Raw genomic sequence first — 57671 nt, 5'->3', positions numbered from 1 at the left:
CAGTAGCAGATGATGGTGGTGGATCTGGAGATTTAAGAGAAGATCTTGGAATATTGCCACCTGGTGACATAAGAAACTGTATTTTAGCACTTGCAGATACAGAACCATTAATGGATGAGTTACTACAATATAGATTTACTGACGGGAAACTGAAGAATCAAAGTTTTGGAAACTTATTCTTAGCGGCTATGGATGGAATATCAGACAGTTTTGAAAGTGCAGTGCAAAAGATGGGATCTGTTTTAGCCGTTACGGGTAAAGTATTACCAGTAACGTTGGAAAATATGAAATTAAAAGCTGAATTAGAGAATGGAAATATTGTAGAAGGGGAATCATATATACCTGAAGAGGCTCTAAAGCAGAAAAGCAAGATAAAAAAGTTAATGGTATTGCCAGAAGATGCAAAACCAGTACTTGAAGCAATTCAAGCTATCAAGGAAGCAGATGCCATTGTTATGGGACCGGGAAGTTTGTATACTAGTGTACTCCCTAATATATTGGTGAAAGATATAGCTGCTAGTGTTAGAAAAAGTGATGCATTAAAGATATATATATCTAATATAATGACTCAGCCTGGAGAAACAGATGGATTCAAAGTATCAGATCATATTAAGATTTTGAAGAAATATGGTGGCAAAGATATAGTTGATTTTGTTATAGCTAATGCAGATAAACAATCGTTGGAAAACAATAATAAATATGCAGATGATGGTTCAACTCCAGTAGACTTAGATGTTGAAGCTGTAGAGAAACTAGGGGTTCAAGTTGTAAAAGCTAATTTAGTTAAGTTTAAAAATGGACTAGTTAGACATAATTCAGAACACCTGGCAGAGGTGTTGATACAAACAATTATGGAAAAGAAATTGCTTTATGATAGAAAGAAAATACTAGAATATATGTATTTGTCACAAAGAATAAAACAGAAAGAAAAATAGAATTGCGAGGAATTACCATGTCTTTTTCATCAAAAGTAAAAGGAGAAATATGTAGATATGTAGATATGCCAAAGGAAGAAGCTCTAGCTGAGTTATCAGCAATAATGAAGGTGAGTGGTACTTTGGCATTTAGCGGAAGACAATTAAGTTTTAGAGTAACAACTGAAAATCCTGCTTTGGCCAGATTAGTATTTACATTACTAAAAGATCATTTTGGCATACATTCAAAGCTTATGGTAAAGAGAAGTAACTCTTTAAAAAAGAATAATATATATATGGTTCTTATAACAGAAGAGATGGGAGTTAAGGAGTTATTAAATGAAACAGGCATACTTAAGGAAGTCAATGGATTAATGTCTTTAGATTATGCAATTGATGATAGTATGGTTAGTACAGATGAAGCAGCAAGGGCATATATTAGAGGTTCTTTTTTAGGTGGTGCCAGCATAAGTAATCCAGAAAAAACTTACCATCTAGAATTTGTAACACATAGTGTAGAATATGCCGAGGATTTATGTAAACTTATTAATAAATTTGGATTGAATTCTAAAGTCATACAAAGAAAAAGTTCTTATATTGTCTATATAAAGGAAGGTGAGCAAATAGTAGATTTGCTTAATATAATTGGAGCGCATTCTTCTTTATTAGAGTTGGAGAATATAAGAATAATGAAAGAAATGAGGAATAATGTAAATAGATTGGTAAACTGTGAAACTGCTAATTTAAGTAAAACTGTAAATGCAGCTGTAAGGCAAGTGGAGAGCATAAAACTTATTCAAAGAGAAATTGGTCTTTCGAGGCTTCCGCAGAATCTTAGAGAAGTTGCTGAATTAAGATTAGAATATCCAGATGAATCCTTGAAAGAACTAGGAGAGATGTTAAATCCGCCAGTAGGTAAATCAGGAATAAATCATAGGTTGAGAAAGATAGAAAAGATAGCAAATGAATTAAAACATGAAGAGAATATATAAGCAGTTAAAGAATGTAAGAAAGGAAGGTGAGATAGGATGTTTACGCACATAGTGTTTTTTAAATTAAAAGAAGCAACAGAAGATAATTTAAAAAAAGCAAGTGGTATTTTAAATAGCATGGAAGGAAAAATTCCACAACTTAAGCAGCTAGAAGTTGGAGTTGATGTCGTAAAAAATGATAGGAGTTTTGATATAGCATTAATTACACGATTTGATTCTAAAGAAGATTATGAGATATATGCAGTATCTGATTATCATGTTAATGAAGTGTTAAAAAATCTAAAACCATTATTAGAGGTATCTAAAACTGTGGATTTTGTTTAAAATTTAGTTATTGCAGAGAAAAAGTTATTAAAAGGAAGAAGATTTGATGAGTTTTCTTCCTTTTAATACGTCTTAATACATTTCTTATAGTATATATTAAATAAATATACAATTTATGCATTTTCGTGCTAAAATATAGTTAATTATAAAAAAATATGTTGGGATGGGGGAAGAAAATGAAGGAGAAAAAGAAATCAAAGTTAATTATTCAAATGCTACTTCTAATTATAGGGTCAATCACAATAGCTGTTGGAATTGCAAGCTTTGTTACATATACTGTAGCTGTAAGCACAGTAAAAGAAGCTACTGGATTAAAAGGTCTATTTATAACAGAAACAATTGTTATAATAATATTATTAAGTTTGGTGACTGTATCAATTAATTTATTTTTAACTAGGAATGTAAAGCATATTGCGCAGCTAGCTAAACGTATGGCAGAAGGTGACTTAAGTTCTAACAATGATGTTACAGCAACATTGGAAAAGGTTGCACAAAAGGATAATGATTTTGCAAGACTAATTAAAGATATAAACCACACTAGAGACAATATGATTAATACAATTAAGGGCATTAATCAAAGTAGTGAAGATGTTTACAAATCATCAAGTGATTTAAACTCAGTAACTCAACAATTCTCAATATCAGCAGAGAATATTTCTAATTCAATGACTGAAATTAGTAATGGATCAGTGAAACAAGCGGAAGAACTAACTGTTATAGTAACAGCGTTAGAGAACTTTGGAAAGCATCTTGATGATATAACTAAAGATTTTAAGAATATATCTGAACTATCTAGTGGAGTAGAAGATGAAAGTAATAAGAGTAAGGTATCTATAAAACAGGTAGTGGATGTATTTAATAATTTAATAGATAACTTTAAAGAGTTTGAACATAAAGTACAAGCCACAATGGAAAATGTTAAACAAGTTAATGATATAATTAATTTAATAAATGATATTTCTGAACAAACAAATCTTTTAGCACTTAATGCAGCTATAGAAGCTGCTAGTGCTGGAGAAGCAGGTAGAGGATTTGCAGTAGTGGCAGAAGAAGTAAGAAGACTTGCAGAACAGAGTAAGGAAGCAAGTTCTAACATAAAGAACATAGGGAATGGTATTTTAGAAAATGCTACTCAAATGAAGAATCAATCAGAAACTATGCATACAGAAATTAAAGACCAAAGTGCTATTTTGAGAGAATCTTTAGGTATATTTGATAATATAAACAACAGTATAAAAGATGTAACTCCTAAAATTGAATCAATTAGTAAATCTGTAGTAGGAATTGATAAAGAAAAGAATTTAATTTTAGAAAAGGTAGAAACAGTTTCAGGGATTTCAGAAGAAATAGCTGCTTCAACTGAGGAAATTACAGCCTCAACACAAGAACTTAATGCATCAGCACAAGAAATGGCTGCATCTGCAGAAACATTAGATAGTATGGCTGATGAACTTAAAAAGCAGGTTAATGTGTTTAAATTCTAAAATAATTTAACAAAAAATAAATTTTATAATATAAAGTCCTAGAGAGTAACAGCTTCTCTAGGACTTTTTACAATGTTCATTGTTCATACCTTATTTTAAGGGTATAATAGGGATAGAACTTTTTCTAGAGAGGAAGTGATTTTTTTGGAGAATAGAGATTTTGTACATTTACACTTACATACAGGGTATAGCTTGCTTGATGGATCTGCAAAGATTAAAAATATAATACAAAAAGCAAAAGAATTAAATATGCATAGTATAGGAATTTCAGATCATGGAGTTATGTATGGATGTGTGGAGCTTTATAAAGCTGCAAAGGATGCTGGCATAAAACCTATTTTAGGTTGCGAGGTGTACGTTGCGCCTAAGTCTATGAAGCTTAAGAATAATGAGGATGGCAACGGTACATATCATTTAGTTTTATTGGTGAAAAATGAGACTGGATATAAAAATTTAATGAATATAGTGTCTTCAGCATCTATTGATGGATTCTATTATAAGCCAAGAGTTGATCATGAGTTTTTAAAGAATAATTGTGAAGGATTAGTAGCATTAAGTGCTTGCCTTGGAGGGGAAGTGCAATCATTAACACTTAATGGTCAAATTGATAAGGCAAAAGAAACAGCATTATTTTATAAAAAGATATTTAAAGAAGATTTTTACTTAGAGTTGCAATATCATGGTATGGATGAAGAAAGAAAAGTAAATGGAATTCTAATTGAAATGGCAAAGGAATTAGATATACCTTTAGTTGCTACTAATGATGTGCATTATATAGAGCAGAAAGATGCTAAAGCGCATGACATTCTTTTATGCATTCAAACAGGAAAAACAGTAGATGAAGAGAAGAGAATGAGATATCCTTCAGATCAATTTTATTTAAAGTCAAAAGAGGAGATGTGGGAACTGTTCTCTTATGTGCCTGAGGCTTTAGAGAATACAGTTAAGATTGCAGAAAAATGTAACTTTGATTATGAATTTCATGTTTCAAAGTTACCTAGATTCCCTTTGCCAGAAGGGGTTACTCCTTTTGGATATTTGGCAGAATTGTGCTTTAAAGGGATGATCGAAAGATATGATGTCTTTGAAGAAGTTAGAAATATTGAGTTTAATATAGATAATATTTTAAAAGTATCAGAAACAAGTGAAGAAGCAAAACTTTATACTGACAGACTAAACTATGAGTTGGGAGTCATTAACCAAATGGGATATGTAGACTATTTCTTAATAGTTTGGGACTTTATTAAATTTGCTAATGATAACGGAATACCTACAGGTCCAGGAAGAGGTTCTGGTGCAGGGTCAATAGTGGCATATACCTTAGGCATAACAAAAATAGATCCAATAAAGTATGGCCTTATTTTTGAGAGGTTTTTGAATCCAGAGAGAGTAAGTATGCCAGATATAGATTCTGATTTCTGCTATGAGAGAAGGCAAGAAGTAATAGATTATGTTGTTAGAAGATATGGAAGTAGCAATGTATCTCAAATTATTACTTTTGGAACTATGGCTGCTAGGATGTGTATAAGGGATGTAGGAAGAGCTATGAACTATTCTTATGCAGAAGTAGATAAAGTAGCTAAAATGATCCCTTCTGTACTTGGGGTGACCATAGAAAAGGCATTAGATCTTAACCCAGAACTTAAGGCATTCTATGATTCCGATGAAAGAGTCAAAGAACTAATAGATATAAGTAAGAGTCTTGAAGGGCTCCCAAGGCATTCTTCTACACATGCAGCAGGGGTTGTTATAGCATCAAGGCCTTTAGTAGAATATGTACCTTTACAAAGGAATGAGGATAATATAGTAACCCAATTTGATATGACAACTTTAGAAGAGCTAGGCTTATTAAAGATGGACTTTCTTGGGTTACGTACTTTAACAGTATTAAAAGATGCTGTTGATATGATAAAAGTTAATAAAGGTATAGATATAGATTTAGATAAAATAGATTTTAACGATAGCACTGTTTACAAAATGATTGGAGATGGGGAAACTGTAGGTGTATTCCAACTTGAATCTGCAGGGATTACTTCGTTCATGAAAGAATTGAAACCAGACTCTATTGAGGATATTATAGCAGGTATATCTCTTTATCGACCAGGTCCAATGGCAGAGATACCTAGATATATACAAAACAAAAATAATCCAGATAAGATTGAATATATAACTCCAGAGCTTGAACCAATTTTAAATGTTACCTATGGAGTAATGGTATATCAGGAGCAAGTAATGCAGATTGTTAGAGATCTTGCAGGTTATTCCTTGGGACGTTCAGACTTAGTAAGAAGAGCTATGTCAAAGAAAAAACATTCTGTTATGGAGCAGGAAAGAAAGAACTTTGTATTTGGTATAGAAGATGAAAATGGAGTTGTGACAGTTCCAGGGTGTATAAGAAATGGAATATCAGAAGAGGCTGGAAATAAAATATTTGATCAAATGATGGATTTTGCTTCTTATGCTTTTAATAAGTCACATGCAGCAGCTTATGCAGTAGTAGGGTTTCAAACAGCTTACTTAATGAGATATTATCCTGTAGAATATATTGCAGCTATGCTGAATTCTGTGATGGGAAGTAGTGACAAGGTTGCATTTTACATCAGATTTGCAGAAAAATCAGGTATAAAGGTATTGCCTCCAGATATAAATGAGAGTTATTCAAGATTTACAGTTGATGGAGATACAATAAGGTTTGGTTTGGCAGCAGTTAAAAATGTAGGGGGAAATGTAGTTGAAAGTATAGTAAAAAGTAGGAATGAAAAAGGGAAGTTTAATGACTTGCAAGACTTTTGCTACAAAGTAGATACAGCAGTAATAAATAAAAGAGCTCTTGAAAGTTTAATAAAAGTAGGTGCTTTTGATCAATTTGGAATTTTTAGATCAAAGCTTTTAGCAGTACATGAAAAATTACTAGATGGTGTTAACAATCAAAGGAAAAAGAATATTGAAGGTCAAATCAGTTTGTTTGGAGAGGAAATGGGGAATGTTTTAGAACAGCCTAAATTAGATTATCCAAATATAAAAGAGTTCAATAAGAAAAATTTGTTAGCTATTGAAAAAGAGATGACTGGATTATATTTGAGTGGGCATCCTTTAGATGAATATGAGCAGAGTCTAAAAGAACAAACAAGTATAGAGATTGAGAAAATACTAGCTGTAGAGTCTTCATTGAATGAAGTAGAGGAAAATGAATTTCAACAACTACAAGAAATGGACTTAGATACTGTAAGAGATGGGGAAAGAGTATTGATTGGCGGAATAATATCTTCAGTTAGTAGGAAGGTAACTAGAAATAATGACATCATGGCCTTTGTATCTTTAGAGGATTTAACTGGGATTATAGAAGTTATTGTGTTCCCAAAGACTATGCATAAAGTAAGTTCTCTTATAAATGAGGATGAGTTAGTTGTAATAAGAGGTAGGGTGAGCATAAGAGAAGATGAAGAACCTAAGATTTTATGTGAGGATATTATGCCTCTAGAAAAAGTAGATAATTCTAAACTGTACCTAAGAGTAGAAAATACAGAAATAGCCCAGAAGAGTATCCCGTTATTGAAAGTTTTACTTACTTTGTATAAAGGAGAGACTCCTATATACATTTATGCAGAGAAAGAAAAAAAGACTTTTAGAATGAATCATGATATGTGGGTGCGTTTAGATGAAGAAGTAATGGAAATGTTAAGAGGTAAATTTGGAGAAAATAACGTGAAAATTGTTGAAAAATAATAGCAATTTAATGTAAATTAATCCAGATAAAAATAGTGAAATAATTATTATAGTAATTTTGCTGTCGAAATGGTAAAATAGGAAAGTAAGTGTTACAAAATGTTTGTGTATATTTTGAATAAAGTAATATTAAAATCTAAAATAGGCCATAATATTTAGTAGCAAATGATAAAAAAATTATTTATTTTATATTTCAAGGCGAAATAGGTTGAAAAAGTTCAATTCTTTTTGTAAAATTTATATGTTAGTACAAAGTGGGTAGAAATCACTATACATGGGACGACAATAGACCCTGTAGCGTGGAGGAGGATATATATATGAAAAAGATCGCCGTTTTAACAAGTGGTGGAGATGCACCAGGAATGAATGCTGCAATTAGAGCAGTTGTAAGAATGGCTCTTCATAATGGTCTAGAGGTTATGGGTGTACAAAGAGGATATGCTGGACTAGTTAATGGAGAATTGTTCAAAATGGACAGAAGTAGTGTTTCAGATATCATCCAAAGAGGTGGTACTATTTTAAGAACTGCCAGATGTCTTGAGTTTAAACAAGAAGAGACAAGAATAAAAGCTGCTAATATACTTAAAGCTTATGGAGTAGATGCTCTAGTAGTAATTGGTGGAGATGGATCATTTATGGGTGCTAAGCTTTTGTCAAAGCTTGGTGTAAAAACAATAGGTTTACCAGGAACAATCGATAATGATTTAGCTTACACAGATTATACTATTGGATTTGATACTGCATTAAATACAGCTTTAGATGCAATAAATAAATTAAGAGATACTTCAACATCACATGAAAGAGTGTCTGTAGTTGAAATTATGGGAAGAGATTGTGGAGATCTTGCTCTATACGCAGGTATAGCAGGAGGAGCTGAATCAATAATTGTTCCTGAAAAAGGTTATGATAAGGATGATCTTTGTAGAGTGATTCTAGAAGGAAAAGCTAATGGCAAAATGCACAATTTAGTTTTAGTTGCAGAAGGTATTGGTGGTTCAAATGAACTAGCTAAATATATCGAAAGTGTAACAGGCATAGAAACAAGAGCAACAATTCTTGGTCATATTCAAAGAGGTGGAAGTCCTACAGCAAGTGATAGAGTTTTAGCATCAAGATTAGGTGCAAGAGCTGTTGAACTTTTAATGGAAGAAAAAACTTGCAGAGTAGTAGGTATCAGAAATAACGAAGTTGTTGATGATGATATAGATGAAGCTTTAGCAATGGAAAGAAAATTTGATGACAAATTATATGAAATAGCAAAAGCACTTTCATATTAATTATAAATTAGCTTAATTTTATTTTAATTTTAATATAGTTATACTTTTAAATTATTTATATAATTTGGGGTTACAAAAAAGAAGAATAAGGAGTGTAAGTCAAATGAGAAAGACAAAAATGGTTTGTACAATTGGACCAGCTAGTGAAAATCCAGAAATATTATCAAAAATAATCGAAGCAGGTATGAACGCTTCAAGACACAACTTCTCTCATGGAGATCATGAAGAACATAGAGGAAGAATTGAATTAGTAAAGAAATTAGCTAAAGAATACAATAAAGAAATAGCTGTAGTTTTAGATACTAAGGGACCAGAAATAAGAACAGGTAAATTCGAGCCAAACAAAGTTGAATTAACTTTAGGTTCAAAGTTTACAATTTATGCAGGAGCAGAAGATGTTATTGGAGATACAACTAAATGTTCAGTAACTTATGCTAACTTAGCTAAAGACGTTAAACCAGGAGACACTATATTAATAGATGATGGTTTAGTAGGATTAAAGGTTGAATCAGTAGAAGGAAATGCTATTCAATGTTTAGTTATGAATACAGGTTTAGTAGGAACTCATAAGGGAGTTAACGTACCAGGAGTTTCAATTAAATTACCAGCAATGACTGAAAAAGATAAGTCAGATTTAATATTCGGATGCGAAATGGGTGTTAATGTAGTTGCAGCATCTTTCATAAGAAAAGCAGAAGATGTTTTAGCAATAAGAAAAGTATTAGCTGAAAATGGTGGAGAAGATATACAAATATTCTCTAAGATAGAAAACCAAGAAGGCGTAGATAACATAGATTCAATCATTGAAGTTTCAGATGGTATCATGGTAGCTAGAGGAGATCTAGGTGTTGAAATTCCAATAGAACAAGTACCAGCAGCTCAAAAGATGATGATCCAAAAATGTAATGCAGTAGGAAAGCCAGTTATAACTGCAACACAAATGTTAGATTCAATGATCAGAAACCCAAGACCAACAAGAGCAGAAGTTTCAGACGTAGCTAACGCTATATTAGATGGAACAGATGCAATCATGCTTTCTGGAGAAAGTGCTAACGGAACTTACCCAGTAGAAGCTGTTCAAACAATGGCTAAAATAGCTGAAGAAACTGAAAAACAATTAAGCTACAAAGTTTCAGTATCAAAGGCTACTAAACATATACCAGCTATAGAAGGAGTTATTTCAAGAGCTGCATGCAATGCTGCTGATGAATTAAAAGCTTCAGCTATAGTAGCTTCAACTCAAAGTGGAGCAACAGCTAAGAGATTATCTCAATGCAGACCAGCTTGTCCAGTAGTTGCAGTAACTTCATGTGAAAGAGTTGCTAAGAAGTTAGCAATATCTTGGGGTGTATTACCAATAGTTGCTGACAAGTTTACTTCAACAGATGAAATGATGGAAAAATCAGTTGTAATAGCTAAAGAAGCAGGACTTGTTAATGCTGGAGATACAGTAGTAGTTGCAGCAGGAGTTCCAGTTGATAAGGTTGGAGCAACTAACTTAATGAAGGTTACTGTAGTAGAATAATTTTATATTATAGTACAGATGTACGATAAATAATTTATAATAAACTTTCATTTAAGAAAGAGAGGAATGAATAATTCCTCTCTTTTTTTCATATAATAAGATTTATGTAATCGATATAAATATCAAGAGAATAAAAATTAACAAAAAGTTAACAATTGTACAACTAAATCTTGATATATAATGTATAGTATCATTGTTGGTAAGACAATAATGTAAATATAGAATTAATGGCAACTGATTCTATAAAATTAATCTATTACTTGCACCTCAATATAGAGGTGCCTTTTTTTGTATAGAATAAAAAAACCACCTTAACGCAAACTATAATTGACGTTAGGAGGGAGTTTTTATGACAGAATTAATGTGCAATGCAGAAAATTGTGTAAATAATATTAATGGTTTATGTAGTGCTAATATTATAGATATAAGTGGTGAAAGAGCAGATACTAGTTTTGAAACAAAATGTAATACTTACGCATATAAAAATTTCCATAATGCCATGATGAATTTAGTAAATACTAATTATGCAGGAGAAGTGGCACAATCATTTACTAATTCCAAAATTGTTCTATCTCCAAAGATACAGTGTGGTGCTATACATTGTAAATATAATTCAGAGAATAGATGTGTTGCTGAAAATGTATTTATTCGTGGAAACAGTACAAAATCTTCTGAGGGGACACAATGTGAAACTTTTATTGATTAATATATATTCAAAGGTACAGTATGACATTGCTTACTGTACCTTTTTACTCTATAATTAAATAGTTGAACGTATCTAAGTTCATTAGCAATCTTTGCTACTTAAAGAAGTGAAGTATTATGGATGCTAGCTACAGGATATTATTATATAAGATAAATTACTTTCAGTTTTTGAAATAAATTGAATTTAATTTAAGTAACAAAAAAATAATAAGGGTGAGATAAATTTGTTAGAAAAGAATAAAGAATATATTTTAGATATAATTTCCCAAGGATATGAAGGAGAAGGGATTGCCAAAGTAGATGGTACATATCCAGTTTTTATTGAGGGAGCGTTAATTGGAGAAAAAGTAAAAGCTAAAATAATAAAGGTAAAAAAGAGTTTTGCTTATGGAAAATTAATAGATATTGTTCAGGAATCAGAGCATAGATGTAATCCTATTTGTAAAATTTATAAAAGATGCGGAGGTTGTAAGCTTCAGCATTTTAGTTATAAAAATCAATTGAATTTCAAGAAAAATAGAGTAATTGATTGCATTGAACGAATAGGAAAATTAGATGGAAGTATAGTTAATGATACAATTGGAATGGAAAATCCATATAGATATAGAAACAAAGTTCAACTTCCGATTGGAATCTTTAATGGAGAATTAAAGATTGGCTTTTTTGCAGCTAGATCTCATAATATAATTGATGTAGAAGAATGCCACATTCAAGACGAAGTGGGAGATAAGGTATTACAGATAACAAGAAAGTGGATAGAGAAATATCATATTAAACCATATATTGAAGATGGGGAATATAATCCTTTGGGCATCCTAAGACACATAATGATTAGGAAGGGATTTACCACAAATGAAGTTATGGTTGTCATTATAACCAACGGAGAAAAGCTTCCATATAAAGAAGAATGGATAGAAGAACTTAAAGCTAATGTAGAAGGATTAGCTAGCATAATTCAAAATGTAAATAATAAGGTAACCAATGTAATAATGGGACAGCAATGTATAACCTTATGGGGTAAGGATACTATAAGTGACTATATTGGTGAATTTAAATTTGATATATCTCCATTATCATTTTTTCAAGTGAATCCAGTACAGACAGAAGTACTTTATTCAAAAGCATTAGAATATACAGATTTGACTGGTAATGAAATTGTATTTGATGCATACTGTGGTGCAGGAACGATAAGTCTATTCTTGTCTAAAAAAGCCAAAAAAGTGTATGGAGTTGAGATCGTACCTGAAGCCATAGAAAATGCAAAAGAAAATGCTGCAAATAATAATGTAAGTAATGCTGAGTTTTTTGTTGGTGAATCAGAAACAGTGATACCTCAACTTATAAATAAAGGCATAAAGCCGGATGTGGTAGTAGTAGATCCGCCTAGAAAAGGTTGCGAAGAAAGCCTACTTCATGCTATAGCAGAAGCAGCACCTAAGAGAATTGTTTATGTATCTTGTGACCCAAGTACTTTGGCAAGAGATTTAAATATATTAGATGGACTTGGATATAAGGCTGAGAAAGTACAACCAGTTGACATGTTCCCAATGACAGGGCATGTTGAGAACGTAACTTTACTTGTCAAGAAGCAAAGCGACGCAGGGAAGTAATTAGTACGTTCCATGCAAGGGCTGCCTAAGAAGACGAGTAAAGTGAGGTCTGATTAGAAACAGCCTACTGCTGAGGCAGTTGTTCAACTTAAAAGGACCAAAGGTTTCGAAGGTCTTAAGTAAATATAGAAGTGTGTTTTATGTTCCCTCAAACTGATTAGTTTGAGGGGATTTTCATTATTCATAATTTTATGCTGAAAAAGTCAAGAAGATGGAATTGGAGGATGATATACTTAAATTACAAAATGAATGGCCGGTTTACTAATTTTGATAAGAGATCTATTGGTGGTGATGAGGTGAGGAATTTTTATATATTAACCGATGCAATTAATTATATTGAAGATAATATTTGTGAGGAAATAAGTTGTCAGATGATAGCCGATTATTGTGGGGTGTCACTTTCAAGTTTACAAAAGTTATTTCGTCTTGCTGCAGAAGATATTTTAAAATCTGACATGACATTTATTGAAATTGCATATAAGTACCAGTTTAACTCACCGGAAGTATTTTGTAGAGCATTTCGCAAAGTATGGAATGATTCACCTTCATCATACAAAGAACATTGGAGATTTTTAGGGATTTTTCCCAAAATAGATTATCATTATGAAGAAGGAGCTGATCAAGAAATGGCAAGAAAAAAAGTAGATATAACTGATGCGTATGAAATTTTTAAGAGTATGAAAGGCACTTATGTGATTTGTTTTGATATTGTCAATCTTATGCCTATTAATAATATATCTACCGAGGCAGGAGATTTAGCAATTATTGAAGCTGCAAAAAGAATTGATGAGGCAATAGAAGATAATATGCTGATGTTTAGAATTGGCGGAGACGAATTCGCTTTGGTTTCTGGTTTAGCAGATTTGCAGGAAGCTAGAAAGCTTACAGAAAAAGTATTATGTAGAAATCGCGAGAAAATTATGTATAAAGATCAAAGTATTGCACTTACACTCAGAGCAGGGTTTACAAAAATTCTTGAGGCATCTCTTAGATATAGTGAATTCTTTACAAACATGCACCAATCCATTGAAGAACACAGAAGCAAAATGACACAATAAGTAGTACTACTAATTCAAGGATTCTCCCAGAAAGCAAAAGCAACGTGCTTAGATTGATTGGATGGAGATACTGTGGAGATAGCAAGTAGATCTAGTGGTTGAAATGAAGAATGAATATTGAGGGTATAAAGTAGGATTAAGGGAGAAATCTCTTAGTCCTTTTTTTTTTAGGGTTAAAATTTTGTGCAAGAGTATAGAGGAATAAGGGTTGATGGGAAGTCTTTGGAAAGTTTTTGCGAAAAATGTATTTAGCAATGTTGAATTGTGATATAATTACAGTTATTACAAATTAAAATATAGATGATATTTTTTTACCTAATATAAAGTACATACAATTAGAAACTCATTAATTAAAGAAAATATAAAAAGGTATAAGAAAAGAAGGGTTAGTATGAAAATAATAAAACATGATTTTTCATGGGAAGATAATGAGTCACATAAGATATTTTGGGAGCACGCTACAGAACGTAAAGAACAAGCTAACAATGAGGTTAATGAAATTGTAAAATTATTCAATTTTAACCCAAGAAAAACTAGTATTTTGGATGTTGGTTGTGGACTTGGCTACCATATGCAAGCGTTAGGAAAGTTAGGATATAATGTGGTAGGAACAGAAGTTTCCGATTTCAGTTATGAGAGAGCAAAACAAAATGTACAGGCTGTAAATGGACAGGTGTATAAGGTTTTAGCTAAAGATATGACTTGGAATAACCAATTTGATTTGGCAATTGCAATTTATCACACTTTAGGTTATATGAGTATCGAAGAGTTATATATTCATTTAGAAAAAATTAAAAATGCAATAAAGGAAGGATGTTCCTTCATTCTTAATGTGCCTTATACATTGGAAAGTAGTTCTAAGTCATTACCAATCAATAAATGGACTATGCAGGGAGATAAGTATATTCTTGTTGATAAGTATGTAACTGAAGATAATTACAAGATAGAAAAATGTGTAATTGTAGATGTTAATGCTGAAACAGTTGAAGAATTTTATGAGAAGCAAAGATACTATTATTCTTATGAGATAAAGCAAATATTAGAACAGGTAGGCTTTAGAGATATACAAATACTTAAAAATTTCAGCGGTGATAGGGCTACTAATGCTGAAGAAGCCAACATATATTTGTGTAAAAAATAATGTAATTATAGTCTTGCAGCAGATGATTTTTTCTGCAAGGTATTGTTGTGAAGGCTGTGATATATTATTGATGGAGGGGAAATAAGTGATGGAATGGCTAAGTAAGATGAATGATGCTTTGAATTATATAGAGTCTAATCTAGAGGGGAAAATCAACTATCATGAAGTAGCACGTATTGCTTGTTGTTCTTTGACTCGTTTTCAAAGGATGTTTATCTTTATGACGGATATGACAATCAGTGATTATGTGAGGTTCAGAAAAATGTCCCTAGCAGCGGAGGAACTGAAAAGCACAGGTATTAAGGTAGTAGATTTGGCTGCGAAATACGGATATGAATCTCCAGAGGCATTCACCAGGGCATTTTTAGGATTTCATGGCATGCCTCCCACTGTAGTTCGAAAGTTGGGAATATCAAAGAACTATCAACCGATTTCCTTCCAAATAAGTATAAATGGAGGCGATATTATGACAGGTTCAAAACCGTTAGTCCGCATGGAGGAAATGAACAACTTAAAAGTGGTATCATTTCAGGTAAATTGTAAAAATCCTGAAACTTTGGCGTGGAATCAGATGCGTCAATGGGCCACTGAAAATCTGAAGGATTATGAAGCTAGAAAGTATATTGGTTATGCGCCATTCGGGCATCATCCACAAAGTAGTGAAGAAGATGTCCATGAGTATGTGGCAATGATGCTTTTGCACGGTGATGAAGGGAGAGAGGGTACCATGTTTGGAGCAAAGGTAGCAGATGCACCTAAGGGACTGTTCCTTGTGGGAGACGTGGCTCTTAATGAATTCAACAATGATGGAACCATAGATATAGGTGCATCTATGAAAAAATCATCTCAGACAATATATGAATGCATGTTGAATATGGGTAACTATGACGTAGATTTTGAGGGACGCACATATCTGGAAGAGCATATTTTGGGAAAAGATTGGTTTTTAGCTGATCATCCGGAAGAAATACAGGTAGAATATAGATTTTGGCTACCAATAAGGCAAAAATAATCATAATTAGTGAATCTATAAGGAGTGGGGATATGGCGTATGAAAGAATGTTGGATAAGCAGGTAGTGCCATCATTTGATGAAATGATTTCTTATTGTGGTGAAAATGGAGAGTTGTGGGTAGAGTTAGATGAATATCTAAGAAATAAACTTGGCATGAAAGGTTGTATCCGCTTTCCATATGGAAATAAATATGGATGGAGTGTCAAGTACAGCTTAAAAAGCAAGCATATCTGTGATGTCTTTGCTGAAAATGGTGCTTTTATGGCGCTGATCCGCATTAGCAATGGTGCAATGGAGCCAATTTACAATGACATGAGTGATTATGCCAAAGCCATATGGGATGATAAATATCCATGTGGAAGTGGAGGTTGGATGAATTACCGTGTTATAAGCAATGACCAATTACAAGATTTAATGAAGATAATGGAAGCGAAGGTAAGCAAGTAGTATCACTTATGCAAGGAATGCACAAGAAGGTAAGCATAGTGTGCAGATACTGATTTATTCAATTCATTGGGAGATCATAGTAAAACTAAATAAAAATTTATAACAGATAATAGGGAGAGGCAACACTACGAACAGTGGCCTCCCCCTATTTTAAAATTCAATTTAATTGTTGAATACGTAGTTATCTCCTAGGTTATTATCACAGTATTGTACTCCATTCAATACATAGTAAGCTGAAAATTTAATTTGCTTTCCTGATGAAACTGGCACTTTTATATACCAGCAGTTTGTATCATCACTGTAGTAGATATCGGTTGCTTTAACTGAATCTACATCCTTATAAGTAGCCCAATTGTCTTCACTGTAACGAATTCTGACAGCTTCAGGATTTACTGATTTTTTTGTTCCGACGTAGAAATACATATAATCTTTGTTATTTTCTGAGGTTTGTCCATAATTGATCATATGTGGTCTACTTGATGCAAAATCATTTCCTACATAATTTTTGCTATTATTGTTATCCCAGTAAGTTTGTCCATTTACATCGTATCTAATGCAGTATTGAATTTGTCCAAAACCATAGTGAGTGAATACTACAGGTGTTTCAAACTTCCATATTTCATATCCATCCAAAGGGTTAGTTTTTACATAAGTTGCAGTTACATCATTCCATACGTTGCTTGCTTGAGGGCCAGTATAATTATAGTGAACAGTAACCTTCTTATCATATGCAAGATTTTTTATAGCAATATATCCAGTGTAATGACCTGTCTCTCCGGAGTCTGCAACTCCATAGCTATAATATAATTGAACAGGTACATCATTTGTATCTGCTTTAGCAGATACTGCGTTCCCAAAAGTAAGTGTGGTTGCCAAAACTAAAACTGAAGTAATAAAACTAAAGATTTTTTTTGAAATTTTCATCAAATCACCCCCATAAATTACTAATAACATGTTATCAATGTAAGTTATACATTTAAATGTATAATATGTAAATTATTATTGCGGATTTAGCAACAATTCAATAAACGTATACATAATTGTATTACTAATAATAACTCTCTCTTTCATCAAAATACGCTTAGATTCATATGTTTTATAGATTATTTGATTATCTCATATTTGGGTTTTATATAGATAATTTACTTTTAATCAGGAATTCTAATGAAAATATATTGAGGAGTAATATACCAAGAAATAATATATTATGTTATCATTTATAGTGATATTATTATATAATTAAACTTAGTGCCCCAATTATTGTGGGGTTGTTTTGATATAACTTATAATTTGACTGTTTTAGGGGGATTTATATAGAATGAAGATTAAGAATATTATCAAAGTTTACAAAAGAGATTGGCAGAGTATAATAAAAAATCCTGTAGCAATAATTATAATTTTGGGGATTTGTGTAATTCCTTCTTTATATGCTTGGGTTAACATAGAAGCCTGTTGGAATACTTATGAGAATACAAGCACTATTCCAGTAGCAGTAGTTAATAATGATAAGCAGGTGAATTTTAATGGTAAAAATATAAATATTGGTAGGGATGTAGTTAATAACTTAAAGAAAAATAATAAGATAGGCTGGACATTTGTGAACTCAAAGCAAGCCAATTTAGGTTTGGTAGATGGTACATATTATGCAATGATAGAGATACCAGAAAATTTCTCTTCAAATTTTTTAAGTGTAACAACGGACAAGCCTAAGAAGCCTCAGATTATATATAAGGTTGATACTAAAGCAAATCCTGTAGCGGGTAAAATTACAGAGGTTGCAAAAAATACACTTGTTCAGCAGATAACATCAAATTTTGTGGCTACAGTAAATGAAACCATTTTTTCTTCATTAAATACTGTAGGAAAGGATGTAGATAAAAATAAACAAAATATTATAAAATTAAAGGATTCAGTAATCGCAGTAAACAACAATATGGATTTTATAACAAGTGCTCTTCAAAGTCTAAATACTAATTCAAGCAATTTTGGCTTGTTTTTAAGTGACATTAAGGCAACTATGCCTTCAGTTGATACTGGATTGAATTCTATATCTGAAAAGAATGCCAATAATGCAGCAATAATAAAATCAACTCAAGATATGATGAATAAATCATTAGATAACATAAGTGTTAATTTAAATACTGCACAATCGTCAAATGATAGAATTGGAACTTTGTTTAGTAGTTTAAATAATTATATAGCAACTGCTAATTCAACAAAAATAAATTCTGTTATTCCAGAAATAAATACTGAAATAAATGCTTTGAATAATTCTATAGGAGTTACAATTGATTATCTACAAGAATGTAATTCAATAGATTTTAATACTGATATTTCTAAAACTATAGAAAAATTAAAGAGTCTTCAGACTTCATTAAACAATATTAAAACCCAATTAACTGAGATACAAACTAAGTTAAAAGAGTCATCTAAATCAGTTGATGATATGTATGGTTATTTGCATGACGATATTGTAAAGCTTAAAAATTTGATAGAAAGTACAAAACAAGGTATTAGTTCATCCATAAGCGTGCTTCAGGATTATAACAAAACTCTTAATAATCCAGGGATTACTCAGCTAATAAATGCAATGACAACTTTACAAACTTCATTAACTGAACTGGAGAATTCTTTGGATAATACACAGCAGCAGCTTAGTGATTCAAAAGATAAACTTAAGGAGAATATTTCAGCATTAAGTGATAGTATAACTAAGATAAATCAGGAAATAGATTCTGTTAACAACTTAATTGATTCCTCTATTAGTTTTATGCAAAAAGTAAGCAGCGCTAATACTACTAATAAGGCACAAGTATCAAATATTATAGCATCATTAAAGAGTATACAAACATCTTTGATGGATGAAAAAAGTCAGTTTAGCAGCATTCAGCAGCAGCTTAGTGGAACGAATCAAATAACTAAAACTATTGCTGATTCTATAAATAGAGATATATCAAATGTACATTCCCAGTTAACAAGTGTTTTAAGTCAATATAATTCTGGAGTCAAAGATAGTCTAAATGCTATGAATAGAAATTTACTTACATCAACGGAAGATGCTTCAGCGCTTATAGGTTCAGCAAAGGATTTAAACAGTGAAATAGAAAGATTGATAAATACTTCATTGGATGGAACTAATTTAGCAACTAAGTTTTCAGGAGACCTAAACAGTAAGTTAGTTGAGTTTAAAGAGGTTATCAAATTATTGAGTGAAAAACTTCAGACTACTAATAACAATGATATTATTAAGATTATCAGTATATTGGAGAGTAATCCTAAATTTGTTGGAGATTTTATGTCAAATCCTTTTGAGATAGATGATCAATCAATAAATGTAATACCTAATTATGGTTCAAGTATGGCACCAATATATACAGTGCTTGCTCTTTGGGTTGGATGTCTTATACTTAACTCAATTTTGAAAACTGATGTAGGATATTTTGAAGGAATTGAAAAACTAACCTTAAGAGAAAAGCATTTTGGTAAGATGATGATTTATTCAACCTTGGCGATGATTCAAGGACTGATTGTTTCATTAGGAGATAAGCTGCTTTTACATGTTTATACAGTGAATGCTCCACTTATGATTATATTTGCAGTATTTTCATCTTTGGTATTTTCAATTATTACATTTACCTTGGTATCTACATTAGGGAATGTAGGAAAGGCTCTTTCTATTATTTATATGATACTGCAGTTAGCAGGAAGTGGGGGGACCTATCCAATACAAGTTGATCCAGATATCTTCAGAGTGCTACAGCCGTTATTTCCTTTTACTTATAGTGTAGGTGGATTTAGAGAAGCAATAGCAGGGCCGTTACCAACTAGTGTAGCATTGGATTTTGTGGCTTTGGCTGTATTTGCTTTTATATTCTTATTATGCGGTTTCTTTTTTAAAGAACCTCTTTATAAGAGAGTTCATAAATTTGAAGTGAAGTTTAAGGAATCAGGAGTAGGAGAATAGGAGAAAGGAGGAAAGAATAATGAAAAAGGTATTTAAAGTATTCATTACAGATTTAAATAATATTAGAAAAAATATTGCAGCACTTATAATAATAATAGGATTATGTATCCTGCCTTCTCTTTATGCCTGGGTCAATATAAAGGCGTGTTGGGATCCATATTCTCATACAGGAAATTTACCCGTTGCGATTGTTAACAATGATCAAGGAACTATATTTAATGGGAAAGTTGTGAATGTTGGTAATAGTGTTGTTGATCAGCTTAAACGCAACAAATCCATAGGATGGGTATTTGTAGATGAATGGCAAGGAAATTATGGTTTAAATGAAGGAAAGTATTATGCTTTGATAGAGATTCCTACTAGTTTTTCATCAGGTTTAGTGAGTTTAACTACAGTAACTCCTCAAAAACCAGCAATAGTATACAGGGTTAACAGTAAGTTAAATGCCATAGCTGCTAAAATTACAAATGTTGCAAAGGATAAATTAGTAGAAAATATTAAGAGTAATTTTATCAGCACTGTTAATAAGGAAGCTTTGATTCAAATAAAGGATAAAACTAAGAATACACATATGGATTCAAATGGTCTTTCACAATTAAAATCTGACTTTAGTGATGCAAATGCAAATATGACAAGTTTGAAGAATATGATTTCTCAAGCAAATTCTGACTCAGAAAGCTTTCAAAAATATTTGAGTAATTTGCAGTCTACATTGCCTAAAATAACTGAGCAGATTGAAAGTCTTGAAAAGCTTCAACAAGAGAGTAAGACTTTAGCACTTTCCACAAAGCAAACAGTAGATAACATATCAACACAACTTAATAATGATATGATACAGTTGCAGTCTTTAGATGATCAAAATAAATTACTACAATCTAAATTAAAGAGTATAAATAACAATGCAATAGATAATGATACTATAAGTATTATGAAGGATTCTGTAAATATGTGTGATTCCTTGCATAATATATTAAATAGTGATATTGCAAATTTACAATCAGTAAATAGAGACTATAATAGTAGTAGTGTGACTTTTCTTATAGATACGCTTAACAGTTTAGACAAGCAGATTATAATTGAGAAAAACAAACTCAATGAATTAATTCCTTTATTGACGAAGGGGGCAACAAAAGAGGTAATCAATTCTGCAATTGATACTATCTCTCAGCTTAGCAGCGAGTTATCTAAAACTAGAGTAAGCACTTCTGATTATCTATATTCAAAAGGATTGCCAATTTTAAATAATATAGTTGGAGATTTAACTGTTAATATTGATGATGCAAATAGCATATTAGATGCAACAAAAGCTATAGTGCCACAATTAAATGCTTTAGCATCTTTTGGTTCTGCTAGCAGTAAACTTTCTGTTAATCAGGCTGATCAGCTGAAAACTAAATTGTCAGCACTTCAAAGTGATTTAAATACTCTTAATGATAAAATGAGTGTATTAACAACAGGAAATATAAACAGAATATTAGATGTATTAGAAAATAATCCATCGCAAGCCGCTGATTTTATATCTTCTCCATTAGAAGTAAAAGAAGAAGAAGTATATGATTCTGGATTATTTGGAGTAGGGCTTACACCGTTTTATTCTGTATTGGCAATATGGGTAGGGTCACTACTTATGTGTGCACTTTTATCTGTTGAATGTGATGATTCTGAGTATCATGAAAAACTTAATTTAAAGCAAAAGCATTTTGGAAAGATGATGTTATTCCTATTTTTATCTCAAATACAAGCGTTTATTATTTCACTTGGGGATATATATATATTAGGGATAAAACCTGAGAACATGAAGATTATGATGTTATTTACCTCACTATCAGCTTTGGCATTTACAGTAATAATATTTACGTTAGTGTCTCTGTTTGGAAATGTAGGTAAAGCAATTGCTGTAGTTATTATGGTGTTTCAAATTGCCGGATCTGGAGGAATTTATCCAATACAAACTAATCCAAAGATATTTGGTGTGCTTCAACCATTATGGCCTTTTACTTATGCTATAAATGGTTTCAGAGAGGCAATCGCAGGACCTGTCTGGAAAAGTGTATATTGGGATATAATAGCTTTACTAGGTTTTATAATTGTATTTTTGGCTTTAGCGATATTAAAAAAGCCATTCCATAAGTTAACTAGTTTCATAGAACATAAATTTAAGGAAGCTGACTTATAAATATTTCATTTAAATAAAACGCAGAAAATCTATACAGGTTTTCTGCGTTTTATATTCAACTGTTGGTTTAGTTATGTAAAAATACAAGTTATTGTTTATAGGTTAATCCTCAACTATAATTAGTTTAATTCATGAATTAATAATATATATGGAGGATATTAAATGGATATTGAGATTGGAAAACAAATCAAAAGTTTGCGTATAAAGAAGGGGGTTACTCAGGAAGAGTTAGCAAATTACTTGGGGATTTCATATCAAGCTGTATCTAAATGGGAGAATAATATTACAGCACCAGATATTCAACTATTGCCAATACTTTCAGTTTACTTTGGAGTTACTATAGATGAATTATTTGTTATACCTTCTGAGGAACAGATGCAAAGAATAGAAAATATGATTGATAATGAAAAGATAATAAGTGCAGAAGTTTTTGATTATAATGTGAATTTTCTTGAGAATACAATTAAAAATAATCCTAAAAATGCGAAGGCATATTTTCTTTTAGGTTCACTTTACAATAAAAGAGCTGAAAACGATAAGGAGAAGGCTACGGTATATATTAAAGAAGCATTGCAGTATGAACCATATGTTAAGGAGTATCACTGTGAACTTATTCATGCAGCAAATGGTGTGTTTGGTGATGATTATTATAATCAGCATGATGATTTGGTACAGTTCTATGAGGAGTTTACAAGAAAACATTCACAATATAGGAGTGGACATTTATTTTATTTGGATCAACTAATAGGAGACAGGCATTATGATGATGCAAGGAAAGTAATCGAGCATGTGAAAGATTTAAAACATACTTGCTTAGATTTTATGTATGAGGGGGATATTGAATTTCAATTAGGTAATATAGAGAATGCAATAAAATTATGGACTCAAGGAGTAGACGAATTTCCACAAACGTGGGAGGCTTATGTTTCTCATGGTGACCGCATGATGAGGATAGAACATTATGAAGAGGCTCTTAAGGATTATGAGAAGTGTATGCAATTACAAGCTAAACCACGACTTATAGATCCTCTTGATTTCATGGCAAGAATCTATGAAATATTGGGTAGGTATGAGAAGGCAGTGGAAGTTTTGCAACAGGAGATTTCTATACTTCAAGAGGAACACAATATTTCTTCAGGAGAAATGATTGATAGACCTAAAAGAGAAATTGAAAGGATCTTAAAACTTTATGAAAAAGTATCTTTATGAGGTTAAACATCTAATACTGTTGAATGTAATATGCAATTTAATAGCTACCATAGCTTTAGCTAATATTCCGTACTTAACCAAAAGATTATTTGACTCCATTGAAAGCAGAAATTTAGAATATCTAGTAAATATAATATTAATATATGTTGGGTGTAATGTGCTAAATTTAATAATTACCTATATAGAAAATGTAGTGAATTTTAAAATAGGAATTGCTTTTGAAGTGAGTTTAAAAAAGGATTTTTTTAAAGTAATAACTAATTATGACTATATGAAGTTTTCATCTAAAGATATTGGAGAATATATTTCAATTCAAGCTAATGAGATAACTCAATTAGAAATGGATTATCTAACTCCAGCTATAGATATAATAAAGTCTATCAATACATTTGCTATTTATGGAATCATGTTTTTTGCGTTTATAGATTGGAGAATAGCATTAGTAGTATTGGGAGCATCCATATTTTCTACATTGATTGCCCCTAATCTTACGGCTAAAGAATTATCTAAAAGACGTAAAGTTTATTTAGATAAGATGGGGATTTATGTATCAAAAATAAAAGATCTTTTAGAAGGATTTAAGCTAATTCAAAGTAAAACTAGAAAGAATATGTTTGTAGAGCAAGAAAGTTTTCTTAAGGATGCAGCAAAAGCTAGATTTGCTTATGGTAAGTTCAAGTCTTTAGCTTTAACTGTTAATGGAGGATTTATATATTCATTACACATAATTTCTTTTTCTATAGTAGGATACTTATTAATCAAAAAAGAGATTACTGTAGGAACAGCTGTTGCTACCTTAGGATATTTAGAATGTTTTATAAGTCCAATGGGCTCACTAATTTATGATATAAACACTATAAAATCTACTAGAGGAATTAAGCTTAAAGTATTAGAATTTTTAAAAGATAATGAAGGAGAAAAAAATTTAATAGTCAAAAAAGATTTTAACAGTAGTATAGAATTTAAAGATGCAACTGTAGACTACGATAAGTTTTCTCTAAAAGATTTTAGTTATAGATTTGAGAAGAATAAGAAGTATGCAATAATTGGACATAGTGGTTCAGGTAAGTCCACTATAATAGGTGCATTAATGAAATATGTTAATTTGAGTAAAGGCAATATATATATTGATGGTAAAAGCATAGAAAAGTTAGATATATCGTATATAATCCATAACATAAGCCAACATGAGCATATTTTTACTGGTGATTATAAAAACAATGTAACTGTTTTTGGAGCATTTCCCTTTAGAAAGATTGGTATATTAGAAGATTCTTTAAGTGAAGTTATGCTTGATTCTATAGTTCAAAAATCAGATTGTCAGCTATTAAGTGGAGGAGAGAAGCAGGTACTATCTATCTTTAGGATGTGTTTAGCTGATACACCAATTTGTATTATGGATGAAGTTTTTTCAGCCACTGATATGAATATTACTGAAAAGTTAGAAAAAGTATTACTTTCAATGAAAGATAAAACAATGATTATCATAACTCATAAGTTATCTGAGCATTTAGAAGAGTTTGATGAAATCCTGTTAATAGAGAATGGAAAACTTGTTCAAAGTGGCACTTATGAAGATATCCTAAAATCTGCGGAATATAGAAAATTACAAAGTGCTTAGTCTGTACTTATAAATTTAGCAGAGATTAACTTTACCGGGTGAAAATTTTTGAATAACATGTTAAAATAGGTTAATGTACATTTTTTTAGTAAAGTAGAAAGTGTAAGATTAATTATTTGGGGTGGAGTTATATTGAATCTAGTTTTAAGAATAGATAATAATATTATTGCTATTATTGTATCTATTTTATTTCTAAAGAACATATCAAATTGTCTTGATAAGCAAGAAACAAAAAACAGAGTGTTTGTTAGCGTTTTTGCTCTAAACGCTGTTGAATTAGTGATTGAAACCTTTAGCTGCATAATAAATAGACAACCCTATATGTGGTTAATGCCTATAAGTACTATATTCCATGTTGTTTTGTATGTTTTAGGACCAATAATTACTTATGCATGGTATGTGTTTTCAAGGTTATGGATAGATAAAGATGCAGAATATAAATGGAAAGACAATATTATATTATTAATTCCTATAATTATAAATACTTGTTTAGCAATCGTTAGCCCAATCGTAAAGTTAGAATTTTATGTAGATAAATATAATGTTTATCAACGAGGGGCTTTATTTTTTATTCCAGTTATTATATCATTTTTTTATTTATTTTATAGCTTTATAATGATTTATGTTAATAGACATAAGTTAAATAGTATAGAATTTTTTCCATTGCTTCTTTTTGGAGTATTTCCATCAATAGCTAGTTTGATTCAAGCCTTGGTTTATGGTGTTTTATTGATGTGGAGCTCAATTGCATACTCACTAATAATTCTATATTTATATTTGCAACAGAAAATGATGCATATAGACTATCTAACAGGAGCATGGACACGTGATAAACTTTACAAACATTTAAATAATAGGATTAGGCAAAAAAAATCTAAGAACTTTTCTATAGTTTTTATTGATTTGAATGATTTTAAATATATAAATGATAAGTTTGGACATTGTGAGGGTGATAGAGCATTAACTGATGTGGTATCAATAATTAAAAGTATATTAAGAAGTGAAGATTCAGTCACTCGTTATGGTGGGGATGAATTTGTTTTATTTCTTAATGTAGATAATCAGCAAGAGGTAGAATCAATAGTTGGAAGAATTTCTAATTCAGTAGCTGAATATAATAAATATTCTAATGCAGAATATTTATTAAGTTTTAGTTGCGGTTATGAGCTTTATGACTTTAATAAATCGATGACTGTAGAGGAATATATTAATCATGTAGATCAATTGATGTATTGGAATAAAAACAATTTAAAAGCTAACATAACTATATAAGAAGAATTATAATCATAATGTAGAGCCTCTCACAATTTATAAATTGTGAGAGTTTTTTCATTGTTTAGGATATTACAATAAAACAAAGATGTCTAGAGGTTATAAATAATGTTGAGCGTAAGGAAAAGGTTATAAAAGTTTTAGAATTGTAATTGTAATAAAAAATAATTGTAATGTGTTTGTAGTTGACTTGATGGATAAAAGTTAATAATATTTTAAGTAGAAATTACAAAAGAGGTGGGATAAAATGATAAACTTAAAAAGAGCGCTAAAAGCAGTATTCGTTTTGGTATTTGTTATGTTAATTCATACACAGGTAGCGTCTGCTGCACCTAATTCAAGTTGGAATACAGTAAGTGTAGCAAAAGTAAATGCCAATACTGTGCAGGTTAAAGGATATTTCTATAATGCAGGGACAAGCCGATATTATGGAGTAAATAACTTTTACATTAATATTAAAGATGTCAATGGGCGTAGTTTTTATACTACAATAAGCAATACAGACTTAAATAAAGTTTCTGTAAAACCAAAGAGTAAGGTTCTATATACTTTTAATATTAAAGTTTATAATCTTCAAAGATATAATTTTAGACAATGGTTTGTTGCAGATAACTTTAAATTTAAATATGATGAGCCAATTACAGCATGGCGTACGACAAGCATAATAAAAACAAGTGCTAATAATGTACAAGTCAAAGGATATTTTTATAATACTGGAACAAGTAAATATTACGGAATAAAGAATTTCTATGTAAACATTAAGGATGCAAATGGACGTAGTTTCTACACTACAATCAATAATGCAGAACTAAGTAAGATAACCGTAGATGCAAAGCATCAAGTATCTTATACTTTCAATATTAAAGTATATAATTTAAAGAATTATGATTTAAAAAAATCGTTACTTACATGTAGATTCAATTATTCTTGGTAAAAATAAGAAAATAATAAGAATTTAGAAGTATATATTAGATACTGCAATAAAATGGCTAGTAGAGTATAGTATAAATTATTGTTTATAATTAAGTAAAAAGGGTAAGTAGCAACTTGCCCTTTAGTTATTGATTAAATTAAGAAGGAATTAGTTTATTTATCAGTTTAGCCTTAATGTCACTAGAGTGCATTTATTAAAAGCTATTCTATTATAAATTTAAGTTTATTTGTTAGATAGCGTTTGCATAGTGATTTACAAATTAAAATAGGCTTTATAACTGTTGTATAAAATATTGAAAAGATATAGCATAATTACTTAAAGTGGTTTATATTGGATTTAAGAAAGTAGATATTTACGATTTAATAGAACTATAGGTAAAAAGCAAAATGTACTTGGAGATGTGTATAAATGCAAATTGTTAATGTAAATGAAACTAATATTGAATTATTTTCAAAGATTTTAACTGACTCAGCTAAGTGGTTAGACTCAATTGGGCAATCCATGTGGAAGGCGAAGAATTTAAGCCCTGCTGAATTACTGAAAAATTATGATATTACTGAAATGAAATTATGTTACGAGGATGAAAAGTTAGTTGGTGTGTATATTTTGCAATTCTATGATCCTCTTTTTTGGAGTGAGCTTAACAAAAATGAGACGGGTATTATACATAAGTTAGCTGTATCAAGGGAATTCAGCAAGCAGGGGTATGGTAGAAAGATAATTGAATCAGCAGAATTACTATGCAGGAAACAAGGTATAAAATCCTTACGACTTAACTGTGGCACTTTTAGACCTAGACTTCGAAATTTTTATGAGAGTGTGGGATTTGAAATGGTGGATAGAGTTTTTATTGATAATAGAGATCAGATTAGATATTATAAAGAATTGACAGAGTAAATAGGTAATAAAGTATGTAGGAGAATTGCTATGTTTTTCGATGATATTTCTATAAAAGAACACTTAAAGATAGGAGAAAATCCTAATCAAATTTATATAGCACCTCATCCATTACTAAGAAAATATATTGCACATTATACAATATCATTTCCAGATAAAGATGAAATAAAGAAAGGAAGTGAGTGTATTACTGATTTAACTTTAATACCAGATTCAAGTGGATGCATTATATATACCTATGAAAATAACAAGATTTCATCAAGTATATGGGGGGCAACAACAAAAACTGTAATAGTAAAGAAGGATTTTGATTTGCCCAAGATAAGATTCTTCGTTGAGTTTATGCCAGGTGGATTAGGTGTAATCAGTGGTATTAAACAATCAGAATTGTGTGATATTCAGACGGAAGTTGGACAAGTTAGTAAAGTTTTAGAAGCTGCCTTATATCGTGCAATGGAAGTAAGTAATAATGTAGATGATTTAATTTACATGGTTGATACAATCTTTTTAAGGATTATAGAGAAAAATAAAAGTCAGCATGAAGTTATAACTTCTGCTTTAGATATAATTAAATTTACAAATGGAATATTAACTGTTAAACAATTATCTTCAGAGAACTATGTTAGTGAACGTCATCTCAATAGGTTATTTAATGAATATATTGGGGTAAGCACAAAGACGTTTTTGAGACTTGCGAGAATAAACTATTCCATGAATTTATTTAAGAAATATGACTATAAAAGCTGTTTGAATATATCTCAGGTTTTAGGTTATTTCGATCAATCACACTTCACCCATGATTTTAAGCACATATGTGGTGTTTCACCTGATGCTTTTCTTAAAAATATGTCCGATTTTTACAATGAATCTTTCAAATACTGAGGTACTATTAATATAGGATATTAAGTAATTTAAAAATACTGGGGGAGAAAGTAATGATAGAATCTAGATGTGGTATTTTATGCTCAGAATGTGAGTATAAAGAAAAAGTTAATTGTAAAGGTTGTGCAAATATAGATAAGCCTTTTTGGGGAGATAGCTGTTCTGTAAAGTCTTGCTGTGAAGGTAAAGAGTTTTCTCATTGTGGGCAATGTAGTGAGTTTCCCTGTGATTTGCTTAATGAATTTGCATATGATAAAGAACAAGGTGATGATGGCAAAAGAATAGATCAATGCAGAAAATGGGTATGCCAGTGTAATAATAAATAGAGTTTATGGGGGAAGAGTCATGGAATTTAGAGTAGCGTTATTAGCTGTTAAAGATGTTGAAGTTTCTAAAAAGTTTTATGGAGAGATTTTTGACCAAAAAGTTGTATTAGATTTGGGAGCCAATGTAACCTTTAGTGGTGGTTTTGCAATACAGCAAGGTTTTGATTGGCTTGTTGGGTTACCACCTGATTCAATAGTAGAAAAGTCACATAATATGGAACTTTATTTTGAAGTAGATGATTTTGATGCATTTATAGAAAAATTGAATGAATATAAGAATATAGAATATGTTCATGAAGTAAGAAAATTTGAATGGCAGCAACGAGGTGTTCGTATTTATGATCCAGATCATCATATTATTGAGATAGGTGAATCTATGAAGGTAATAGCAAAGCGTTATCTTGCAGAAGGCTATTCAATAGAAGAAACTGCAAAAATCATTCAACATCCAATTGAATTCGTTAAAATGTGCAGTGAAACATAATTGTCTTGATTATATTATAAGTATTTCTGACGCTCCAAGTATCATTACTTGGAGAGTTTTTTATGTAAAGGATGTTTGAGGATAGGAATAACTTTGATGGGCAAGAATTTAAGCAGTTATATTAGTAATTAAAACAAAAGGTTAATAAATATATAATTATTTATTAAGTTGTTACCATTAAAGAAATAACAGGAAACTCTTTTGATAAAGAATTTCCTGTTATTCGAAAGTGCATATTGAACACTTTTCAATATAAATTTATTTTAAAGTAAGAATTACTTCATGGAATCAGGTTTATTAATTACAATTACACGAGGTTCTTGTAGATAATCTTGTACAATTCTTAATGCTTCACCAAATCTTTGGTAATGAACAACTTCTCTTTCTCTTAAGAATTTTAGAGGCTCTATTACATCAGGATCATCAGCCATATTTATCAGATATTCATAAGTAGCTCTTGCCTTTTGTTCAGCAGCTAAGTTTTCAGTAAGATCTACTATTGGATTTCCTTTTGATTGGATATAAGAAGCAGTGAAAGGAACACCAGCAGCACTTACTGGATATATACCTCTTCCGTGATCTGAATAATATGCTTCTAAACCAGCTTTCTTTATTTCTTCAAGACTTGCATTTTTCACAAGTTGATGAACTATTGAACCTACCATTTCTAAATGAGCTAATTCCTCAGTTCCTATATCATTGCAGGTTGCAATAGCTTGAGGAGTAAGCATTGAGAATTTTTGACTAAGATATCTTAATGATGCAGCTAATTCTCCATCTGGTCCACCATATTGAGTAATGATTATTTTTGCCATGGCAGGGTTTGAATTTTTGATTTTTATTGGATATTCTAGAAACTTATCATATGTCCACATACCTAAAACTCCTCCTTCTCAAGCTTAAAATTAGCTTCATATTCCCAAGGCCAAGGTTCACTTATCCATTGCCATGGATAAGGACTCAAGGAGTCATGTTCAGATAACATTGCACAATTGGCTTCATAAGTTTCTTTAAGCTTTTTGCATTCTAATACATAGGTATTATATTTTTTTATAGCTTCTTTATCATCTGGATGAGTATTAAGATATAATGCTAGATCTTCCTTCATAAATTCAGTAGCAACTATAAGTTGTAGCATATCTTTTTTACTAAAATCTCTATTCATATATATCCCCCCTTTTACTCATTTCCATAGGTTTAGCTTTTTTATCTTCCCCTTCGTAAGGACTATAAAGTTCTGGAAAAGCGGTGCCTCTCATCAATGCTTCCATTGGAGTGAAAAGAAGGCAAAGAGTTTCGTAGGGTACATAAGCAGCAGCTAGTCTAACGTCTTTAATCACTAGCTCTTGAGGAATGCAATTATTCTTTGCATAAAAATGCTGCATTTTTTTCAAAGTTTTTATTTCGTCCACTGTAATTCTCCTTATAATATTGAATACATAATATAATATTCAAGTTATAAAAAGTGTGATAAAAAATATATAAAATTAATATACATATAAGTTAATTTAGCTTGTTTTGAAAAACTGTAATGGTATAATTTACATGTTGATAATCTTTACATATGTAATTTATTAAAAACAGTTAGGAGTGATAATTATGGTTGAATCAAAAGCTTGGGATTGGAGCAAGAACGAAGATGATTATTGGCTAGTTCCTTCAAAGGAAGCATGCTATTTGGCGGAAGCATGGAAGTCAAAACAATTTAAAAAATTTCTTGATTTAGGTTGTGGATTAGGAAGACATTCAATTTATTTCGCACAAAAAGAATTTGAAGTTAGTTCAGTAGACTTGTCTGATTATGGCATAAATCACTTGAAACAATGGTCAGAAAAGGAAAGACTAAACATTGATATGCAAGTGTGTGATATGTTAAATCTACCTTTTGAAGATAATACTTTTGATTGCATAATGGCCTACAATGTTATTTATCACACAGATACTGAGGGGTTTATTAAAGTTGTAAATGAAATAAAAAGAGTGTTAAAAAGTGGTGGAGAGTTATTTATTACTTTAATTTCTAAAAATACTTGGTCTTTTCAGCATGTTGATCAATATAAGAGGGTTGATGAAAATACCATTTTAAGAGATGAACATGAAACTGAATTAAATGTACCTCACTTTTATGTAAACATAGATGATGTAAAAAAATACTTTAAAGATTTTGAATTTGTGCAAGTACCCGTTGAAGAAACAGAATACAATATGGAAGACACAGTATATTATTCTAGGCATTTTAATGTGATTGTTAGAAAGAAGTAGTTATGTGTAAGAGAAGGGGAGATAAAGTGTATAGAGAAATTTATGAAACATTAAAGAAGAACTTCAAGCTTAGAAATATGGACGTAGAATATTTTGAAACTTTAGATGAAGCTAAACTACGTATATTAAGTATAGTACCTGTGGAGGCTTCAATTGGAATTGGACATTCAGAAACACTACAAAATATGAAAATAACAGATGCCCTTTTAGAAAGAGGCAATGTTGTGTATGATAAAGAACTTGCCCAAAACTCAGAGGAATGTAAAGCATTAAAAAAGAAGGCTCTTCTTACTGATTGGTATATTACTGGTTCAAATGCTATATCTGTAGACGGAAGAATTGTAAATGTAGATCACAGTGGGAATAGAGTAGCAGCAATAACTTTTGGACCAGACAGAGTAATAATTGTAGTAGGAAAAAATAAAATAGTTGATACAGTAGAGGAAGCTGTAAAAAGAGTTAAGAATGTTGCATGTCCACAAAATGCAAAACGAGCAGGCTATAATCCACCTTGTGTAAAATTAAATAGATGTGTAAATTGCGTATCAAAGGAAAGAGTGTGCAATAGTCTATCTATAATTGAAGGGCAAATGGATTGCAACAGAATTAAAGTGTTCATAGTAAATGAGGAATATGGGTTCTAGTGTTATGGAGAGCAATTGCTCTCAATCTTTTAAATTTAATAGATTTGCAAGAGTTCACATATAGTTTCTATGTGAACTCTTGCGATTTAATCATAATATTCCTTATAACTTTATTTATTAGCAAACTTCTTCTTCATATATTCTGCACTAACCTGGATGCTCTTAATTGGATCATTATCCACCCAATTTTTATGAGTTTCTAATACAACACCTTCGACTCCATTTTTTATAGCAATTGCTGAAAGTGTATCAAGATCGATATTTCCGTGCCCCAATTCAGTTGCATTTTCTTCTAGTATTGGTGTCATATAAGGACCTGATTTACTGCAACCACGGTCATTAATATGCCATAATTTTATTCTACTACCCAGTTGTTCCATCAAAGCTGGAACATTAGCACCACCATCTGTCATCCAGTAGCTATCAAACTCAAAGTTGACATATTCAGAATTTGTTTTTCTGGTTATAATGTCATAAGCTGTTTTTTCGGGGGTTACCTTTTGTAGTTCACAATTATGATTGTGATACAAAAGATGTATTCCTTCCTTCGAAAGAACTTTTCCAGCTTGATTCAGACGTTGGGCAAGCTTTTCCACCTCATCTAAACTGCTATAATCAAATTTGTACATACCAGTAATAACTACAGTATCTGTTCCTAGACTTTTAGCTTCATCTGCTATAGCTTTAGCATTATTCTCGATGCTTTTCAGATCACTGTGCAGACTTATGACTTTTAGTCCACTTTCTTTGATCAGCTTTGGCCAATCAAGCTTGCCACCATTTCCAATAGGCATTCCCGAGAAACTTGTCATTAGTTTTACTGCAATAGAAGACTTGTGAATCATAAAATCATTTAATTCGATAGCTTCATAACCAGCAGCTTTGATATTTAGTAATGTTTGTAAAGCATTATCGTAATTATTACACAGTGTTCCTATCATGATCTGCTGAACTGCAGTTGTAATATGCTTAGAATCATTCTTGTCATTGCTTATTATAGCATTGCTCTGCTTTGATGTTTGTTCTATTTTATGTGATTTCACAATTTTGTTAATTTGGATATTTTCTTTGATTTCATAACCTCCAATGAGTATTATCACAAGCATAATACACACAACTACTACTGTTAATATCTTTTTTATCTTTTTTTTCATTTTTACATCTCCTTTTCATTGACTTGTTTCATTACTACTTTATAATATATAATAATATCAACATATGTTTATTTTACAACCGACAGATGTTTTGAAAATGTCGAATTCAATGGAGGAGCTATGTCAGAAAAAAATAATGTTAATCAGAGAGTTATGCTAACAAAGCGCTTAATCAGTGAGGCTTTATTAGAAATGTTAAAGACACGTAATATTAATAAAATATCTATACGGGAATTATGTCAAGTTGCAGGAGTTAATCGTACTACTTTCTATAATCACTATGGAAGTCAATATGATGTATTAAATGAAATTGCTGAGGCGTACATACAAAACACCTCATTTACTATTATAAATGATCTTGCTGTAGGGAAAAATATCGATGAATGTCTCACTAAGGTTCTAGAATATATAAAAGACCATGTTGAATTTATAAAACTTGTGCTAGATCAAGATAATTATGACTTAATGAATCACATCAAAATCTCACTTCCACAGTTTGATCAGATGGTCATTAGAAATCTTCCAGAGAGTCTTGAGTTGGATAAAAAGAAGGCAATTGCTTCGTATGTTCAGTATGGAACAGTAAGGCTTCTTAAAGAATGGATTGGCTCAGATTGCTTGAAATCACCAGAAGAAGAAGCAAAATTAATTTTATATATCGCTGGAAGAACAATTGGCAATTAATACTCCCTCATACCATAAATAAACTTAAGCATAAAATTTAAGCAGATAAATTTGAAACACATATATATCCAATCTGAAAGAGTTATAACTCACTATTTTAACTATATATACATGTAAAAAAAGACTGAATAGTTTTATGATATTGCACAAAATTATCCAGTCCCTTTGTTTTAATTCTTTTTCCAGCGTTTTAAGGTTGGCATATATTCCATCATTTTAGCTCTTGCTGTTTCTGCATCTGGACAACCGGCCTCTATTTCAAATTGAATGCAGCTTTCTATCATTTCTTCCATAGTTTCATCTTTAGAAAATTCTCCATCAGGAAAGCAGTAACAACAATAGTCTTTATTTCTTGAACCATCTGAATTTTTTCCGAAAAGCCCTTCTTTTTCTAGAGGCATACCACAACTTTGACATATTTTTTGTTCCATAATCTTATCTCCTTCATAATTAATATCTTGATTTAAGATTAATATATCATTGTAAATATGACATCAGTACGTCAAATTTAAATTATAAGTACTGCAATCAAGAAGCTAGTTTTTAATTTTACAGGTATTCATCAAATAATATATTGACTCTGACGTTGCGTAATAGTGTATATTATTGTTCAAGGAGATGATTTGAAATGAATATTACACTTGTTCGTTCAGATGAAATTTATAAGAAAATGATGAATTCACCTAAGGAGAAGAGGGATGATATTTATCGTTATGAATTTATGAAACCTTTTGAATTCAAGTGGACTTGTATCAATGTGCCAATTAAAGCATCACAAAAAGGTGGATATGATGTAGTTATGGCAAGCAGTATGCTTGGATTTTTGCCACCAACAGAAGTTGATGAAACTCAAAAAGAGGTTATAGATTTAATATCAGATGATAATTTATGGAGAAGTTGCGAAAAGACTATTAAAGATTCCTTAGAACGCTTTACAAAGCTAGGATATGAATTGCCAGTAAAGGATTATAAATTTTCACTTACTCTTGCAAATCCTCAAAGCCCATATATATCTAATAGCGATGGTTACGCTGGAGATGGAGGAATTCCTGGGTATATTTTTGTGGGACTCGTTCCAAACGAGTATACTATAAGTAGGATACCAGCAGCTTTGGCACATGAGTGCAATCATAATGTTCGCTGGCAGTTTGAAAAATGGAGTATGAATGTTACATTAGCGGATATGATGATAAGTGAGGGCATTGCTGAAAATTTTGCAACATCAATGTTTGGAGAGGAAATGGTTGGCCCTTGGGTAAGTAAAACTGATATTAAAGAACTTAATGATTATATAAAGCCAATTATTAAAGAGGGATTAGATGCAACAGGATTTGAAAATATCTCAGCATATCTTTGGGGAGATGAGTTGGCAGCAGTTCAGGGGTACTTCCCAGTAGGTCTTCCTTATTGTGCAGGATATGCCTGTGGTTATTATATGATTAAGCATTATTTAAAGAAAACAGGCAAGTCAATTGAAGAAGCTACATTAACCCCTACTGCTGAAATTATGAATGAGATAGAGGATTTTTGGGATGAAGAAACAGCTTAGAACAGTAAATGAGACTGCGAAGCTCACTGGTATTACTATTAGAGCTTTGCATTATTATGATGAAATAGGCTTATTAAAACCATCAGAAATATCTGAAGCAGGGTACAGATTTTATAGCAATGAGGATATTGCACTTTTGCAGCAGATATTATTTCTAAAAGAAATAGGTTTTGAATTAAAGCAGATAAAAGAAATAATTAATAATCCGAATTTTGATGAAAAAATTGCACTAAAGCAGCACAAAGAAATACTAATCTTAAAGAAGAATCGTATAGAAAATTTGATAAAACTAGTAGATGATAAATTGGAGGGGGATGATAATTTGAGTTTTTCAGAATTTGATGAAACTGATATTATTGCTAAACAAGAAGAGTATAGAAAAGAAGTTATAGAACGTTTTGGGCATACTGAAGCATACAAGGAATATGAACAGAGAAAATCAAAGGATAAAGGAAATAATTATATTGATAAAAAAGCAGAGGATATATTCAGAAAAATTGCAGAGCATATGGATTGTCCTCCTAGCTGTGATGAAGTACAGAAGCTTATTTCACAGTGGAAAAATCATATTACAGAAAATTACTATACTTGCACTAATGAAATACTACAATGTTTAGGATTGATGTATGTGGAGGATGAACGATTTAAGAAATACTTTGATAATATAAGTGAGAATTTAGCTGGATATGTAAGTGAAGCTATAAAAATATATTGTGATAAAGGATAGCAACTATAGGGTTGCTATTTTTTTATTTTACAAATACTTGTATAACATTAGTTAAAGTAGTACAATACTTTTGAACGATGTTCAAAACATGGTTCAATAGCATGGAGGTAGTATGAATAATAGTATTGATATAAAAAGTAAACTTATAAATGTAACAAAAGAGCTTATAAAAAATAGTGATGGAGATATTAGTAAAATAACAATAAGATCAATTGCAGAAAAAGCAAATGTGGGAGTAGGCCTTGTTAATTATCACTTTCAAAATAAAGATAATTTAATTGAAATCTGTGTTCAAGAAATGATAGGTGATGTAGTAAAAGCTTTTAAACCTAATTTAGATTCTAGTGAAACTTCTGTGGATAGAATAACTGATGCAGCTAAGCAGGTAATGGATTTTCTAGTTTCTAATGAAGCAATTTCAAGAATATCTATTTTATCAGATATGAGGAATCCCAGTGAACAGGATAATTCCACAAAAACAATGCAAGGGTTCTTATCAATATTTAGTAATGACATGAATGATTTAGAAGCAAAAAAGTTATGTTTTGCATTAACATCAATTCTTCAAGTTTGTTTTTTAAGAAGAAATAGTGGTATGGAATTTATAGGATTGAATATGTTTAACAAAGAGGACAGAGATAACTTTATTGACTTTATTGTTAGAAAGTTGTTTTCATCAAGTGAATCTTAGTTGAACTTACATCGTCAATGTGTACCTCGTCTAGGAAGGTGTAGCCGTTGTCAGATAAATTAGTTATTTTATAAAGGTGGGTTTAAGATGAAAGTAATTGCAATTATGGGTAGTCCTCATAAAGGAAAGGGGTATGAACTTATCAAAAGAATTGAGAGTGAAATGAAGTTACTAGGAAATGTAGAATTTGAGTATGTATTTCTTAGTGATGTGAATTTGGAGATGTGCAAAGGTTGTTTTAATTGCATATCAAAAGGAGCAGAATTTTGTCCAATAAAAGATCATAAGGAGAGCATTGAGCGGAAACTTTTGAGCTCAGATGGTATTATATTAAGTTCACCAGGATATGCATGGAATGTTAGTGGACTTATGAAGAATTTTATTGATAGATTTGCATATACCATGCATAGACCTGAATTTTTTAATCAATCACTTATGTTGGTAGCAAATGGTGGATCAGGACTAAATAATGTACTTAAGGAGTTATCATTTACTCTTGGAGGAAGTGATAAAGTTTGTGAACTAGCAATAACAACAACTCCTTGGGAAACTAATAAAGATTATGAGAAAAGTATAAATAGAAATATAAGAAGAAGTGCAAAAAAATTCTACGATTCACTCGAAAGTAGAAAAGAGAAAAGTCCTAAATTACCTGATTTAATATGGTTTAAAATGTTTAAGAAGATGTCAAACCTTTCAAAGGAAACCTTACCTGCGGACTATAAATATTATAGTGATAAGAGCAGATATTTTTATGAAGTTAAAATAAATCCAATTAAAAGTCTTATTTCAGATTTTATAGCGACTGTAGGGGTTATTGTTATTAAGAAGAGAATTATTTTTAAATAGTTAAGTTGAAGTGTTAAAGGCTAGATTTATTAGATGATATGTTAATAAGAACCAAATTACCCTGTTAATATCTTAAGTGTGATATAATATATGTTAAGAACTTATGTTAGTGGGGTGGAATAATGAGTTATGGTGTAAATAGTGTTCAAGATGATGACTCTATAATAGCAAAATATCAAAGTAAAGATAAAAAGAAAACCAAAAAGGCTAGGGAAATTATCTCGGAGAAAGTTGGAAATTATTATTGCAAATATATAGTAGACGAGAAGGGAAATAAAACTTTAGTGGCTAGGGTGCCTGCAAGTTCAGTAGAGAAGCAAAAAACATCACCAAGGTTAGTTGATGATTCTCAAAGTAAAGTATGTGATTATAGTACACTCCAAAATACTTCTACAACATTTCATCACAGACAAAAACTAGCGGCTCAGTCTAAGCATAAGGATAATTTAAATGATGTACTAAACATATTAAAAGATTCTATGGGAATTCCAAGAAGTAAAAAGAGATTAGGATTATTTTAGTTAGATAAACTAGTTTGAATAGTTAGTCTATTTATGTGTTAGGTTATTAATAAGAGTTAAACTATATAAAGTATGATAAAAGAATGGTGAGTTACAGTAGAGGATTTATGAGAGGTTAAGAATGAGCAAAATAACAGTGGAGAAGCTTAGAGAACTTCATTTATTTGATAAAGTTGAAGAAAACACATTAAAAGAATTATCCCAAATATCATTGATAAAATCATATAAAAAGGGTGAAAATGTATTTTTGGATAAGCAAGTAGTAGATACTATATATATTGTTTTGGCAGGAAAATACTCTCTTTATAAGATTGGTGAAGGGGCACAAAAGAAGGTTATTTTTATACTAGGAAGAGATAGCATATTGAATGAAGTTATTGTAGATAATTTGCCAGCTTCTATATTTTGTGAGACCTTTGAAGAGGGGGAATTACTACTTATTAATCGGGAAAAACTAATTGGACTTATGAAACAAGATTTTGCTTTAACCACAAATGTATTAAATTCTCTTGCATTAAAAGTTAGAAGACTTTATAGGCAGATGAAGAATACGACTCCAATAAAGATTGAGAAAAAGTTAGCAGCGAAGTTTTGGAAGTTATCTAGAGATTATGGCTTAGAAGTTGAAGATGGTGTGGCAATAAATCTTAAGATGTCTGTTACATATCTTGCAGACATGTTTGGAAGCCAGAGAGAAACTATATCTAGAGCTATAAAAAAGTTAGAAGAATTGGGACTTATAAAGTTTAAAGATAAGACTATTATAGTAACTGATAAAGAAAAGTTGGTAAAATATTTTAAAGGTTTATAACTATATAATTATTTTTTGGACTGTGATGAAAATCACAGTTTTTTATTTGCTCTTAATTTATACTTAATTCAAAAGTGGAGGTGTATGTAATGTTTAGTGAAGAAATTAACAAAGTTTCTATGGCTGCACAGGGGAAAATTAATCTATTGAAGAAAAGTAAGTTAAGATACCTATTGGCATCAGCACTTGCAGGTCTTTATGTGGGACTGGGCATAATGTTGATTTTTACAATTGGAGGGGTGTTGAATTCAGCACATTCACCTGCTACCAAGATTGTAATGGGAATTTCATTTGGTGTTGCACTGTCATTAGTTATTTTTGCAGGTGCAGAGCTTTTTACAGGAAACAATTTTGTTATGACAGTAGGATTTCTAAAGAAAACGGTATCATTAGGGGATTTACTTTCAGTTTGGATTTTTAGTTTTTTGGGTAATGTTGCAGGGTCAGTTTTTGGAGCGTGGTTATATTATTCAACTGGATTGGCTACAGGACCTGTAGGAAAGTTTATAACTACAACAGTTTCCGCAAAGATGAATGGTTCAGTTCATGAATTATTTGCAAAAGGAGTATTGTGTAACATATTAGTTTGTCTTGCTGTTTGGTGCTCTTTCAAAATGAAAGAGGAAATAGGAAAGCTTGTGATGACTTTTTGGTGCTTATTTGTATTTATAACTGCTGGATTTGAACATAGTGTTGCAAATATGACCTTACTTGCTATAGGTTTGTTCATACCACATCCTGCGAATGTAACAGTTATTGGCTATATTTATAACATTGGAATAGTCTCACTTGGCAATGTAGTCGGCGGAGCTATAGTGTTAGCTTTACCATATTTCCTTATCTCAAAAGATAAGTAGAGAGGTGTTTTTATGGGATTTAAATTAAAGGTAGAAGATTTTAACGAATTTTTGGAAGAGGTGTCAAAGGACTATAAGGTTTATGCACCTAAGGTTTTAAAAGGAAAGGGAACTTTCTCAGATACAGATGTTGTTAGATATGCAGAAATTAAAGATGTAGAAGAGATAGAATTTAAAAGTAAATCAGCATTTTCATATAAAGAAGTTTTACTTCCTATAACTCAAACCTTGTTTTATTTCACTGAAGACCAATGGACAGAGCCAAAGGTAGAGGAAAAAGGAGTACTGATCTTTTTAAGAAGCTGTGATATGCATTCTTTAAAAAGAATTGATGACATATATCTAAGAAACGGTTTTGAAGATCCATATTACAAGACTATTAGAGAAAAAGCAAAGTTTATTTTAATAGGTTGTGAAAAGAGTTTTGATAACTGCTTTTGTGTAAGTATGGGAACCAATAAAACAGAAGATCATGATGCATATATAAAAGTAGTTGATGATATGGTGTATTTTGATGTACAAGATGAAGCTTTAGAAGGTTATCTTGGTGAAATTCAAAGGGAAGAGGTAGAGGTTGTTGTTGATTTTGTTTCAGAGAATGAAACAAAGGTTAACATTCCAGAAAATCTTGAATTAAAAGTTATGAATTCATCAATGTGGAAGGAATATTCAGCTAGATGTATAGCTTGTGGAAGATGTAACTTTGTATGTCCAACATGTACATGCTTTACTATGCAGGATATATTCTACAAGGATAATGAGAAGGCAGGAGAAAGAAGAAGAGTTTGGGCTTCTTGTCAAGTTGATGGATACACAAATATGGCAGGAGGACACAGTTTTAGATTAGATAAAGGTCAAAGAATGAGATTTAAGGTTCTTCATAAAGTTTATGATTATAAAAAAAGATGGGGATATAATATGTGCGTTGGATGTGGAAGATGTGATGATATATGTCCAGAATACATTTCCTTCTCAAACTGTGTAAATAAATTAGAGAAGGGTATGGAAGAGGTGGAATAATGAGTAATATATATATGCCATTTCAATCAGAAATATTAGATGTAAAAAAGCATACAGAAATAGAATATACATTTAGAATGGCTTTTAAAGGTGATGTAAAGCCAGGGCAATTTTTTGAAGTATCTATACCAAAGTACGGAGAAGCTCCAATCTCAGTAAGTGGAATAGGTGAAGATTATGTAGAACTTACTATTAGAAAAGTTGGAGTTGTTACAAATGAACTGTTTACTTACTATGTAGGACAAAAGTTTTTCATGAGAGGACCTTATGGAAATGGTTTTGATTTAGAAAACTACAAGAACAAAGATGTTGTAGTAGTAGCAGGGGGAACTGGACTTTCACCAGTTAAAGGTATTGTGGATTACTTCTCTCAAAATCCTAAAGATGCTAAGAAGTTTACTTTAATTTCAGGTTTTAAGTCACCTGAAGATATGCTTTTTAAGGATGATATTAAAGCATGGAAAGATAACATGAATTTAATAATTACTGTAGACAAGGCTCCAGAAGGCTATGATGGTAATGTAGGTCTTGTAACAAAGTTTATACCAGAGTTAGTTTTTGAAGATATAGATGATGTACAAGTAGTTGTAGTAGGTCCTCCTATGATGATGAAGTTTACGGTTCAGGAGTTCTTAAAAAGAGGAATAAAAGAAGAGAATATATGGATTTCTCAAGAAAGAAAGATGTGTTGTGGAGTTGGTAAGTGTGGACACTGCAAAATTGACGATACATATATATGCTTAGATGGTCCAGTATTTAACTATACAAAAGGTAAGAGTTTAATAGATTAGAAGGGAGGAGAAGTGACTGTGGATATAAATACTAAATATCTTAAAAAAAATGCATTTAGGGTTACTAAGAAAAGAGGAATAACAGCTTCGAGAATTAGAATACCTGGTGGACATATGGATGCTAAGATTCTTTCTCTAATACAAGAAATTGCAGATAAATATGGAGATGGGACAGTTCATATAACTACAAGACAAGGGTTTGAAGTACCAGGGATAAACATGAAAGACATCCCAGAAGTAAACAAACTTCTTCAACCAATAATTGAGAATCTTGAAATAAATCAAGAGGTTCCAGGAGAAGGATATACAGCAGCAGGCACAAGAAACATATCTGCATGTATAGGAAACAGAGTCTGTCCTTTTGGAAATTATAATACCTCCGCATTTGCTAAAAAGATAGAAGAAGCAATCTTCCCTAATGATCTTCATTTTAAAGTTGCTCTTACTGGTTGTCCAAACGACTGCTTAAAGATTAGAATGCATGATTTTGGTATCATGGGAATGACTGAACCGCAATATGATTCTTACAGATGTATAGGATGTCAAGCATGCGTCAAGAATTGTAAGAAGAGAGCTACAGGTGCATTAAAATTCGAAAACTTTAAAGTGGTTAGAGATCATAATAAATGTATCGGCTGTGGTGAATGTGTAGGAAAATGCCCAACAGGAGCATGGTCAAGAAGTTCAGAAAAGTATTTTAGACTTGCCATTATGGGAAGATCAGGTAAGAAAAATCCTAGACTGGCTGAAGATTTTATAGTATGGGTAGATGAAGAAAGTATACTTAAGATAATATTAAATACTTATGATTTTGTTACAGAGTATATTGACAAGGAAGCTCCAGGTGGTAAAGAACATATAGGATATATAATTGATAGAACGGGGTTCCAAGAGTACAAGAAATGGGCTCTTAAGGATGTGGAACTAGGTCCTAAGGCAGTATTAAAGGACAATATATATTGGAGTGGAATCCGTTATTAAATAAGATATAAACAAGCTTTTGGTTAATAGTAGCCTTTGCCTATAATTGGCGAAGGCCTATTTCCATTTCATAAATAAAATAAATAACAAGTCAATGCATTTTCAAAAGTAATTAATTATAAGCAGGATAAATAGGTTATTGACTTGATAATTTTTGAAAGTGCATTTATGGAGTGATGATATGATTCAATTAATAGGATTAAAAAAAGGATTAGCTTTATCGATAAGAGAACAACTATCCATAGGAAAAAGTAAATATAGAGAAGGTTTAAAAGAAATACTAAAATTTTGTGATGAGGTAGTGATTATAAGTACTTGCAACAGAACAGAGATATATTTTAACTCTGAAGAGGAAGGAAATTGCATCATTCATAAGCTATTTCAAGCATTAGGGTGGGATGAATCATTATCCCAATATATTTTCTATTCTCAGGGTTATGATACAACTAGGCACCTTTTAGAAGTTGTTTGTGGATTTCACTCAAAAATTTTAGGTGAAGATCAGATACTAGGGCAAGTTAAGGAAGCTTACTACTATTCAATAGAAGCAAAAGCTGTTTCTGGAGATTTACAGAGGCTTTTTCAAGAAGCAATAACCTGTGGCAAAGAATTTAGAACAAAAGCTAAAATGCACAATATACCAGTATCTTCAGCATCAATAGCTGTAAACTATGCGTTAAAAAAGGAATGTAAAAAGTTTATGGTATTAGGTTATGGTGATGTGGGGAAGCTTGCAGTTAAATATCTTTTAGCACGGGATATTTTGAAAGTTTATATAGTTGTTAGGGAGCCTAAAAAGATAACTGATTTAAAAGATGATAGAGTGAAAATCATAGAGTTTAATGAAAAAAATGATTTCATGAAGAAAGTTGATTGTATTATTTCTTGTACTTCAGCTCCTCATCATATAATTGGTAAAAAAGATATAACAGAAGACAAGAAACTTCTTATCTTTGATTTAGCTGTTCCTAGAGATGTGGAACTTTCAATTGGTGAATGTTCTAATATAGAACTTTTAGATATAGATATGATAAGTAAGATAGATGATGAAAATAAAAAACTTAGAAAAGAGCGTATGGAAAGTTGTAGAGATATTATAAGAAAACGTATCAGTGCATACGAGGAATGGAGAGAATTAAAAGAGATATCACCATATGTGAAAAAACTAAAAGCAATTAGCCAAGAAGTAAGTCAGAAAAGAATAGATACCTTTATTAATAAAAGTAAAACAAAAGATCACAAGGAGTTAGCTGAAGTTCTAATTAGAAGTACTTCTGATTTTTATGTGAATAGAGCCATAGAAGCTCTGAAGGAAGCTAAGCTTGAGGGGAGAGAGGAACAGTGTCTAGAGATAATACAGAAGATCTTCAAGAGGAGTTAGAATTTGTTTTTTTATCATTATTATCAAAAAAGCTAAATGTGGGAATTATAGGTGGAGGCAAAGGTGGTTTAACAAAGGCTAGAACATTTTTAAATAGTGGAGCTAATTTGTGGGTTCTTTCAAGAGAATTTATAGAAGAATTTAAAGAGCTTAAACTTCAAGGAGATAGAGTTATAAAAGGTGAATATTACACTGATTTTATAAAAGATAAACATGTAGTTTTAGTAGCTGTGGAGGACTTAGAGCTTAAGAAGAAAATAAAAGATGACTGTGAAAAGATGTATAAGATTTTTATAGATTCTACAAGCTTTAAAAATGGTATGGGACTGATTCCAGCTCAGAAACAAACAAAGAATATCTCTTTTAGTGTACATACCAAGGGGGGAAATCCAAAGGCAGCAATGTTACTTTTAAATAAGTCAGAAGAGGAATTTTTAAAGTATGATGAGTTTATTGGAATGCTCAACCCAATAAGAAACAAAGCGAAGAAGTTAAAAAGAAAAACTGAAATCATAAACTTCATAAATACAGAAGATTTTAAGTTTTTTTATGAAAGAGGATATATTAAAGAAATACTACTTTTATTTTTTGATGAGGATGATGTGAATTATTTATTGAAAATGTAGGGAGGAGATTTTGTGAGTTTGATTATTGCAACTAGAAAAAGTAAATTAGCTCAAGTTCAAACGGAGCTTGTTATGGATATGATAAAGGTTAAACTGGGGCTTGAAAGTGAGAAACTTTTAATTGAAACAGAAGGAGACAGAAGATTAGATGTAACCTTAGATAAAATAGGTGGAAAAGGTCTTTTTGTTAAGGAAATAGAACTGGCTCTTTTAAGAGGAGAAGCACATGGAGCTGTTCATAGTATGAAGGATGTAACTTCTACCTTGGAGGATTGCTTTGAACTTGCAGCTATGCCAGTGAGGGAAGATGTAAGAGATGGGTTTATTTCTAGAGATGGAATAAGTTTTTTTAATCTACCTATGGGGGCTAGAATTGGAACTAGTAGTCCTAGAAGAAGTGCTGAGTTAAAAGAGTTAAGACCAGATTTAAATATAGTACCCATAAGAGGAAATGTACAAACTAGAATTGCAAAGATGGAGACTGAAAATTTGGATGGAATAATTTTAGCAGCAGCCGGGCTTAAGAGAATTAATATGGAGAATATAATTACTAACTATTTTGAACCCAAAGATTTTGTGCCTGCTGTTGGGCAAGGTGCTTTGGGTATAGAAATACTAAAAGATAATGAAGAAAGTAGGATTTTAAGAAAGCTTGATAATATTGATGTGACACATTGTGTAGAAGCTGAGAGAAGCTTTATGAAGGCTCTAAATTGTGGATGTAACTCACCAATTGGTGCATTTGCTGAACTTCAAGGACAAGATATTTATCTTATAGGGATGTTTCAAGTAGGAAACAAAATTATAAAAAAAGATATTTGGGGCAGTAGAGAAGACAGGATTGAACTAGGAGAAGCTTTGGCTAAGAAGATATTAAAGTAGAAGAATATCGTTTTATTATATTTAAGTTAGGCATCTGAAAATAGACTAGTATATGAACTTATTTTTTTTGAAGATGCCTTATATAGAAGTACTGTAAGATGTAGAAACAATTTACTAAGGAGTTAGAGATAGATGAGTAAGGTATATATAATTGGTGCAGGTCCTGGTGATGAAGAACTATTGACTTTAAAGGCTATAAAGTCTATGGAGAAGTGTACTGCTGTTTTGTATGACAGACTGGTAGGAAATAATATATTAAATTATTTAAGAGAAGATTGTAAGATTTTTTATTGTGGCAAGGAACCTGGTTGTCATTATAAAAGCCAAGATGAGATAAATAGTATGCTAGTAAAGCTTGCTAAAGAAGGTCATATAGTAGGAAGAGTAAAAGGCGGAGACCCTTATGTTTTTGGAAGAGGGGGAGAAGAAGTTTTATCTTTAGTAGAAGAAGGAATAGACTTTGAAGTTATTCCTGGAGTAACCTCAGCCATATCAGTTATGAGTTATGCAGGAATACCAACAACTCATAGAGGAATATCCCAAAGCTTTCATGTCATAACAGGAATGAGTGGATCAGCTTTAAAGGTGAATTGGGAAGGGGTATCAAAATTAGAGGGAACTCTTATATTTTTAATGGGATTAGAAAATATAGAGTATATATGTTCATCTTTAGTTTCCCAAGGGAAAGACATGGACACACCTTGCGGGGTAATTATGAGGGGAACAACTTCTAAGCAAAGAAAGGTAGTTGGGACACTAGAGAATATTTGTGAAAGAGTGGAGGATGCGGGTTTAAAGTCTCCTTGCATAATAGTAGTTGGAAATGTAGTTACTCTTAATGATAAGCTTAATTGGTTTGAAGGAAAACCTTTATTTGGTTTAAATGTTTGTGTAACTAGATCTAAGGAACAAGCTAGAAGCCTAAAATATAATCTTAAGGAACTTGGAGCAGAGGTTACAGAGATAAATGCTATAAAGATAAAAGATACAGCTTTAAATCTTGAAGAATATGAAAATAAATTTTCTAAGTATGATTTCATAGTATTAACATCTGTTAATGCAGTTAATATATTTTTTGATTACTTAAGAAAAAGAGAAATAGATTTAAGAGTGTTAAAAGGCCGCTTTGCTGTAATAGGAGAAGCTACAGCAGGTGCTTTAAAGGATAAAGGAATAAAACCATTTATAATAGCAAAAGAGTTTGTGTCAGAAAGCTTAGTTGAAAGTATGAAACTTGTTGTTAAAGAAGGAGATAAAATTCTTGTGCCTTGTTCAAAGGAATCAAGATTATATATAGGAGAAGAACTCAAAAAGTTAGGAGCACAGGTAGATAGAGTAGAGATATATGAACCTATTTGTGGAGATATTAAGAATGTAAATGCTTTTAATGAGGTGGACATAGTTACTTTTACTAGCCCTTCTATTGTAAGAAACATGATTAAATTAGTGGGTGCAGAAGAGTTAAAGAAAAAGCTATGTGTAGCAATAGGGCCAATAACTTTTAAGGAATTAGAGAATAACGGAATTTCAGCAGTGCAATGTAAGAAGTATGGTGAAGATGGACTTATATCAGAACTATTAACAATATGGAGGAATAAAAATGCTTTATAAGAGACATAGAAGGTTAAGAAAAAATACAGCTATAAGAGAGTTGGTAAGAGAGACAACTATATCATCAAAGGATTTTATATATCCTATTTTTGTGATTGAGGGAGAAAATATTAAGAAGGAAATACCTACGATTCCAGGAAATTATCATGTATCGGTAGATAGATTACATGAAATCTTAGAGGAAGTTATAGACTGTGGTGTTAATGGAGTAATGTTCTTTGGACTTCCAGAACATAAAGATGAATGTGGATCATCAGCCTTTGATAAAGATGGAATAATTCAAAAGGCAGTAAGAAAGGCTAAGGAATTGTATCCAGAGTTATGGGTTATAACGGATGTATGCATGTGCGAGTATACTGATCATGGTCACTGTGGAATTTTGCATGGTCATGAGGTTGATAATGATAAAACCTTAGAGTTTTTAGGTAAAATTGCTCTTTCACATGTGGAGGCAGGAGCAGATATGGTAGCACCATCTGATATGATGGATGGAAGAGTTGCTTATATTCGTGATGTTTTAGATTCAAATGGTTTTAAAGACGTATCTATAATGGCTTACAGTGCAAAGTACAGCTCAGCATTTTATGGGCCTTTTAGGGAAGCAGCTAATTCAGCACCTAAGTTTGGAGATAGAAAGAGCTATCAGATGGACCCTGCAAACATTAATGAGGCTATGAGAGAGATAGAATCAGATATAGAAGAGGGTGCTGATATAATCATGGTTAAACCGGCATTATCTTATTTAGACGTGGTGAGGTGGGCAAGAGATAGATATGATTATCCAGTGGCTGCATATAGTGTGAGTGGTGAATTTGCAATGGTGAAGGCAGCAGCAAGCTTTGGATTTATTAATGAAAAAGCTATAGCCTTAGAGATGCTTCTTTCAATGAAAAGAGCAGGTGCGGATATAATAATAACTTATTATGCCCTAGAAGCATCTAGATGGTTAAGGGAAGATTTAAATATAAACCATAAGTAATATTTACGGTTTATATTTAAATACAGTGTTAACTGCAATAATTCGAATATTTATGAAGTTTATTAATTAGATATTATATAATGTTAGGAGGATAAGATGAGCAATATTGAGATTTTTGAAGAATCTAAAAAATATATGCCAGGAGGAGTAAATTCACCAGTAAGAGCATTTAAAGATGTAGACCTTACTCCCCCAATAATTAAAAGAGGAAGCGGAGCTTATATTTTTGATGAGGAAGGTAATAGATATACTGATTTTGTAGGTGCATGGGGCCCTATGCTTTTAGGACATTGTGATGAAGATGTAGTAAAAGCTATAAAAGATACCTGTGAAAATGCAATAGCCTTTGGAGCATCTACAGAACTTGAACTTAGGCTTGCAAAACATATGTGTACAACTTTGGATAACGTTGAAATGGTGAGGATGGTGAATTCAGGTACAGAGGCTACCATGAGTGCAGTAAAGCTTGCAAGAGGTTATACAGGAAGAGATAAGATACTAAAATTTGCAGGCTGTTATCATGGACACTTTGATGGATTTTTAGTTAGTGCAGGTTCTGGACTTCTAACGGAAGGAATTCCAGGCAGTGCAGGTGTTCCTGAAGAAAGTATAAAAAATACAATAGTCGGTCAATACAATAATATAGAAAACATAAGACAAGTTTTTAATAAATATGGTGAAGAATTAGCAGCTGTAATTATAGAACCTGTAGCAGGGAATATGGGAGTTGTAAAAGCTGAGAATGAATTTATGGAGGAACTGAGGGCATTATGTGATAAGCACGGAACGTTGCTTATATTTGATGAGGTAATGAGTGGGTTTAGAGTAAGCTATAAAGGGGCACAAAGTTTATTTAAAGTTAAACCTGACTTAGTAACTTATGCAAAAATAATGGGGGGAGGACTTCCATGTGGTGCTTATGGTGGAAGAAGAGATGTAATGGAGAAACTTTCACCACTAGGAGATGTATATCAAGCAGGAACAATGTCAGGAAATCCAGTGGTTATGGCAGCTGGCTTAGCTACCTTGACAAAGCTTTATAATAATCATGAGTATTATCAACATATAGATTCATTAGGTCTTAAGCTTCAGGAAGGGATGAAAGCAATAGCTAAAGAAAAAGGAATTCCTTTAGTAGTAAATAGATGTGGAGGTATGATGACTGTATTTTTCACTAATAAAGATAAGGTTACTTTATATGAGGATGTTATGAGCTGTGATACAAATCTTTTTAAAAGATTTTTCACCCATATGTTAAAGAGTGGATTCAATCTTCCACCATCTCAATATGAGGCTATGTTTCTTTCAGTAAAGCATAGTGATAAGGATATTGAAGAATTTCTTGATGCTTTTAGAAAATTTCAAGTGTAGTTAATAGAAGCAGGTTTATTTTTATATAGGAAGGTTGATAGCATGAAAAAAGCTATATTAATTGTAAGTAATGGGACTTCAGATATAGCAGCTCTGGAGGCTTCAATAATGAAATTTGAGCACAGGGTTAGAAATGAATTTAAAGAATATGAAGTCTTTAGGGCTTTTTTCTCAGAAAAGATTATTTCAAAATTGAAGAGTAAGTATAGCACTAAAGTAAATACTCCTTTAGAAGCACTTATTGAAATAGAGGAGTTAGGATATGAAGAGCTAGTTATTCAGCCTCTATATATCGTTTGTGGTGTTGAATATAAAATATTGAAAGATGTTGTTGATGAGTTTAAGAAAGAATCAAAATTAAGAAAAATAATAGTAGGTAATCCTGCACTTATAGAGAATGATAAGGCGAGAACATTTGATTTTATAAATAGTATAAAAGATAATTTTAAGGTAAATAAGGTTACAGTAGTTGCAGTTCATGGAACAAAGACTTCAGCTAATAAGTGTTATCTAGAGCTAAATGATGCATTTAGAAGTTGTGGTTTGAGTAAAGTTTTTGTTGGGGCAGTAGAAGGAGAGCCTTCTTTTGATTGGGTTTTAACAAGTTTGCATAACAACAATATTAAAGAAGTTTTACTTATGCCTTTTTTGATTGTAGCAGGATTTCATGCGAAAAAAGACCTAGTTTCCACATCACCTAGGTCGTGGAAAAGTATCTTAGAAAGAGAAGAAATTCATGTTGAAGAAAAGCTTATAGGCTTAGGAGAAATGACAGGTTTTCAAGAATTTTTCTTAAGAGATTTAAGAAAATTGATAGATGATATATAGTAACAAATGATACCGATTTTTTTATCTTTTAGTGGTAAACTAAATACATAAAGTAATTTAGAATGATAAAGGAAGATGAAAAATATGAGTAATAAATATTTTGATATAAAAGATACACTATATAATATTACAGAAAAATATGCTGAGGCTATAGAATTATTAATATCAGTAGGCTTTGATAATATTAAAGATGAAAATTTAAGAAAAGCTTTTGGACAATCAATTTCCTTAGAAAATGCACTAAAGTTAAAGAAGATAAATATAGAAAACTTTGTAGAGCAGCTAGTAGAGAGAATTGAAGCTAATAATAATGGTGTAAGTGAAGCATCAGATAAAAAGGATTCAGTAAAGATTGTGGGAGTATTACCTTGCCCAGTTAGAGTGCCACTAACAGAAAATTTTGAGAGCTGGGTTGCTGAACAAAACTTTGATTTTAATTTAGATTATGAATTAAAGGCAGCTTCTGTAGGAATAGGCTGGATAAAGGATGCATTAAAAGAACAATCAGAGGATGCTTTACCAGATTTATTTATGTCAGCAGGTTTTGAATTGTTTTTTGATAAAGAGCTGTTTGGAAAATACAAAGCAAAAAATATCTTTGAAGATATTACAGGGATAGATCATTATAATTCTGATTTTCATAATACAGATATAGAATTAATGGACCCAAATAAGCAATATTCAATTGTAGGAACTGTGGCTGCAGTTATAGTAGTAAATCATGAAGAATTAAACGGAAGAAAAGCACCAACAAGTTGGGAAGATATATTGGATGAGGAATTTGAGAATAGCGTAAGTCTACCAGTAATGGATTTAGATTTATTTAACTCAATCTTACTTAATATTTACAAGAACTATGGTGAAGAAGGTATAAGAAAGTTAGGAAGAAGCTTAAAGAAGAGTTTACATCCATCAGAAATGGTGAAGCTTCAAATAAAAGTATCTGATAAGCCAGCAGTTACAATAATGCCATACTTCTTTACAAAGATGCTTAGAGAAGACAGTCCTATGGTTCCTGTATGGCCTAAGGATGGAGCAATTATAAGTCCAATATTTATGCTAAGTAAGAAGGAAAAGGCAACACAATTAAAGCCTATAGTTGATTTCTTTGCTTCAAAGAAGGTTGGAGAAATCCTATCTCATGATGGAAGATTTCCAAGTGTACATCCAGAGGTAGATAATCTATTACCAAAGGAAAATAAATATATGTGGCTTGGATGGGATTTTATAAATGAACATGATATTTCAGCTTTAATAAGAAAGTGTGAAGAGATATTCCACAATGCTTCAAAAGGAGTTGACAGATAATGAATTTAGTAACTATATCAGGACCTCCTTCTTCAGGTAAGACCTCATTAATACTAAAAACCATAGAAGCTATTAAAAGCAGAGGATTATCTGTTGGTGTAGTTAAGTTTGACTGCTTATATACAGATGATGATATCCTATATAAAAAGGCAGGAGTGCCAGTTAAAAAAGGACTTTCTGGTTCTTTATGTCCTGACCATTATTTTGCAAGTAACATTGAAGAGGTAGTGAATTGGGGAGTAAAAGAAAACTTAGACCTTCTTATAACTGAAAGTGCTGGTTTATGTAATAGATGTTCTCCATATATAAAGGGAATAAAATCAATTTGTGTGATAGATAATTTGAGTGGTATAAATACACCTAAGAAAATAGGACCAATGTTAAAATCAGCAGATATCATAGTAATTACAAAGGGAGATATAGTATCTCAAGCAGAGAGAGAGGTTTTTGCATCAAGAGTTAACTCTGTAAATCCTCAAGCTATTATCATCCCAGTTAATGGTTTGACAGGACAAGGCGCTTATGAGTTCAGCACTCTTGTATATGATGAGCAGGAGCAAATTGAAACTGTTAATGGAAGACAATTGAGATTCCCTATGCCTTCATCCTTATGTTCATATTGTTTAGGGGAAACTAAGATTGGAGAACAATATCAGATGGGTAATGTAAGAAAGATTAATATAGGTGATAACAATGGTTAAGATAAAAGAATTAGAAGCAATGAAGCTTAGTGATTTAGAAAATAAATATCCTTTTGTGTTATCTTTCTTTGAAAATAACAAGCTAGATATATCAGGTTTTGAGCAAAGGACATTAAATGAATATTTAAATCATTTTACAAGAGAAGATATCGATGAATGGGCAATAGATGTAGACAAAATTAAGGCTGATTTAGAAGTTTACATAAATCAAATGCTAGAATTTTTAGGCTTAGACAAGGATAGAGTAGATTCAATCACTATAATAGCTGGTAAAGATAAGTACGGCAATAAAGAAAATTTTGAGCAGTTAACTATAAACAAGAGTGAAATAATATCAATAGTAGGGCCAACAGGGTCTGGTAAAAGCAGACTTCTTGCTGATATAGAATGGACTGCCAATAAGGATACCCCTACAGAAAGAACAATTTTAGTTAATGGTGAACTGCCTGATAAAAGTAATAGATTTTCTACAAGTAACAAATTGGTGGCTCAGCTGTCACAAAACATGAACTTTGTTATGGATTTAACTGTAAGAGAATTCTTAGAGTTACATGCAAGAAGCAGAATGGTTGATAACGAAGAAGAAGTTATAAATAAAATAGTAGAAGCAGCAAATGAACTTGCTGGAGAAAAGTTTAATATGGATACTGCTATAACAGGCCTAAGTGGAGGCCAATCAAGAGCATTGATGATAGCAGATACTGCAATTTTAAGTACCTCTCCTATAGTATTAATAGATGAGATAGAAAATGCAGGAATAGATAGAAAGAAGGCTTTAAACTTCCTTGTTAATGAAGAAAAAATTGTACTTATGGCAACCCATGATCCAAGTTTAGCCCTTATGGCTGATAAGAGAATCGTAATTAAAAATGGGGGCATCTATAAGATAATAGAAACAGGCGAAGAAGAAAAAAGCATATTAAAGAAGCTAGAAGAAATGGACAATATCATCAACGATATGAGAGCAAATCTTAGAAAAGGTGAAGTGCTGAAGAATAATTAGATAACTTATTTCAAGATAAAATTATATATTATTTAAAGATAAGTGCTTAGATAACTTTTATAAAGAGATATCTAAGCACTTTTATATTTTACTTATTTTTAATTTTCTTTGATAATACGAATAGTATGGTTGATACAACAAATATAAACATATAAATAAAGGTTAGAGGAATTTGAGAATTAGTTTTTAAATTGCTACCTAATGAGATTACGATAAAGACTACTATTCCTGTTATAGTGCCGAAGATCGCACTAGCTGATCCAGCGCTGTTAGAAAATAGAGACATAGTAAGAGCAAGAGCATTTGGCACAATAAAACCTATAAAGAAAAATATAATAAAAACAGGAATTAAAATAATATATAAATTTATATGTAACAGAATTCCTAATAGTAACATGAATATGCTACCACTTAATGAAGCAATTAAGCCAAAATGTAGAAGTATGTTAGAATTAAAAAACTTAATAGCTATACTATTTGATATAGTGCCGAAAAAATAGGCAAAGCCTAATATTAATGCAAAGGTTCCGTATTCAACAACAGAATATTTTAATAATACTTCAATAAGAAATGGACCTACTGCATTAAATAAAACTATAGCTCCATAACCAAGAGCAGATATAGTACTAATAAGCATAAAGGTTGGATGTGTGATGATACTACTAAGAGTGCTATAAGTTTTGGTGATGTTAAATTGAGTTAGGTTCAAGTTTGTTTCTTTAAATCTTATAAGTGAATATATAAAAATAAATAATCCATAAATGCAGAAAACATAGAAGTTTGATTTCCATCCAAAACATTTTTCTAGGTTACTTCCAATGAAAGGCGCAAGGATTGGACCTAATGACCAGCTAAGTGTAAAATAAGTAGTTGCTTTCCTTAATTCAATTCCAGAAAAAACATCTACCAGTACGGCTCTTACTACAACAGCTAATCCAGCAACACAAATTCCTTGTAAAAAGCGAAAAGTTTGAAATATGAAGATATTAGAAGATAGAATAGAAGCAAAACTAATAAGAGAAAAAGATAATGCGCATAAGATTAAAATTTTTTTTCTTCCAAAGCTATCAGATAATACTCCAAGAACTACTTGTCCTATACCATACCCTAATAAATAGAGGCTTATAGTTAATTGTACTAAATTAGCACTTGTATGAAAGTAGCTTGTGACCATAGGTAATGAGGGGACATATAAATCAACACCAAGTCCCATTAGGAACGGAACTATTACTACTAAAAAATATATATTTCGTTTTGGTAATATAGAATTTTGAATTTTCATTTGAGCATCTCTCCTTTTGATTAACTAGTTTAAATTGTATATAATTATTAATATAAAAGTAAGTATGCACTTTAAAGTAAGATACTATATGAAAGGAAAGTAATATGAAAAAATGGTCATTAGATGAAGGAAATTGCTCTATCTCATATACATTATCAGCAGTTGGAGGAAGGTGGAAGTGGCTTATATTGTATAAATTATTTCAAAATAAAGTATTAAGGTATGGAGAGATAAAAAAGAATATGCCATCAATTACTCATAAAATGCTTAGTCAACAATTAAAAGAACTTGAATCTGAAAATTTGATTAATAGAAAAGAGTATCCTCAAATTCCACCTAAAGTAGAGTATTCGTTAACAGAAAAAGGTGAATCATTAATACCGATATTAACGCTTATGTCAGAATGGGGGGCGAAAAACAAACCTGATGCAAGTGTCAATGATTAATAATTATCAAGTGAAACTTGATTCAGGTGGGGTTTGATCCCCATCTGAATCTTAGTTGAACTTATCCAGGAGCGTGCAGCCGTTATCTCCAACTTAAAGAAGTTGGAGTGTTACGGATGCTAGCTATCGGATAAAAGGGTGGGGTTATATAAGCATGAAAATATTAGACAATAAAGTACAAGCTATTAAAGAAAAGATTAATAGTATAGAAGATTTTTCAGGAGCAGTATTAGTAAAAGAAAAGGGTGAAACAATTTTTGAAGATGGTTTTGGTTTTTCAGATATAAGTAATAAAATTAAGAATACTGCAAATACTCGTTTTGGAATTGCATCAGGAGCAAAGATACTTACGGGAATAAGTATCTGCAAATTGGTTGATAAAGGACTACTAACTTTTGATACATTACTAAAAGATTGCATAGATGTAGAATTCCCTAATTATGATGACAATATAACAATACATCAATTGGTTACACACAGTTCTGGTATCCCCGATTACTTTAATGAAGGAGTCATAGAAGATGATGGAGCACTATGGATGAATACACCTATGTATATACTTAGGAATCCAAAAAGTTTTGTCCCTTTGCTTCAAAAGGGAACTATGAAGTTTAATCCAGGTGAAAAATTTTCATATTGTAATTCTGGATTTGTAGCATTGGGACTAGTTGTAGAACATGTATCAGGAATGAGTTTTCCAGACTTCGTCAAAGAGAATATTTTTGATGTAGTTGGAATGAAAGATTCAGGCTATTTTGCTCTTGATATGCTGCCGGAAAAGTGCGCTTACGGTTATATAGAAGAGGCAGATGGTACACTAAAAACTAATATGTATTCAATACCTATAGTAGGTGGACCAGATGGTGGTGTGTTTGTAACAGTTGAAGATATCAGCAAGTTATGGCAAGGATTATTTAGTTATAAGCTATTAAGTAAAGAAATGACTGAGAAGATGTTAACACCACATATATATGTAGAAAATGATGTGTATTATGGATATGGGGTTTGGATTATAAAAAGAGAAGATGGAATATTGAAGTACTACGTCACTGGTGGTGATCCAGGATTGAGATTTATGTCATCATTCTATCCAACATCGCAAGTTGAAGTAACTGTCACAGCTAACAGAGAATTTGGACCATATGATATTTCAATGTTTGTAGAGTCTATACGTTAAAGGTGGTAAAAGCAATACTAAGTGTTGATTAATCTTATACTTAGCATTGCTTTTAAATATTGAAATTAAATATTAGAGTACAAAACAATTTATTTTAATGCTGAAACCAGTGCATTTACACATTCTTCAATATCTTTGTCACTGGACTTATTATTTCCAATCTCCATAAGCACTGAATTGTTAGATAAATCTTGGTTAAAATAAGATAATCCATTCTCATAAATTATTATTGTTGCTTCAACTTTGTTTGAATTCTTAATATTTTTTAATAGAAGATCAACAAATTTTTTATTTGCTTCATAATGTGGGTTGTTTTTAGCAAGTACAAATTGTAGGAAATGGAGATTATTACATTATTATTGCAATTGATACTATAAATATCTATAATACAGTAAGACCACTTTTGGAAAAGCAATTTTTATTATTTTGATATGCTGTAGAAGTAAATATAGATCGAAAGAAGAAGGATAGAGTTATGGATGGAACAAGACGAAAAGATATAAAAGTAGGATCAAGAGTCCTAGTTGTACAAAAACAAGACCAACGTTCAGGA

The 57671-nt window shown here is 31.3% G+C and carries 56 protein-coding genes and 1 pseudogene (2 of these 57 cut by a window edge); 49 read left to right on the top strand and 8 right to left on the bottom strand.

The annotated features are described in order from the left end of the window. From OCU47_RS16520 to OCU47_RS16460, 13 genes are all read left to right on the top strand, one after another. Positions 1 to 935: the 3' portion of a gluconeogenesis factor YvcK family protein gene (locus OCU47_RS16520; RefSeq protein WP_261829710.1), read on the top strand. 394 nt of this gene lie to the left of the window's left edge; only the last 935 of its 1329 coding nucleotides appear in the window; its start codon lies off the left edge, out of view; its stop codon occupies positions 933 to 935. 17 nt (positions 936 to 952) lie between these two features. Further along, positions 953 to 1906 (top strand): DNA-binding protein WhiA, encoded by a 954-nt coding sequence (gene whiA, locus OCU47_RS16515; RefSeq protein ID WP_261829709.1) that lies wholly within the window; start codon positions 953 to 955, stop codon positions 1904 to 1906. Positions 1907 to 1942: 36 nt separating this feature from the next. Next, positions 1943 to 2230 (top strand): Dabb family protein, encoded by a 288-nt coding sequence (locus OCU47_RS16510; RefSeq protein WP_261829708.1) that lies wholly within the window; start codon positions 1943 to 1945, stop codon positions 2228 to 2230. Between the two features lie 176 nt (positions 2231 to 2406). Then, a complete protein-coding gene (locus tag OCU47_RS16505; RefSeq protein ID WP_261829707.1) occupies positions 2407 to 3714 on the top strand; it encodes a methyl-accepting chemotaxis protein in 1308 nt (435 codons plus the stop codon). 144 nt (positions 3715 to 3858) lie between these two features. Further along, the gene (locus OCU47_RS16500; RefSeq protein ID WP_261829706.1) at positions 3859 to 7440 is read left to right on the top strand and encodes a DNA polymerase III subunit alpha; all 3582 of its coding nucleotides are present in this window, start codon (positions 3859 to 3861) and stop codon (positions 7438 to 7440) included. A 317-nt stretch (positions 7441 to 7757) separates the two neighbouring features. Further along, on the top strand, positions 7758 to 8717 hold the full coding sequence (gene pfkA, locus OCU47_RS16495; protein ID WP_261829705.1) for a 6-phosphofructokinase: 960 nt from the start codon (positions 7758 to 7760) through the stop codon (positions 8715 to 8717). Positions 8718 to 8820: 103 nt separating this feature from the next. Next, entirely contained in the window at positions 8821 to 10242 is a 1422-nt protein-coding gene (gene pyk, locus OCU47_RS16490; protein WP_261829704.1) for a pyruvate kinase, read from the top strand. Between the two features lie 349 nt (positions 10243 to 10591). Then, positions 10592 to 10948 carry a DUF1540 domain-containing protein gene (locus OCU47_RS16485; RefSeq protein WP_261829703.1) on the top strand — a complete coding sequence of 119 codons (357 nt, stop codon included), beginning with the start codon at positions 10592 to 10594 and terminating at the stop codon, positions 10946 to 10948. Positions 10949 to 11171: 223 nt separating this feature from the next. Then, complete coding sequence (rlmD, locus tag OCU47_RS16480) at positions 11172 to 12557, top strand: 23S rRNA (uracil(1939)-C(5))-methyltransferase RlmD (protein ID WP_261829702.1); 1386 nt, start codon at positions 11172 to 11174, stop codon at positions 12555 to 12557. Between the two features lie 224 nt (positions 12558 to 12781). Further along, positions 12782 to 13615 carry a diguanylate cyclase domain-containing protein gene (locus OCU47_RS16475; RefSeq protein WP_261829701.1) on the top strand — a complete coding sequence of 278 codons (834 nt, stop codon included), beginning with the start codon at positions 12782 to 12784 and terminating at the stop codon, positions 13613 to 13615. A gap of 391 nt (positions 13616 to 14006) precedes the next feature. Continuing rightward, positions 14007 to 14756, top strand: a complete 750-nt coding sequence (locus OCU47_RS16470; protein WP_261829700.1) for a class I SAM-dependent methyltransferase — start codon at positions 14007 to 14009, stop codon at positions 14754 to 14756. Between the two features lie 88 nt (positions 14757 to 14844). After that, positions 14845 to 15768, top strand: coding sequence for a helix-turn-helix domain-containing protein (locus OCU47_RS16465; RefSeq protein ID WP_261830648.1), 924 nt, complete (start codon positions 14845 to 14847; stop codon positions 15766 to 15768). Positions 15769 to 15800: 32 nt separating this feature from the next. Next, complete coding sequence (locus OCU47_RS16460) at positions 15801 to 16217, top strand: DUF3788 domain-containing protein (protein WP_261829699.1); 417 nt, start codon at positions 15801 to 15803, stop codon at positions 16215 to 16217. Between the two features lie 162 nt (positions 16218 to 16379). Here the strand turns inward: OCU47_RS16460 and OCU47_RS16455 are convergent, their stop codons facing one another. Beyond that, a complete protein-coding gene (locus tag OCU47_RS16455; RefSeq protein ID WP_261829698.1) occupies positions 16380 to 17141 on the bottom strand; it encodes a CBM21 domain-containing protein in 762 nt (253 codons plus the stop codon). 394 nt (positions 17142 to 17535) lie between these two features. On the opposite strand from OCU47_RS16455, the gene OCU47_RS16450 reads away from it, so the two are divergent. The 10 genes from OCU47_RS16450 (at position 17536) to OCU47_RS16405 (ending at position 29982) form a co-directional block, all read left to right on the top strand. Next, positions 17536 to 20181: a YhgE/Pip domain-containing protein gene (locus OCU47_RS16450; protein ID WP_261829697.1), complete on the top strand. Its 2646-nt coding sequence runs from the start codon at positions 17536 to 17538 to the stop codon at positions 20179 to 20181. Positions 20182 to 20200: 19 nt separating this feature from the next. Next, positions 20201 to 22357 (top strand): YhgE/Pip domain-containing protein, encoded by a 2157-nt coding sequence (locus OCU47_RS16445; protein WP_261829696.1) that lies wholly within the window; start codon positions 20201 to 20203, stop codon positions 22355 to 22357. 162 nt (positions 22358 to 22519) lie between these two features. Then, the gene (locus OCU47_RS16440; RefSeq protein WP_261829695.1) at positions 22520 to 23566 is read left to right on the top strand and encodes a helix-turn-helix domain-containing protein; all 1047 of its coding nucleotides are present in this window, start codon (positions 22520 to 22522) and stop codon (positions 23564 to 23566) included. Then, entirely contained in the window at positions 23547 to 25187 is a 1641-nt protein-coding gene (locus OCU47_RS16435; RefSeq protein WP_261829694.1) for an ATP-binding cassette domain-containing protein, read from the top strand. Before OCU47_RS16440 ends, OCU47_RS16435 begins: the two co-directional genes overlap by 20 nt. 132 nt (positions 25188 to 25319) lie before the next feature. Next, complete coding sequence (locus OCU47_RS16430; RefSeq protein WP_261829693.1) at positions 25320 to 26459, top strand: GGDEF domain-containing protein; 1140 nt, start codon at positions 25320 to 25322, stop codon at positions 26457 to 26459. A 247-nt stretch (positions 26460 to 26706) separates the two neighbouring features. Then, positions 26707 to 27393 carry a hypothetical protein gene (locus OCU47_RS16425; RefSeq protein WP_261829692.1) on the top strand — a complete coding sequence of 229 codons (687 nt, stop codon included), beginning with the start codon at positions 26707 to 26709 and terminating at the stop codon, positions 27391 to 27393. Positions 27394 to 27801: 408 nt separating this feature from the next. Further along, entirely contained in the window at positions 27802 to 28290 is a 489-nt protein-coding gene (locus OCU47_RS16420) for a GNAT family N-acetyltransferase (RefSeq protein WP_261829691.1), read from the top strand. A gap of 30 nt (positions 28291 to 28320) precedes the next feature. Further along, entirely contained in the window at positions 28321 to 29172 is an 852-nt protein-coding gene (locus tag OCU47_RS16415; protein ID WP_261829690.1) for a helix-turn-helix transcriptional regulator, read from the top strand. A 53-nt stretch (positions 29173 to 29225) separates the two neighbouring features. Next, positions 29226 to 29498 (top strand): DUF3795 domain-containing protein, encoded by a 273-nt coding sequence (locus OCU47_RS16410; RefSeq protein WP_261829689.1) that lies wholly within the window; start codon positions 29226 to 29228, stop codon positions 29496 to 29498. A gap of 19 nt (positions 29499 to 29517) precedes the next feature. Then, positions 29518 to 29982, top strand: coding sequence for a glyoxalase/bleomycin resistance/dioxygenase family protein (locus tag OCU47_RS16405; RefSeq protein ID WP_261829688.1), 465 nt, complete (start codon positions 29518 to 29520; stop codon positions 29980 to 29982). Between the two features lie 275 nt (positions 29983 to 30257). Here the strand turns inward: OCU47_RS16405 and OCU47_RS16400 are convergent, their stop codons facing one another. The 3 genes from OCU47_RS16400 to OCU47_RS16390 are packed head-to-tail and all read right to left on the bottom strand — an operon-like array spanning position 30258 to position 31394. After that, positions 30258 to 30857 (bottom strand): manganese catalase family protein, encoded by a 600-nt coding sequence (locus tag OCU47_RS16400; protein ID WP_261829687.1) that lies wholly within the window; start codon positions 30855 to 30857, stop codon positions 30258 to 30260. A gap of 2 nt (positions 30858 to 30859) precedes the next feature. Next, on the bottom strand, positions 30860 to 31147 hold the full coding sequence (locus tag OCU47_RS16395; RefSeq protein WP_261829686.1) for a spore coat protein CotJB: 288 nt from the start codon (positions 31145 to 31147) through the stop codon (positions 30860 to 30862). After that, the gene (locus OCU47_RS16390) at positions 31140 to 31394 is read right to left on the bottom strand and encodes a spore coat associated protein CotJA (protein WP_261829685.1); all 255 of its coding nucleotides are present in this window, start codon (positions 31392 to 31394) and stop codon (positions 31140 to 31142) included. The genes OCU47_RS16395 and OCU47_RS16390 overlap by 8 nt, the downstream gene beginning before the upstream one ends. Before the next feature lie 187 nt (positions 31395 to 31581). On the opposite strand from OCU47_RS16390, the gene OCU47_RS16385 reads away from it, so the two are divergent. Continuing rightward, on the top strand, positions 31582 to 32244 hold the full coding sequence (locus tag OCU47_RS16385) for a class I SAM-dependent methyltransferase (protein ID WP_261829684.1): 663 nt from the start codon (positions 31582 to 31584) through the stop codon (positions 32242 to 32244). 26 nt (positions 32245 to 32270) lie between these two features. Then, on the top strand, positions 32271 to 32888 hold the full coding sequence (locus OCU47_RS16380; RefSeq protein ID WP_261829683.1) for a lactate utilization protein: 618 nt from the start codon (positions 32271 to 32273) through the stop codon (positions 32886 to 32888). Between the two features lie 110 nt (positions 32889 to 32998). Here OCU47_RS16380 and OCU47_RS16375 read toward each other — a convergent pair whose 3' ends face one another. After that, a complete protein-coding gene (locus tag OCU47_RS16375; protein ID WP_261829682.1) occupies positions 32999 to 34042 on the bottom strand; it encodes a sugar phosphate isomerase/epimerase family protein in 1044 nt (347 codons plus the stop codon). Positions 34043 to 34162: 120 nt separating this feature from the next. Here OCU47_RS16375 and OCU47_RS16370 point away from each other — a divergent pair, with 120 nt between their 5' ends. Beyond that, positions 34163 to 34726 (top strand): TetR/AcrR family transcriptional regulator, encoded by a 564-nt coding sequence (locus tag OCU47_RS16370; RefSeq protein WP_261829681.1) that lies wholly within the window; start codon positions 34163 to 34165, stop codon positions 34724 to 34726. Between the two features lie 170 nt (positions 34727 to 34896). Here OCU47_RS16370 and OCU47_RS16365 read toward each other — a convergent pair whose 3' ends face one another. Further along, positions 34897 to 35157 (bottom strand): zinc ribbon domain-containing protein, encoded by a 261-nt coding sequence (locus OCU47_RS16365; RefSeq protein ID WP_261829680.1) that lies wholly within the window; start codon positions 35155 to 35157, stop codon positions 34897 to 34899. A 197-nt stretch (positions 35158 to 35354) separates the two neighbouring features. On the opposite strand from OCU47_RS16365, the gene OCU47_RS16360 reads away from it, so the two are divergent. The 20 genes from OCU47_RS16360 to OCU47_RS16265 all read left to right on the top strand — a co-directional run bounded on the left by OCU47_RS16360 (position 35355) and on the right by OCU47_RS16265 (position 54213). Next, positions 35355 to 36275 (top strand): DUF2268 domain-containing putative Zn-dependent protease, encoded by a 921-nt coding sequence (locus OCU47_RS16360; protein ID WP_261829679.1) that lies wholly within the window; start codon positions 35355 to 35357, stop codon positions 36273 to 36275. Continuing rightward, positions 36259 to 37002: a MerR family transcriptional regulator gene (locus tag OCU47_RS16355; protein WP_261829678.1), complete on the top strand. Its 744-nt coding sequence runs from the start codon at positions 36259 to 36261 to the stop codon at positions 37000 to 37002. The genes OCU47_RS16360 and OCU47_RS16355 overlap by 17 nt, the downstream gene beginning before the upstream one ends. Before the next feature lie 112 nt (positions 37003 to 37114). Beyond that, a complete protein-coding gene (locus tag OCU47_RS16350; RefSeq protein WP_261829677.1) occupies positions 37115 to 37693 on the top strand; it encodes a TetR/AcrR family transcriptional regulator in 579 nt (192 codons plus the stop codon). Between the two features lie 87 nt (positions 37694 to 37780). After that, positions 37781 to 38542: an NAD(P)H-dependent oxidoreductase gene (locus OCU47_RS16345; protein ID WP_261829676.1), complete on the top strand. Its 762-nt coding sequence runs from the start codon at positions 37781 to 37783 to the stop codon at positions 38540 to 38542. 122 nt (positions 38543 to 38664) lie between these two features. Next, a complete protein-coding gene (locus OCU47_RS16340) occupies positions 38665 to 39063 on the top strand; it encodes a hypothetical protein (protein WP_261829675.1) in 399 nt (132 codons plus the stop codon). Between the two features lie 121 nt (positions 39064 to 39184). Then, a complete protein-coding gene (locus tag OCU47_RS16335; RefSeq protein WP_261829674.1) occupies positions 39185 to 39874 on the top strand; it encodes a Crp/Fnr family transcriptional regulator in 690 nt (229 codons plus the stop codon). A gap of 89 nt (positions 39875 to 39963) precedes the next feature. Then, a complete protein-coding gene (locus OCU47_RS16330) occupies positions 39964 to 40731 on the top strand; it encodes a formate/nitrite transporter family protein (RefSeq protein WP_261829673.1) in 768 nt (255 codons plus the stop codon). 12 nt (positions 40732 to 40743) lie between these two features. After that, entirely contained in the window at positions 40744 to 41751 is a 1008-nt protein-coding gene (gene asrA / locus OCU47_RS16325; protein WP_261829672.1) for an anaerobic sulfite reductase subunit AsrA, read from the top strand. Beyond that, positions 41751 to 42542, top strand: a complete 792-nt coding sequence (gene asrB, locus OCU47_RS16320) for an anaerobic sulfite reductase subunit AsrB (protein ID WP_261829671.1) — start codon at positions 41751 to 41753, stop codon at positions 42540 to 42542. The genes asrA and asrB overlap by 1 nt, the downstream gene beginning before the upstream one ends. Positions 42543 to 42560: 18 nt before the next feature. Further along, positions 42561 to 43523 (top strand): sulfite reductase subunit C, encoded by a 963-nt coding sequence (gene asrC / locus OCU47_RS16315; protein WP_261829670.1) that lies wholly within the window; start codon positions 42561 to 42563, stop codon positions 43521 to 43523. 181 nt (positions 43524 to 43704) lie between these two features. Further along, positions 43705 to 44904 carry a glutamyl-tRNA reductase gene (gene hemA / locus OCU47_RS16310; RefSeq protein WP_261829669.1) on the top strand — a complete coding sequence of 400 codons (1200 nt, stop codon included), beginning with the start codon at positions 43705 to 43707 and terminating at the stop codon, positions 44902 to 44904. After that, positions 44865 to 45530: an NAD(P)-dependent oxidoreductase gene (locus tag OCU47_RS16305; RefSeq protein WP_261829668.1), complete on the top strand. Its 666-nt coding sequence runs from the start codon at positions 44865 to 44867 to the stop codon at positions 45528 to 45530. Before hemA ends, OCU47_RS16305 begins: the two co-directional genes overlap by 40 nt. A gap of 12 nt (positions 45531 to 45542) precedes the next feature. After that, positions 45543 to 46412 (top strand): hydroxymethylbilane synthase, encoded by an 870-nt coding sequence (gene hemC / locus OCU47_RS16300; protein WP_261829667.1) that lies wholly within the window; start codon positions 45543 to 45545, stop codon positions 46410 to 46412. 132 nt (positions 46413 to 46544) lie between these two features. Continuing rightward, positions 46545 to 48023, top strand: a complete 1479-nt coding sequence (gene cobA / locus OCU47_RS16295; protein WP_261829666.1) for a uroporphyrinogen-III C-methyltransferase — start codon at positions 46545 to 46547, stop codon at positions 48021 to 48023. After that, positions 48013 to 49002, top strand: a complete 990-nt coding sequence (gene hemB / locus OCU47_RS16290; RefSeq protein ID WP_261829665.1) for a porphobilinogen synthase — start codon at positions 48013 to 48015, stop codon at positions 49000 to 49002. Before cobA ends, hemB begins: the two co-directional genes overlap by 11 nt. A 96-nt stretch (positions 49003 to 49098) precedes the next feature. After that, positions 49099 to 50373, top strand: coding sequence for a glutamate-1-semialdehyde 2,1-aminomutase (gene hemL / locus OCU47_RS16285; RefSeq protein ID WP_261829664.1), 1275 nt, complete (start codon positions 49099 to 49101; stop codon positions 50371 to 50373). Positions 50374 to 50415: 42 nt separating this feature from the next. Then, on the top strand, positions 50416 to 51201 hold the full coding sequence (locus OCU47_RS16280) for a sirohydrochlorin cobaltochelatase (protein WP_261829663.1): 786 nt from the start codon (positions 50416 to 50418) through the stop codon (positions 51199 to 51201). Between the two features lie 84 nt (positions 51202 to 51285). After that, entirely contained in the window at positions 51286 to 52509 is a 1224-nt protein-coding gene (locus OCU47_RS16275) for an ABC transporter substrate-binding protein (protein WP_261829662.1), read from the top strand. Further along, a complete protein-coding gene (locus OCU47_RS16270; protein WP_261829661.1) occupies positions 52509 to 53210 on the top strand; it encodes a GTP-binding protein in 702 nt (233 codons plus the stop codon). The genes OCU47_RS16275 and OCU47_RS16270 overlap by 1 nt, the downstream gene beginning before the upstream one ends. After that, on the top strand, positions 53203 to 54213 hold the full coding sequence (locus OCU47_RS16265) for an ATP-binding cassette domain-containing protein (RefSeq protein WP_261829660.1): 1011 nt from the start codon (positions 53203 to 53205) through the stop codon (positions 54211 to 54213). Before OCU47_RS16270 ends, OCU47_RS16265 begins: the two co-directional genes overlap by 8 nt. Positions 54214 to 54301: 88 nt before the next feature. On the opposite strand, the gene OCU47_RS16260 is transcribed toward OCU47_RS16265, so the two are convergent. After that, positions 54302 to 55495, bottom strand: coding sequence for a Bcr/CflA family efflux MFS transporter (locus OCU47_RS16260; RefSeq protein ID WP_261829659.1), 1194 nt, complete (start codon positions 55493 to 55495; stop codon positions 54302 to 54304). A 104-nt stretch (positions 55496 to 55599) separates the two neighbouring features. Between OCU47_RS16260 and OCU47_RS16255 the strand changes: the two genes are divergently transcribed. Both OCU47_RS16255 and OCU47_RS16250 read left to right on the top strand, forming a co-directional pair. Further along, on the top strand, positions 55600 to 55941 hold the full coding sequence (locus OCU47_RS16255; RefSeq protein ID WP_261829658.1) for a winged helix-turn-helix transcriptional regulator: 342 nt from the start codon (positions 55600 to 55602) through the stop codon (positions 55939 to 55941). Positions 55942 to 56095: 154 nt separating this feature from the next. Then, positions 56096 to 57118, top strand: a complete 1023-nt coding sequence (locus OCU47_RS16250; RefSeq protein WP_261829657.1) for a serine hydrolase domain-containing protein — start codon at positions 56096 to 56098, stop codon at positions 57116 to 57118. A gap of 89 nt (positions 57119 to 57207) precedes the next feature. Here OCU47_RS16250 and OCU47_RS16245 read toward each other — a convergent pair. After that, positions 57208 to 57441: pseudogene (locus tag OCU47_RS16245) on the bottom strand (stage II sporulation protein P); the annotation flags it as partial. A gap of 152 nt (positions 57442 to 57593) precedes the next feature. On the opposite strand from OCU47_RS16245, the gene OCU47_RS16240 reads away from it, so the two are divergent. Continuing rightward, positions 57594 to 57671: the 5' end (the start) of a YwbE family protein gene (locus tag OCU47_RS16240; RefSeq protein WP_261829656.1), read on the top strand. It continues 114 nt past the right edge of the window; 78 of the gene's 192 nt are visible here — the first part of the coding sequence; it begins with the start codon at positions 57594 to 57596; its stop codon lies beyond the right edge, outside the window.

Origin of the sequence: Clostridium sp. TW13, assembly GCF_024345225.1 — a bacterium.
Classification (GTDB): Bacteria; Bacillota; Clostridia; order Clostridiales; family Clostridiaceae; genus Inconstantimicrobium; species Inconstantimicrobium mannanitabidum.
The sequence above is the reverse complement of the archived record's forward strand: the minus strand, read 5'-3'. Positions and strand labels throughout refer to the sequence as shown.

Excerpts from the sequence above, each read along its gene's own strand:
- OCU47_RS16460 (WP_261829699.1), top strand. The coding sequence starts at position 15,801 with ATGGCGTATGAAAGAATGTTGGATAAGCAGGTAGTGCCATCATTTGAT.
- OCU47_RS16350 (WP_261829677.1), top strand. The coding sequence starts at position 37,115 with ATGAATAATAGTATTGATATAAAAAGTAAACTTATAAATGTAACAAAA.
- OCU47_RS16375 (WP_261829682.1), bottom strand. The coding sequence starts at position 34,042 with ATGAAAAAAAAGATAAAAAAGATATTAACAGTAGTAGTTGTGTGTATT.
- OCU47_RS16260 (WP_261829659.1), bottom strand. The coding sequence starts at position 55,495 with ATGAAAATTCAAAATTCTATATTACCAAAACGAAATATATATTTTTTA.
- OCU47_RS16435 (WP_261829694.1), top strand. The coding sequence starts at position 23,547 with ATGAAAAAGTATCTTTATGAGGTTAAACATCTAATACTGTTGAATGTA.
- OCU47_RS16340 (WP_261829675.1), top strand. The coding sequence starts at position 38,665 with ATGAGTTATGGTGTAAATAGTGTTCAAGATGATGACTCTATAATAGCA.
- OCU47_RS16405 (WP_261829688.1), top strand. The coding sequence starts at position 29,518 with ATGGAATTTAGAGTAGCGTTATTAGCTGTTAAAGATGTTGAAGTTTCT.
- OCU47_RS16400 (WP_261829687.1), bottom strand. The coding sequence starts at position 30,857 with ATGTGGACATATGATAAGTTTCTAGAATATCCAATAAAAATCAAAAAT.
- hemB (WP_261829665.1), top strand. The coding sequence starts at position 48,013 with ATGCTTTATAAGAGACATAGAAGGTTAAGAAAAAATACAGCTATAAGA.
- OCU47_RS16270 (WP_261829661.1), top strand. The coding sequence starts at position 52,509 with ATGAATTTAGTAACTATATCAGGACCTCCTTCTTCAGGTAAGACCTCA.
- OCU47_RS16445 (WP_261829696.1), top strand. The coding sequence starts at position 20,201 with ATGAAAAAGGTATTTAAAGTATTCATTACAGATTTAAATAATATTAGA.
- OCU47_RS16255 (WP_261829658.1), top strand. The coding sequence starts at position 55,600 with ATGAAAAAATGGTCATTAGATGAAGGAAATTGCTCTATCTCATATACA.
- OCU47_RS16265 (WP_261829660.1), top strand. The coding sequence starts at position 53,203 with ATGGTTAAGATAAAAGAATTAGAAGCAATGAAGCTTAGTGATTTAGAA.
- OCU47_RS16395 (WP_261829686.1), bottom strand. The coding sequence starts at position 31,147 with ATGAATAGAGATTTTAGTAAAAAAGATATGCTACAACTTATAGTTGCT.
- OCU47_RS16465 (WP_261830648.1), top strand. The coding sequence starts at position 14,845 with ATGGAATGGCTAAGTAAGATGAATGATGCTTTGAATTATATAGAGTCT.
- pfkA (WP_261829705.1), top strand. The coding sequence starts at position 7,758 with ATGAAAAAGATCGCCGTTTTAACAAGTGGTGGAGATGCACCAGGAATG.
- whiA (WP_261829709.1), top strand. The coding sequence starts at position 953 with ATGTCTTTTTCATCAAAAGTAAAAGGAGAAATATGTAGATATGTAGAT.
- OCU47_RS16470 (WP_261829700.1), top strand. The coding sequence starts at position 14,007 with ATGAAAATAATAAAACATGATTTTTCATGGGAAGATAATGAGTCACAT.
- OCU47_RS16355 (WP_261829678.1), top strand. The coding sequence starts at position 36,259 with ATGAAGAAACAGCTTAGAACAGTAAATGAGACTGCGAAGCTCACTGGT.
- OCU47_RS16440 (WP_261829695.1), top strand. The coding sequence starts at position 22,520 with ATGGATATTGAGATTGGAAAACAAATCAAAAGTTTGCGTATAAAGAAG.
- OCU47_RS16385 (WP_261829684.1), top strand. The coding sequence starts at position 31,582 with ATGGTTGAATCAAAAGCTTGGGATTGGAGCAAGAACGAAGATGATTAT.
- OCU47_RS16415 (WP_261829690.1), top strand. The coding sequence starts at position 28,321 with ATGTTTTTCGATGATATTTCTATAAAAGAACACTTAAAGATAGGAGAA.
- OCU47_RS16455 (WP_261829698.1), bottom strand. The coding sequence starts at position 17,141 with ATGAAAATTTCAAAAAAAATCTTTAGTTTTATTACTTCAGTTTTAGTT.
- OCU47_RS16475 (WP_261829701.1), top strand. The coding sequence starts at position 12,782 with ATGATATACTTAAATTACAAAATGAATGGCCGGTTTACTAATTTTGAT.
- pyk (WP_261829704.1), top strand. The coding sequence starts at position 8,821 with ATGAGAAAGACAAAAATGGTTTGTACAATTGGACCAGCTAGTGAAAAT.
- OCU47_RS16420 (WP_261829691.1), top strand. The coding sequence starts at position 27,802 with ATGCAAATTGTTAATGTAAATGAAACTAATATTGAATTATTTTCAAAG.
- OCU47_RS16345 (WP_261829676.1), top strand. The coding sequence starts at position 37,781 with ATGAAAGTAATTGCAATTATGGGTAGTCCTCATAAAGGAAAGGGGTAT.
- OCU47_RS16250 (WP_261829657.1), top strand. The coding sequence starts at position 56,096 with ATGAAAATATTAGACAATAAAGTACAAGCTATTAAAGAAAAGATTAAT.
- OCU47_RS16485 (WP_261829703.1), top strand. The coding sequence starts at position 10,592 with ATGACAGAATTAATGTGCAATGCAGAAAATTGTGTAAATAATATTAAT.
- OCU47_RS16280 (WP_261829663.1), top strand. The coding sequence starts at position 50,416 with ATGAAAAAAGCTATATTAATTGTAAGTAATGGGACTTCAGATATAGCA.
- asrB (WP_261829671.1), top strand. The coding sequence starts at position 41,751 with ATGAGTAATATATATATGCCATTTCAATCAGAAATATTAGATGTAAAA.
- OCU47_RS16505 (WP_261829707.1), top strand. The coding sequence starts at position 2,407 with ATGAAGGAGAAAAAGAAATCAAAGTTAATTATTCAAATGCTACTTCTA.
- OCU47_RS16510 (WP_261829708.1), top strand. The coding sequence starts at position 1,943 with ATGTTTACGCACATAGTGTTTTTTAAATTAAAAGAAGCAACAGAAGAT.
- OCU47_RS16330 (WP_261829673.1), top strand. The coding sequence starts at position 39,964 with ATGTTTAGTGAAGAAATTAACAAAGTTTCTATGGCTGCACAGGGGAAA.
- OCU47_RS16370 (WP_261829681.1), top strand. The coding sequence starts at position 34,163 with ATGTCAGAAAAAAATAATGTTAATCAGAGAGTTATGCTAACAAAGCGC.
- OCU47_RS16410 (WP_261829689.1), top strand. The coding sequence starts at position 29,226 with ATGATAGAATCTAGATGTGGTATTTTATGCTCAGAATGTGAGTATAAA.
- cobA (WP_261829666.1), top strand. The coding sequence starts at position 46,545 with ATGAGTAAGGTATATATAATTGGTGCAGGTCCTGGTGATGAAGAACTA.
- hemL (WP_261829664.1), top strand. The coding sequence starts at position 49,099 with ATGAGCAATATTGAGATTTTTGAAGAATCTAAAAAATATATGCCAGGA.
- OCU47_RS16450 (WP_261829697.1), top strand. The coding sequence starts at position 17,536 with ATGAAGATTAAGAATATTATCAAAGTTTACAAAAGAGATTGGCAGAGT.
- OCU47_RS16275 (WP_261829662.1), top strand. The coding sequence starts at position 51,286 with ATGAGTAATAAATATTTTGATATAAAAGATACACTATATAATATTACA.
- hemA (WP_261829669.1), top strand. The coding sequence starts at position 43,705 with ATGATTCAATTAATAGGATTAAAAAAAGGATTAGCTTTATCGATAAGA.
- OCU47_RS16360 (WP_261829679.1), top strand. The coding sequence starts at position 35,355 with ATGAATATTACACTTGTTCGTTCAGATGAAATTTATAAGAAAATGATG.
- OCU47_RS16335 (WP_261829674.1), top strand. The coding sequence starts at position 39,185 with ATGAGCAAAATAACAGTGGAGAAGCTTAGAGAACTTCATTTATTTGAT.
- asrA (WP_261829672.1), top strand. The coding sequence starts at position 40,744 with ATGGGATTTAAATTAAAGGTAGAAGATTTTAACGAATTTTTGGAAGAG.
- OCU47_RS16425 (WP_261829692.1), top strand. The coding sequence starts at position 26,707 with ATGATAAACTTAAAAAGAGCGCTAAAAGCAGTATTCGTTTTGGTATTT.
- OCU47_RS16365 (WP_261829680.1), bottom strand. The coding sequence starts at position 35,157 with ATGGAACAAAAAATATGTCAAAGTTGTGGTATGCCTCTAGAAAAAGAA.